This window comes from Sporolactobacillus nakayamae (genome assembly GCF_900113325.1).
GTDB lineage: Bacteria > Bacillota > Bacilli > Bacillales > Sporolactobacillaceae > Sporolactobacillus > Sporolactobacillus nakayamae.
In genome coordinates, this window is the sequence record NZ_FOOY01000004.1 from 154,787 (window position 1) to 209,281 (window position 54,495).

The following is a 54,495-nucleotide window of genomic DNA, read 5'->3' on the forward strand; positions in this document are numbered from 1 at the left end:
TTGAGCGCGAACTTGGATTCCTCGTCATTCACGGCTTACTTCATTTGCTCGGCTATGATCATCAGAATGCAGAACAAGAGAAGGAAATGTTCGGTTTGCAGGAAAGCATTCTTTCTTCGTTTGGCCTAAGCAGGGACTAAAATGAACGAACATCATCCGCGAAGACACAAGAACCTGATTGACAGTTTTAAGGACGCTATTTCGGGCTTTGTGCTGGCGTTTGTCCAAGAGCGAAACCTGCATATCCAGATGTTTGCCGCGATCATTGTTATTGCTTTTTCATTGATTATTCATGTGTCAGTTGTTGGGCTGATGATTGTGTTTCTCTTAATTGGCGGTGTGATCAGTCTTGAACTGATCAACACGGCGATTGAACGACTTGTTGACTTGATTACCCAGAATCAGCACCCATTGGCTAAAGCGGCAAAGGACACGGCTGCTGCCGCAGTTTGGTGGTTTTCAGTTATCGCCGTTACTATTTATGTAATTATTGTTTGGAATACTTTAATGGATTGAAAATAGGAGTGTGCAAATAAATGGATGACAAGAAACTTATTGAGCTGGCGCGTCAAGCAATGCGAATGGCTTATGTGCCTTATTCGCATTATCAGGTTGGCGCCGCGCTGCTCACAAAGTCGGGCAAAGTATTTACAGGATGTAATATCGAAAACGCGGCCTATTCGGTTTGTAATTGCGCTGAGCGAACAGCAATTTTTAAGGCATTCTCAGAAGGAGAACATGATTACGAAGCCATTGCTGTTATGGCTGCGAGCAAGCGCCCGGTTCCACCATGCGGCTCGTGCAGACAGGTCATGAGCGAGCTGTGTCCGAAAGAAATGCGTGTGATCTTGTCAAATACCGAGGGGATTTCGGAAATAACAACGGTTGCCAAATTACTTCCCGGCGCCTTTGAATCGGAGGATATGCAATGAGTAAACCATTTAAATCGGGTTTTGCGGCTATTGTCGGACGGCCGAATGTAGGTAAATCAACGTTACTGAATCGCGTTCTCGGACAGAAAATCGCAATCATGAGTGATAAAGCGCAAACAACGCGCAATAAAATTCACGGCATATACACGACTGATTCAGAACAAGTCGTTTTTATTGATACACCGGGAATACATAAACCAAAGCATATGCTAGGTCAGATGATGACTTCTCTGGCGCTTGCCACATTGAATGAGGTTGATCTTGTTTTATTTCTCATTGACGCGGAACAAGGGTATGGACGAGGCGATCAGTTCATTATCGACTTTCTGAAGAAAACAAACGCGCCGGTCTTCCTCATTGTTAATAAGATCGACAAAGTGCACCCGGATCAACTGTTGCCACTCATTGACCGGTATCGCAATCTCTATACCTTTAAGGAAATTATTCCAGTTTCGGCACTCCAGGGTCAGAATGTAGCTACACTTATGGAGCAAATCGGCGAATACCTTCCTGAAGGACCAAAGTATTATCCCGACGACCAAATCACCGACCATCCGGAGCGTTTCATTGTCGCTGAATTAATCCGGGAGAAGATTCTTCATTTGACGCGAGATGAAGTGCCCCATGCAATTGCTGTTGTGATCGATAAGATGAAAGAGGATGAGAAGCGTCATCTAACAGAGATACAAGCGACAATCATGGTCGAACGGACTTCCCAAAAAGGAATCATCATCGGGAAATCTGGCAGCATGCTGAAGGAAATCGGCACACTGGCACGGAAGGAAATTGAAGCGTTAATTGGATCCAAGGTTTTCCTCGAACTTTGGGTTAAGGTGGACAAGAACTGGCGTGATAAGGAAGAAGAGCTTAAGAATTTCGGTTACACGTCGCAGAATGATTAATCGTTTAGTCGTATATCCTGCCTGCAACATCTTGAATTGACAATCATTTCTTCACATGTTTCTTCTCTTTTCGTCAACGCTATAGGTGAGGAGAAAAAATGGGAGGATGAGTGAAATGTTGGATCTCAGTTGGAAGCTATTTAGTATGACAGGAACAATCGGCTCTTATCTTTTGATCAAAGAAATAGAAAAGGAAAAAGATGAAGAACAAAAACAGCAAAGCTGCGAGATGAGTGATCTGAAGGAACATGCCGGGGCGTAAAAAATAATCGGCGATTAGGGAAGCAGGTGATACCGATGATGGCCAAAGCTGAAGGCATTATCATTCGTACTACCGATTATGGAGAAAGCAATAAAATCGTGACTTTATATACAAAAGAGTTTGGCAAAATCGGATTGATGGCGAGAGGAGCCAAAAAACCAAAAAATCCCCTTTCCGCAGCGAGTCAAGTTCTGTTCTATGGTCTCTGTCTTTTTAGTAAAGGCAGAGGCCTTGGTTCGTTATATCAGGCAGAGACATTGAACGCGTTTCGCGCAATTCGCGAAGATATCGAGAAAATGGGTTATGCCGCGCTAATTCTTGAACTAACTGACCGACTGACTGAGGACGGCCAACCTTCTCAGGGTATCTACAACCTGCTTTGTGATACATTGCTGCTTATGGAAAAAGGGACTGACCCGGCGGTTTTATCCTCCATCTATGCACTGAAAATGATGCCTCAGGCGGGAATTGATCCTGAGTTGACACATTGTGTTCATTGCGGCGAAAAAAAGGATCATTATTTGTTCTCCGTGTCCGAAGGTGGGTTTCTTTGCAGCACCTGCGCGAAAGTGGACGATTACGCGCTGGTTCTAAGCCAAGCAACTCAACGATTACTGCCACTAATTAGATCCATTCCCCTTGATAGACTTGGAAAGGTATCATTAAAATCAAAAACGATTGGCGAGATCGAATCAATAATATATGCTTATTATGAACGAAATGCCGGAATTAAGTTGCGTTCCAGGCATTTTATTGAGCAATTAGCCAAATTTCGAACCAATGAATAATTGATTGACTGAATTGGAATGAATTCTTTTGCACCGGCGGCAAGAAGCGCGCAGCTGAAGTGTCGTTCAAGACATAGTTGATGAATGAAAGCCGCATTCAGAGTGACGACGAAGGCCTGTGCTATGCGCGGTTTTCTAATAAGTAAAGAGAGCATATGATTTTTTGCCAAATCAAAAGGTTATGAATCAAACGCGTAGGTGCGAGACTCCTGCGGGATCAGCGAGCCAGGGGAGACCACGCAGGCATTATGGTCTGAGCCGAGGAGGTTCCCGGATCGCCAGCGGAAAGTGAGCAACCGAAGCGTAAAACCAGGCTGGCTTAAGGACTGTGCTATGCGCAGTTTTTCTAATAGAAAAATTAGGGGAGGCGATTGCTTTGGATCTTAATGATAGACAACACAAAATTATTCAAATAGTTAGAGAAAAGGCGCCGATAACCGGAGAACAAATTGCGGAACAGTTAAGCGTAACACGTGCGACACTCAGACCTGACCTGGCAATCTTGACGATGTCCGGGTTTCTAGAAGCTCGTCCGCGCGTCGGCTACTTCTATACAGGACAAACATCGGGCACGATATTATCTGAAGAAGTTCGAAAATTGAAGGTTGGGGAATTCCTGTCGTCACCCGTTGTTATTGAAGAAAGTGCTTCCGCATACAAAGCCGTGTGCGAAATGTTTGTTGAGGATGTCGGATCGTTGTTTGTGGTCGACAATAGTGGATTGCTCGCCGGTGTCCTGTCACGAAAGGATTTACTCCGAACTGCGATTGGATCTCAGGATATGAATCAGGTTCCGGTCAGTGTCATTATGTCCCGAATGCCCAATATTGCCTATTGCAAACATGATGATACAGTCGTGGATGTTGCCCTATTGCTCATCACAAAGGAGATTGACGCGGTTCCTGTTGTACGGAAAAAAGGGAATGGCTTTGAAGTCATTGGTCGAATGACCAAGACAAATATTACAAGGGCATTTGTAAGTCTTGCAAATGTAGGTGAATCCGAAAAGGGCGATAGTGAGTGATTCAATTTATTGAGAAATTGCATCGCTTTTTTGACGATTTCGGTATCTTAAAAAAAGAAAATAGGTTTTACTGTTTTAATAATAGAATTTAGTTTATAATAATATTTTGTTGTCCTGCACATGATTCGACAATTTGTGACACTATTTGAAAAATAAAAACATAAAAGTACATGCAGGATTTTTACAAGGAAATAGAGAATGCTTAAGATGATGAAAAAGATCACACTATTTGTCGACGCAGATGCTTGTCCCGTAAAGAATGAAATCTTAACTATTGCGCATACCTTTGACCTTGATACCGTTTTTGTTGCTTCCTACGCCAGCTATTCAGCGAATCGTGAAGGAACATGGGTTTTTGTCGATCAGGAAAAAGAGGCGGCCGATCTTTACATCGTCAATCACGTCTCTCCTAATGACGTTGTTGTCACACAGGATATTGGGCTTGCAGGCTTGCTCACCAAACGGAATGTTTTTGTACTCTCAATACGTGGCCAATTGATTAATGAAAAGAATGTGGAAGCATTGCTTGACCGGCGATATCAATCATATCACGCACTTAATGCCGGAGAACGAGTTAGAGGGCCAAAGCCGTTTACAAGCCAAAATCGTAAATATTTTTCAGAAGCCTTAATAAAACTGTTATGCCAACTCGATCATTAGGATATAAATAAGTAATAATACTGGTGGTGCATGGCCATTTGCAACTTCAGGAACAGGTTATTGAAGAAATTAGGAAATCACTGGATATTGTTGATGTTATCGGCAGTTATGTGCAGCTAAAGAAGCAAGGAAAAAATTATATTGGTCTTTGCCCATTTCACTCGGAACGGACGCCTTCATTCTCCGTCTCGCCTGATAAACAGCTCTATCATTGCTTTGGATGCGGCGCCGGCGGCAATTTATTTACGTTCATGATGGAAATTGAGGGCATGTCCTTCATTGAGGCAGCCCAATCTCTGGCTGATCGCGCGAATATAGATTTAGGATCTTCTGTTACAAAGAATAACGCATATCGTGACCCGAACGATCAAAAGAGGAAACAAATTACTGAGGGATTGGAACTTTTAACGAAATTTTATCATTATTTATTGACAACCGCAAAATATGGTTCTTCTGGTATGCGTTATCTTGAGGAGCGTGGATTTAATTCAGAAATGATTGAACGATTCCGAATCGGTTACGCGGTCGACAGCTGGGAGGCGGTGACTCATCTGCTTCAGAAAAGAGGCGTTAGTCTTGAATTCATGGAGCATGCGGGACTGATTAAGAAACGCGGGTTTGATAACAAATACTTTGACAGGTTTAGAAATCGGATCATTTTCCCGATTTTTAACATGAGCGGAAAAACGGTTGCTTTTGGCGGACGGACGCTTGGAGAAGATAAGCCCAAATATTTGAACTCACCTGAGTCAGATGTATTTCATAAAGGCAGCATCCTGTATGGCTTTCATTTGGCGAGACAGGCGATCAGGAAAAGCAGCCAGGTAGTCCTTCTTGAGGGTTATGTGGATGTTGTTCGAGCTCATCAGGCCGGGGTAACCTGCAGTGTCGCCTCAATGGGAACCTCGTTGACGGAAGCACAGGCGGCGGCATTGACGCGGATGGCCGACACGATTATTATCTGCTATGACTCAGATACAGCAGGAATAGAAGCAAGTTTTCGAGCAGCAGAATTGTTGCAGGGAAATGGGAAAGTCATAAAAATAGCAAACATGCCGGAAGGTCTTGACCCCGATGACTACATTCGTAAATTTGGCGGCGAACGATTTAAAAGTGATGTAATAGGGGCAAGCCAAACATTGATGACTTTTAAAATGAATTATCTTCGAAGAAAAAGGAATCTAAGTGATGAAGGAGATCGACTCCTCTATATTGAAGATGTATTGAGGGAACTGGCATCACAGCATCGCGCGGTCGAACGAGATCACTATCTTAGATTGCTTTCGGAGGAATTTTCAATTTCCCTTGATTCCTTGAAGAAACAACTGCACCAGGTGAGTGTCACGGCAGAAAGACGCGATAAGCGAAGAGCCCGCGTCGCACCGCTTGCCCGGAGTAATCGGATTCCACCTGCATATGAGATGGCAGAGCGAAGACTGCTCGCGCGAATGATGAGAAGCAGGGAAATTTCCGATCAGGTCCGGGACACATTAGGCGGTTCATTTACGATTGATGTCCATCAAGCCTTGGCCGCATATCTTTACGCATACTATGCTCAAGGTAATCCGCCGGATGAGGGACTATTTCTTCAGAAACTCGAAGATCCGGCACTGCAGCGCAAGGTGACGGAATTATCATTGATGCCTATGAGTGATCAGGCAGATGATGGGGAAATTGAAGATTGTGTGAAACAAGTCATCAGGCACTCTAAATCATCGCTGATTGCGGATAAGGAAGAGCAGAGAAAGAAAGCTGAGCAAAGCGGGGATTATGAATTGGCGGCGCAGCTGCTATCCGAGATTATCAGCGTAAAAAAACAGTTAGGACATTTTTAAGTTAGGCATGATCAGTATTTGGAAGGAGGGGGTCAAATGGCTGGAAAAGTCAGCAAGACGGATCAGGAACTAACGGTGGATCAGGAAAAAGAACATCTGTTGGAACTTGGCAAGAAACGGGGTTCTCTCACCTACCAGGAAATATCAACCCGGCTTGCTCCATTTGATCAGGAACCGGAACAGATGGATGAATTTTATGAGACGCTTGCCGATCAAGGCATTGATGTTTCAGATGAATCCGAAGCGCCGGCTTCCGATGTTAAGCATAAAGAAGAGGAATTCGATCTGAATGATCTCAGTGTCCCGCCGGGCGTCAAAATTAACGATCCCGTCAGAATGTATTTAAAGGAAATCGGTCGGGTGGATCTGCTGTCTGCCGATGAAGAGATCACACTCGCAAAACGAATCAATGATGGCGACGAGAGCGCAAAACGCAGACTTGCCGAAGCCAACCTTCGCCTTGTGGTCAGTATCGCGAAGCGTTATGTTGGTCGCGGCATGTTGTTTCTCGACCTCATTCAGGAAGGCAACATGGGTTTAATGAAAGCTGTTGAGAAATTCGACTATACGAAAGGCTTTAAGTTCAGCACCTATGCCACATGGTGGATTCGTCAAGCCATCACTCGCGCCATTGCCGACCAGGCGCGCACCATTCGTATTCCTGTGCACATGGTTGAAACCATCAACAAGCTTATTCGTGTTCAGAGACAACAGCTTCAGGATCTTGGACGTGAACCGACGCCTGAAGAAATCGGCAAAGAAATGGAATTATCACCGGAAAAAGTACGCGAGATTTTGAAGATCGCGCAGGAGCCTGTTTCACTCGAGACACCGATTGGTGAAGAAGACGACTCACATTTGGGCGATTTCATTGAAGACCAGGATGCCAAAGCGCCATCGGAGGCCGCGGCTTATGAATTGTTAAAGGAACAGTTGGAAGATGTTCTTGATACACTGACGGACCGCGAAGAAAATGTATTACGTTTGCGTTTCGGCCTTGATGACGGACGGACACGAACATTGGAAGAGGTCGGCAAGGTCTTCGGTGTGACAAGGGAGCGAATTAGGCAAATTGAAGCCAAGGCTCTACGGAAGCTTCGCCATCCAAGCAGAAGCAAACAACTAAAAGATTTTCTTGACTGAGCGAAAACACGGTTGCTCCCATAAGGGGGGGCAATTTTTTTTTGCTCTTCGATAGGTATGACTCATTTATTTGATTACCTTTGACTTTCATTTTAAAGAGTTTGATGACTAGATGCAACTCGCCCGGAAATGAAAATAGTCAAAACAGATCTTGTTCCTGCAACTCCTTCTCTATTTTAATATATTTTGAAAACGTTATCAAATGACAGCCATAACATTTTTCTTAAATTGGGGTTTTGCAGTGTTTGTGTTACGATAGCAGTTGATACGAATGATTAATAAGGATTGTGACTATGGAAACGATACATTTATCTCCAAGATTGAATGCTGTTCTTCAATTTATTCCAAAATCGGCATGTTTGGCCGATATCGGATCGGATCACGCGCATCTGCCTAGTCGAGCGGTTCAAGAAGGCCGCATAGATTTTGCGATCGCGGGTGAAGTCAGACGGGGTCCCTATCATCAGTCTGTGAGCACTGTCGCGTCGCTTGGACTGCAGGACAAGATCGATGTCCGGATGGGTGACGGACTTGACGTTATCCGTGAACCCCACGAAGTGAACGCTATTGCGATTGCAGGAATGGGCGGTGAGTTGATTGCGGATATTTTGGAACGTGGAAAAGGAAAAATTGGACCCGATACGGTATTGATTTTGCAGCCGAATATTCGAGAGGCGCGTGTCCGGAGATGGCTTGATCAAAACGGCTGGATTATTTCTGATGAAGCCATCGTCAACGAAGGCCATCATGTCTACGAAGTCATTCACGCGCGTCAAGGCAGCAGAACACAACCGTTATCTGAGCAGGAACTATTGATGGGACCGATGCTCTCATCTGAGAGAAATCCGATATTTATCAAAAAATGGTACAGCAGAGAACGCAGACTCATCGGTATTCTGCACGCACTTCGGAATACAGAGCATTCGGATGAGGTACTGGCAAAAATAAAAGAGAGTCAGAAAGAGTTGCAATTGATTCGTTCATGTTTCAATAACCACTGAGTGCGTCAAGAAGGGAAGCGAACACATTGGAAAACTGGATTTCCGGCGAACGATTAATTCAACGATTTGAAGAATGGGCGCCGAAAAAGTTAGCCTATGAGAAGGACAAGATCGGCCTTTTAGTGGGGACTCTGCATAAAAAAGTGAAACGCGTGATGGTGACTTTGGATGTACTCGAAAATGTTGCCGATGAAGCGGCTGATAAGCAGGCTGATTTAATCATTGCCCACCACCCGCTCATCTTCCACCCGCTTAAAAATGTCCGCTCTGATGAAGGGCAGGGGAAAATTGTTACAACATGCGTAAAAAATGACATTGCCGTCTATGCAGCCCATACAAATCTTGATATTGCTGAAGGCGGGGTCAATGATATGCTTGCAGCACAGCTCGGGTTGAAGGATACACAAATTTTACAGCCGACCTATCATGAACCGCTGTATCAACTTGTTGTTTATGTACCTCAAAGTCACGCGGAAACTCTTCGTCAGGTGATCGGAGATGCAGGGGCAGGTTCCATTGGCAACTACAGTCATTGCAGTTTCTCTGTTCCAGGATCGGGCCGCTTTCTGCCGCAATCAGGTGCCAATCCGTATCTTGGCTCAGTGGAAAAGATGGAAAAGGCAGATGAACAGCGGATTGAAGCGACGGTTCCAGAGCACTTGCTTCGCACGGTGGTGGCAAAAATGATTCATGCACACCCATATGAGGAACCCGTTTATCAGGCAATCCCCATTCAAAATAAGGGAAAAGCGTACGGACTTGGCAGAATGGGAAAGCTTCCGGAGGCCATGCCTTTTGAACGTTATTGCCGCCTTGTAAAAGAAAAACTTGGTATAGACGGTCTTCGCGCTGTTGGGCCGGCAGATGCACGCATTCGCACTGTGGCGGTCTCAGGCGGCGATGGAAACAGTTTGATTCCCTTTGCAAAATACAGAGGGGCAGATGTGTTAATCAGTGGCGACATTTACTATCATACGGCTCATGATGCGTTGCTTTGCGGACTTAATGTTATTGACGCGGGCCATTATATCGAGCGCGTGATGAAAGAAGGCGTGAAGCAATATTTAACCCGGGTTATTAAAGAAGAACATTCTGATACAGAAGTGCTGATTTCAGAGTCGGTAACGAATCCATTTCGGTTTATCGTTTAATTAGAAAATGGACGGAAGCCATAGCAACAAGCCCTCTCATTTAGTTTGAGAGGGCTTGTTTCATGATGGTGCCGGATTGAAGGCTACGCCGACAATGAGCAGCAGTATTGAGCCGATTCTGCTTATTGGTTGTCAAGTGAATTTCTTCCTGTGAAAAACAATTCAGCTTGACTGATCGGGATCGAGTGCATGACAGGTTGGCCAGGTGCTTTCAGATAGACAAGGTTCAATTTGCCGCCATGATTTTTTTTATCATTAATAATTTTCCGGTAAAATTCTGCGGTTCCAATCAACGGAGAATTTAGCGGGAGCTCCGCTTGCTGGAGACGCTGAATCAGGCCATCCGAAGTGCCGTTTTTCGTCAGACCGTAATCTTCGAATAACTGTGCTATTCGAGCCATCCCAATGCTGATCGCTTCACCGTGAGCGAGCGCGCCATCGGAAAGAAGTTCAATCGCGTGACCGATTGTGTGTCCGAAGTTCAGAATCTGTCTCAGACCTGCTTCTTTTTCGTCCTGACAGACAATCCTTGATTTATAGGTGATACTTTGACGAATAAGCGGCTCCACCTGAGTGATAATTTCGTCCGGATGGTGCACGTCACCGGTCATCTGCCAAAATGCTCCGCCTTCTAATGCAGACATTTTGACAATCTCGGCATAGCCTTCACAAATAAAACGCTGAGGCAGTGTTTTCAGCGTATCAGGATCAATAAAAACCGCATCGGGCTGGTGAAAAGTGCCGACAATGTTCTTAGCTGTGTCTAAGTTAATTGCCGTTTTTCCGCCGACGCTGCTGTCAACCTGTGCCAAAAGCGACGTGGGTATTTGAATGAAAGCAATACCGCGCATATACGTTGAGGCAACAAAACCGGCGAGATCGCCGACAACACCGCCTCCGAGCGCAAGTACACCGTCTGATCGCGTGAATTGGTTATTTGTCAGCGACCGGTATAGCCGGATCGCGTTTTCCCAGCTTTTGGCCGATTCACCGGCGGGTACTTGAAAAGTAACGGCGCGGAATCCAGCTGTTTGCAATTGCCGGATGATGCGCTCTTGATACAGCGGCGCGACATGGCTGTCGCTGATAATGGCTATTTTCCGCGGCGACCAGATCCCAGTAAGCAGCGAACCCAGCTGTTCGAGAATCCCGCGTTCAATAAATAGTGGGTACTTTTTATGCGGCAACGCTACAGACATTTTCACAGTCAGTTCTCCCATGATTCCATGCATTTCCGAAGGGCGGCAGCGCGCTTTGTCATGGTCAGGTAATCATTAGGTTTGAGCGCTTGCGGACCATCGGACACTGCTTTTTCCGGATGATCATGAATTTCAACGATCATACCACTGGCACCAGCGGCAGTACCAGCATATGCGGCGGGAGCAACCAAATCCCTAAAACCGACCGCATGACTTGGGTCAACGATAACTGGATAGTGCGTTAGTTTCTGCAGGACCGGAACCGCTGCCACATCAAACGTATTTCTGGTGTATTTGTGATCGAATGTCCGGATTCCGCGTTCAATTAAAATAATATCGGTATTACCGCCACTGGCGATATACTCGGACGCATTCAGAAGGTCATCGATGGAAGCAGCCATCCCGCGCTTCAACGCAACCGGAACAGAGGTCTTTCCCACGGATTTTAATAAAGAAAAGTTTTGCATATTTCGTGCGCCGATCTGCATCACATCCGTGTATTCCGCAACCAGTGCCACATGGGTCTCATCCATTACCTCGGTAATGACATCCATTCCATTTTCATCCGCAGCTTTGCGCAGGTAGCGCAGTCCTTTTTCACCCAGGCCTTGGAAGGTGTAGGGTGAAGTCCGTGGCTTAAATGCGCCGCCGCGCAGAACGGATGCACCGCCAAGGCGGGCAATTTCAGCCATACGGCGAATATGATCCTCAGATTCAACGGAACATGGACCGGCCATGATTGTAAAGGTGTCGGCACTGATTTTTGAGTGAGGCAGCTGAACAGTGCTGTTATCCGGATGAAAGCTGCGGCTTGCTTGAACATAAGATGGCGTTTCCGAAACAATTTGCTCAATGACCTCGGATTCTTGGTCTGAAAACTGGCAGTGATCAAGGCCGACAACCGCCATTCGCAAACCGGACATAACTACCTGCTTATGCATTTCCCTGAATTTTGATTGAAACGCCTGTTGCATTTCTGGTGTGACTGAGTGTTTAAACGTGATAATCATATAATTTACCTCACTTTAAATGGTTTTTGGGTATCTTCGTCATTAATTGTTCCTGTTCAGACGGACGGTGATACAGAATCAATGAGTTGCAAATACTGGTCGACAATATGATTTTCGGTGAATCCGTAAGTTTGCAGGAGTTCGGTTGCAGGCCCGCTAGATCCGAATGTGTCCACGCCAATCCGGATGCCCTCTGCTCCCACATAGCGTTCCCAACCAAGCGTTGCTCCCATTTCGATTGACACTCGGCGTCGGACGCAGGATGGGAGCACCGATTCACGATAGGCCTCGCTTTGGTGTTCGAAACGATCGAAGCAAGGCAAGGAGACAACGGAAACGTCATGTCCGGTCTGTTTCAAAAGCTGTTGAGCAGCAACGGCAAGCCGGACTTCCGAGCCGGTCGCGATGAATATCGCTTCGGGACTTGCACCTGTTTGCGGTGAAAGAACATATCCACCGCGTCGAACCCCTTCACGCGCACGTTCCGCCGAGTGTCGCAAAACCGGCAGTTGCTGCCGAGAAAGTGCTAGGACGGTGGGCCGATCTAATGTATCCATAGCCGCTTCCCAAGCGGCAACTGTCTCGTTCGCGTCGGCCGGACGAATGAGTGAAATTCCAGGCATCGTTCGCAAACTCATCAGGTGTTCGACCGGCTCGTGAGTCGGTCCGTCTTCGCCAACGGCAATTGAGTCGTGCGTGAAGATATAGATGACTGGAAGCTTTTGCAAAGCAGATAGACGGATTGCGCCTCGCATGTAATCAGAGAAAACAAGAAATGTTCCTCCGAATACCCTACTGCCTCCGTGAAGCATCATGCCGTTTAATAGTGCTCCTTCAGCGAATTCACGAACACCGAAAGCGATGTTTCTGCCGTCTCGATTTGCGGCACTGAATAAATCGCTGTTTTCAATATCCGTTTTGTTCGAACTGGCTAAATCTGCTGAACCGCCCCATAGGTAAGGAATTTTTTCTGCTAAAATTTGGATCATGTGGTGACTGATTTCACGACCGGATGCCTCTGTCCCAGCGGCGTATTGCGGAAGACATTCCTTCCATGTGATTGGCGGCTTGTTGCTGAGTGATTGTTTTAATTGCTTCGCTTGTTTAGGAAAATCGATTGACCATTGATTCATACGGCGGATCCATTCGGCTTCAGCCTGCTTGCCGCGCTTTGCCACGCAGTCCGCAAAACGTTGATAGACTTCTTTAGGAATCGTGAATTCAGGAAAATGCCAATTGAGTCTGGTGCGCAAATTTGCAATTCCGGAATCGCCAAGCGGTGTACCATGAACACTGTTTGTTCCTTGACCAGGTGCGCCGAACCCGATCACGGTGCGAACCTCAATCAAAGTCGGACATGAGTTCTGCTCTTTTGCCCTGCAAATCGCCGCATCAATTTCGTTTAAATCATTACCGTCTTCTACGCATTCATAGTGCCAACCATAGCTTTCGAAGCGTCCACGGACATTATCAGAATAAGAACGCCCAGTTGCACCATCGAGTGAGATCTCATTTGAATCGTACAGGACGGTCAATTTGCCAAGCTTCAGGTGCCCGGCAAGGCTGGCTGCTTCATGAGACACGCCTTCCATTAGATCGCCGTCTCCGCACAATACGAACGTGCGATGGTTAATCACATCCGTTTGGTCAGTGTGATACATAGAGGAAAGGTGAGCTTCCGCCATAGCCATACCTACGGCCATTCCCAATCCCTGTCCAAGCGGGCCGGTTGTCGCGTCTACACCGCACGTCGTTCCGTATTCGGGATGTCCTGGGGTTTTGCTGTTCAACTGGCGAAAGTGTTTTAAATCATTGATCGTTAAATTGAATCCTGACAAGTGAAGCAGACTATAAAACATGGCTGATCCGTGGCCTGCCGACAGAACAAATCGGTCGCGGTTAAACCAGTTTGGATCCTCCGGATTATGGCACAGATGATTGCGCCACAAAACGTAAGCCATCGGGGCAGCCCCAAGCGCCAGCCCCGGATGTCCCGACCCCGCTAGCTCGATACATTCACAGCTCAGCACGCGCACGGCATTGACACATAATTGATCGATGGAATCGATTTTCATACTTCCTTCACTCCTTCCTGTTTCTCTTTTTACTAACCTTATGAACTGAAAAAAGTCCCGCGGCTATTATTAAACCGCGGGACTCTCTTCCGGATCATTTGCCGGAAATAGGGAAAAGCCGCACAGTTTATTGACCTTGGATCGGACAACATCAATGCGGCTTGTTGTTTAAAATGCATGAAAAACAACTTTGGCCAGCACGGATGCAAACGGAATGTGTTTGCATCTGCGTGACTCGCGAGATACAAACACTAACTAAACCAGCCAAAGTAATAATATCGATTGTTTTGGAAACAACTTTTTTGTTTTATCATCATTTTAAAAACTCCTAAACCAGTTGGTGTGAAATACAATAACAATTTGTATGATAAATGTCAAGACAAATTTGAAAAAAGAAAATTGTCATTCGATGTCAATCGCTTCCGTGGATTGACAGAGTTCAGATTGCGTGCTACGCTCTCGATAAAAAACAGAAAAGAAGGAAAACGATGAGTGCTGTCTTATTAAAAAATTTAATGATCGGGTCCGGTCGGCAGAAAATCTGTGTTCCGATCACTGCCGGTACGCCTGAAGAAGCAGTGAACTCGGCTGAACAGATTCTTAAAGGTCCGGTTGATTTTATTGAATGGCGTATTGATTATATGAAAAACAGTTCTTTGATCACTATTTTGGATACCGCAGATCAGCTTCAAGCCGTGTTGGGTCAAATTCCTCTGCTCGCCACATTCAGAAGCGTAGATGAAGGAGGAAAACAATCAATCGGGGAAGAGGACTATTTCCAACTTTACGCCACATTGGCGAAGCAGAAACTTGCAGACGCATTCGATTTGGAACTGTCTCGTCCGGCTGAGACCCGAATGCGTTTAGTGAAACGGTTACATGAGATGGGAAGTAAGGTCGTCTTCAGCGCGCACCATTTTTCATGTACTCCGTCCGAGTCTGTGATCATTTCGACCTTGAAAAAGATGGAGGCCGAACACGCGGATATCGCAAAAATCGCGGTAATGCCCTGCTCGCCGGCGGATGTGCTGGCTTTAATGAATGCAACCTTAAAAGCGAGTGAAACAATGACGGTGCCAATTGTCTCAATGTCCATGGGGACTTTGGGCAAATTGTCAAGAATCAGTGGCGCAATTACAGGATCGGCGGTTACGTTCGGTAGCGTAGATCAAGCCTCTGCTCCCGGTCAGATTGAATTGAAATTTTTGAAACAGGTACTGAATGAATTGTCTGCAAATTAAATGAGTGGATATGCGCAAATAAATACGCTCATATGGCTCGCCCTCTATGAAAAGGGAGATCCGGATGAGCGCATGATTTGCAAACAAAGCAGATACGTTTACTTAACTTTTCCTTATTTTTACTTTCACTTTTGGCAGGATATTTTTGTTCTTCGCCGCTTGACTGTCTGTTGACCAAGTTTCGGGATTTTGCGGATCATATTGATCGAGAAATATGATGACTTCCTTGGTGAGCTGTGTGGGTGTCGAGGCGCCCGCTGTCACGGCCACCTTCTGGACACCGTCAAGCCACTCAAGCTTAAGCTCTGAGAGATCTGCGATACGATAAGAGCGTGTATGCGCGATTTCCTTGGATACCTGTGCGAGCCGGTTTGAATTATTGCTGCGCGGATCGCCGACAACGATAAGCAAATCGGCATCCTTGGCTTGAGAGGCAACTGCTTCTTGACGTGTCTGAGTTGCTCGGCAGATCTCATTGAAATTCTCCGCTTGCGGATATTTAGATTTAATATAATTCATAATATCCATAACGTCCCACTGGCTCATGGTCGTTTGATTGGTAATTAGAATCTTGTCCGTTTCCAATTGAAGCTGATCAACATCCGCGATGGTCTCGACAAGATGGACAATTTCAGGAGCAACGCCGATCGCACCTTCTGGTTCCGGATGCCCTTTCTTGCCAATATAAATGACGTGATAGCCTTCCTTTTTCTTTTCCTGAATCAGATTGTGGGTTTTTGTAACATCAGGACAAGTCGCGTCGATCGCAGTCAACCCTTTTTCTTTGGCGATACGCCGCACTTCAGGCGAGACACCATGTGCAGTAAAGATAACCGTTCCTTGATCAATGTCATCAAGAAGGTCAATCCTTTTTTTTCCGCGAACATCAAGCGTAATGATACCGTCATCTTTCAAAGCCTCTGTGACATGAAGGTTATGGACGATCATTCCTAATATATAAATCGGCCTTGGCAGGTCCGGATTCATGGCTGCTTGTCTGGCGATGACCAGTGCGTCGACAACACCGTAGCAATAGCCTCGCGGTGAGACTTTAATTACGTTCATGTAAATCTCCCCGTTCTGCAGTTCCTGCATAAATTAGTTCCATCAATCATTATAAATGAGGCAGAGAGGGAACACAATGAATCAGCAGTCACTAGATATACATTCGTGGAACGGAGGGATGTGTCGGCAAATCCTCGCTATTCATCAGCGATGCGGCGACATGTGCTTTGTGCTGTTTTGTGGTGCCTTTCACCGTTTTTGAAGCTGTTGCTGAATGGCTGGTAGCTTTGACTGACTCAGCTTTTTTTTTCTTGGCTTTCTTCGGCATATCATCTTTTTTTTTGGTTTTCGTTGGTATATCACCTTTTTCCTCAGGTTCGGTCTGTTCGCTTTTCTCTGTTGATGAATTGCCCTGAAGTCCTTTCAATGCGCCGAGAATGGCCGGAGCGTTCTTAACCAGTGGCCCAAATTGTTGAATCATAGGAAGCACGGATTGAGCCGTTTGAATCGCTTTCTGCGCATTCATAATCATTCCAACAAAGTCCAAGTTTCCTGCTGCGCCAGTCGAACCAGGTGAAAGAAACGATGAAATAAGTCCGCCGATTCCGCCTCTTGATTGAGCCTGCGGGTCGGAAATTGGAGGAACTTGAGGGGTCCTTTCGGGAAAAATGGACGGAAAGCCGCGTGTCGGAGTCATGGGCGGCGTATAGGATTGAGGCGGATTCCGGAAAAATGGCTGCTCTGGCCCATGCTCAAACGGTGGCATGTTTCATCATTCCTTTCTTAAAAATATTCTAAAAGGATACGGGGTACTTGCTGATAGTTAGTGTATGCCATCGTGCCTAATCCGTGACAATCACTGATAAGGCGCTTGCACGGTGTCTATGGTAAAATAGCAAAGGTAGAGGAGGAGTTGTCCATGCTTAGAATCGGGTCTCATGTCCATATGTCCGGTACCAAGATGCTTCTTGGCGCCAGTGAAGAGGCAGTGTCATTCGGAGAAAATGTAATGATGATTTATACAGGAGCGCCACAAAATACCGTCAGAAAACCGATTGAAAAGTTAAATATTGAGGCCGGCCATAAACATATGAAGGAGAACGGTGTTGAGGAACTAGTCGTTCATGCTCCATATATTATTAATATAGCCAATACGGTAAAACCAGAGACTTTTGCATTAGGTGTCTCATTCCTTCGTAAAGAAATTGACCGAGCGGAGGCCATTGGCGCAAAACAAATCGTTCTTCATCCGGGCGCACATGTTGGCGCAGGTGTTGACGCAGGTATAAATAAAATTATTGAAGGACTGAATGAGGTCCTTGAAGAAAGGGACAAGGTTCAGATTGCGCTTGAGACGATGGCAGGAAAAGGCAGTGAATGCGGCTTTCAATTTGAGCATCTCGCGCAAATTATCTATGGAGTGAATTTGAATGAAAAACTGTCAATCTGCTTCGATACGTGCCATACAAATGACGCAGGTTATTCAGTGGCCGAGGACTTTGATGGCGTGCTTAATGAATTCGATCATATTGTCGGTGTCGAACATATTAAAGTGATTCATGTGAATGACAGTAAAAATGCGCAAGGCGCGCGCAAAGACCGCCATGAAAATATCGGGCTTGGTACAATCGGTTTCAACGCGTTAAATTATATTGTGCATCATCCGCAGCTTGAAGCTCTTCCAAAAATTTTGGAAACACCATACGTCGGTGCGGACAAGAAAAGTAAGAAGCCGCCATATAAGTACGAAATCGACATGTTTAAAGAGCAAAAATATAATGAAAAGCTGATTCAAGATATTGAAGCCGGATAAGGCTAAGATCTTTGGAGTGGTGAAAACCGGAGTCCCTATGCAGGACTCCGGTTTTCATTTTTACTTTATTTAGGTTCAAAATCCTTTGGCTAATTGCTCAAACTGTTTTTGCAAGCTTTCAGCAAGTTCAGGACCAATTTCCTCATCAAGAATGAGTCGAAGCTGCTTTTGCCCCGCAGGTTGAAACACGTTTATATTTTTGTTCTGCACACGCATAGCAACATTTTCTGCTTGTTGTTTTGTAACCGGAATAGAGTATTGTCGCGCATATTGATAGAGCTCTGCAGGTGTTATTTGATTCATTTTCTGAATCACTAGCTGCTCAATAATTGGATTCAAAAGCGTCACCCCAATCCATTTAGAATGCATTCATTGAATAGACTATGACTGCGCAAATAAAATGATGTCAGCTTTTGAACGATTGATTTTTCTGAAAAATGTCGGAACTTGTCTAACAATAATTGCCATTAAAAAGTGCCATAGAGTCGATGATTAAAGTATAATTAAGGAAAATAAGAGCGACATAAAAAGAGAAAAAGTACCTAAAGCTTCTGCGCAAATAAAATAGGAAATCGGCACAGGTAGGTATGTTTTATTTTTGGGGAATGGTGAGGGTTGTTACTAATACAGAGGAGTGATCATCATTATTTACCGAGAGTCCTTTCTTTCTGTTTCAGAAAAAGATCAATTTGAAGAACAATTATCTGTGGAAATACGTTTTTGCATAAATTCTGACGGCTATATTTTAGAGTGCAATAAAAAGGGACAAGCATTAGTAGAACGATATGGGCCGTATTTTCTTCATTTTTTTCCGGACCATACCGCATGTGAGGCGAAAGATTATTTGGACGCGATCATGAAAAGTGATGATATCGTCTCCGCCTTGCTTTGTGATAAATTAAGTGATCGAGATCTTGGCACTTTATATAATGGCATTTCGAAGGATGGGAAAATTATTTTGGTTGGCTACCGGACCCAAATGTTTACTCATCTTGCAGGCGAAATCGTCCATGAATTACGAAATCCGTTAACTGTCATTAAAGGATTTATTCAGTTATGCGGCTATACAAAAGAATATGACAAATACCAACCGGTAATCTTATCGGAAATTGATCGTATGTATACGATTTTAGAGAATTTCTTGACATTGTCGTTAAGAAAAAGCAAGTGCCAACGTATGAATCCTGATGAGGTATGCAAATCGCTTATTTCATTATTATCGGCGGAATGCGTTGTTAATAAGGTTAGACTTGATTATGATATCGCTTATTCTGAGAGCGTATGCAAAATTGATCTTGATAAAATTAAGCAAGTCATGATTAACTTACTGCGTAATGCATTGGAGGCTTTTGACGAGCATACCGGTGAAAAAAAGATCATGTTTCGCGGCAGTGTTGAGGATAATGGCTATCGCTTTTCATTAATTGACAACGGACCGGGTATGGAAACTGATGTGCTGAACAATTTGGGCAAACCTTTATTCACAACAAAGGCAAAGGGAACAGGTATTGGCTTATCCTTGTGCAAGAAAATTATTGCCGACCATCAGGGTACTTTTTGTATCAGCAGTGTTAATGGAAAAGGCACGACTGTCAGCTTTTTTCTTCCGTTTGTATCGCCATAATCATTATTTCCATAATGTACATCTGTGAAAATGATCATTCTGAGTCACACTATAGCTGATCCTAAAATGAAAGCGAGGGGTCATTGTGGCTGATAAGGATCATTTTCACAATGAAGACTCATTGTACGATAAGCAGAGTGCCTATCATAATGAGGAGTATGCGAGGGAATTGGCTGCCGATCAATATGATCCGGAAGCGGGAGGATCTCGAGCGGACGATGACCATTCGGATCATCGACGTGTTCTTGAAGGCGGAAAAGGTGTTGGCTGGCTCGCGCTTGTTTTCTCCGTGATTGCTTTGTTCTTTTTGCCGATTGTCCTGGGCATTGCCGGTATCATTATCGGCTATATTGCGCTCAGGGAAGGCGCGCGAACTCTTGGAGGATGGGCGATCGGTATTGGCTGTTTAGCTGTGCTGATTCAGTTGCTTTCACCACTATTTTGGTAACAAATAAAAGAACCCTTACAAAAAATAAGGGTTCTTTTATTTGCATAAGCATATTTGTAGAATGATGTATGTGATGCATGTTACACTTAAAACGTAATTATTTGAACTTTATAAAAGGGAATGAGTGCTATGGATACGATTGAAGCGATAAAAACAAGGCGATCGGTGCGTAAGGTATCGGATCAAAAACCTTCTAAAGAACTGATTGAACAAATTCTGGATGCAGCAAGACGCGCGCCAAATCATATGAATACGGAACCATGGCATTTTATCGTGCTAACAGGTGAAGGCAGGAACAAGCTTGGTGAAGTATACGGAAAGATCAACCAGAAAGGTCTTGAAGGTGAGAGCCAAGAAAATCTTAATGCTGCCTATGACAAAGGGCTGGCAAGTGCCAAACGTGCGCCAGTCATCATTGTTGTGACCATGGAACCAAGTGACAATCCACGCGCTATTGAAGTTGAAGACATCGAAGCTACTGCTTGTGCGACTCAAAACTTGATGCTTGCCGCTCACGCACTCGGGCTAGGCACAATGTGGCGTACGGGCGGCGCCGCCTATACTGAAGAAGCAAAAAAACAATTTGGTGTTAGTGATAAGGGCAGAGTGCTAGGCTTTATTTATGTTGGCTATCAAGCGGAAGGGACCACACCGAAAGTTCCTGAACGCAAATCCGTAGCCGAGGTCACCGAATGGGTAGACGCTTAATCATTTCGGAAAATAGATGAATAATCAGTTCAAGACCGGATATTCTCCGGTCTTTTTTGCAAGTACGGCGATAAGGTAAGATTAAGATTCGATTGGGTAATCAGGTTAGCGCCCAATCTGAGAAATAAACGGAAAAATTCCGCTTAATTAGAAGTTGAATGAAAAAATTGCTTAAATAGACGGAGAAATTCCGCTTATCGAAGCGAAAAACGTGAAAATGGAGGATTTTTCCGTACATAAGCGGAAAAATTACCCTTATTTACCTGTAGAACAAGCGCCAGGATGCATATAACCGGAAAATCTCCGCTTATTTTATTCCGGCCACGTTACTTAATCAAGGATCAAAATGATTTGTTAGAAAACTTGGCTTCGCCAAGCCTCTGGCGAAGGCGAAGACTTAGTTGCGACGGCCATGGACGGCCTAGTGTCCGGTGAGCCGCAGGACGCGGCGTTTTTTCGGACCGCTTACACTCGTTTCCTTTAGATGTTTTCTTATACTTTCCTGCCAGTGTGAACTAGAACTGTTTGTTCAAGACAAGCTTGATGATTCAAAACCGCATTTAGCGAAAGCCATCAAATCCTATGGGAATAAGGACCAGGCGCTTTTTGCCCGGTTTTTATTACAAGTAAAGAAAGTATAAGATCTTGAGCATGCTGAACCAGAAAAAATATCCAGACACGAAAGCGCGAGACGCCTGCGGGACCAGCGAGCCAGGGGAGACCCCGCAGATAAGAGCATGTATGAGGAGGCTCCCGGATCGCCCGCGGCAAGCGAGCAGCTGAAGTGTCGTTCAAGTCACAAGGTTGATGGATCAAAGCCGCGTGCAGAATGATAGCCAAGGACCGGGCTGTGCCCGGTTTTTATTATCCAGTTAATCGTGTAATGCCGTTCTGATATTTTTGCCGTGTTAAGCCAATAACACATTTTTACCGGGCCATATGTCATAAATCCATTCACTAGGTCATAGTAATGATTCAAATGCTTGTACATGTGAAATGGAAGGGATTTGGGATATGACGACTACGCATATTATTACCTATGACGACGCGGTGAACAATCGTATTTTCTCGACGGGACTTTTCGCCTCACGAATCGTGGTTATGATCCCCGCGCATAATGAGGAAGACTCCATTGCAGATGTTTTAAAGAGCTTGTCCGAGCAGTCACTTCCTAAAGGATTGGAACTTGATGTCTATATTGCGCTCGATCATTGCACCGATAATACAGAAAAATCAATAGCGGTTTGTAATGAGTACTATCAGTTGTCAATATTCCTTCTTCATACGATTAATAATAAACAGAGGAAGGTAGGCGCGCTAAATCAGCTTTATCAATTGTTCTGGGGGAACCCGAATGACCCGGATCATAAAGAAATCGGGGATCAGCAGAAGGCTTATGTAAACAGCGTTGTTGCATTTGTCGGCGTAGACGCGGATGTTTTTCTTGATAAAGAATGTATTCGAACGTTATGGAAAGAACTCAGCCATAATCATAAAATCGGGGCTGTTTCTGCAAATTATACGTGTTTGATGCCGGAAAGCGCGCGACGAGCATTAAGAAACGATCCAAATCGAGAACGGCTGATTCGGAAAGGAAAATATGGCAATGCGTTGAATCGATGGTGGGTCGCACAACAAAATCGTGAGTTCGCCCAATGGACGATGAAACAAAAATATTGCAACCACTTTGCTGAAATCGCAGGCGGCCAATGCAGCATTTTTCGCCCGGAAGCTGCGAAAGAAGTCCGTGAGCGCTATAAATTGAATGGTCTCTATGACGATAAGTCGGATACAGAAGATTTATTACTGACTCAGTATGTGAGGGCATGTGGTTGGGTGTGCTTAATCAGTGAAAGCGCGCGGTGTTATGTGGACAGTATGAAGACGCTGCACACCTATTCCAGCCAACGGAACAAATGGGTATCCGGTACAACGGATTATATGCTTCAGGATGGTCTTAAAACCAAATACTCCAGAAGATTGTGGATTCAGGAGTCCGGACTATTTTTAAATCTGCTCATTCGACTGATGTTTGTGATCTTGGTTGGTTTGTCATTGCTCACAGACCAATTTTACTGGAACTGGATCTGGATTACGCCGATCATCGCCGCATCACTGCTCAATTTGGTACTGACTCTTAAAACGCCGAATAGCCGCTTTCTGGATGTTCTTTTGGCTACTCTACTCATCAGTCCGGAAATCTATCTGTGGATAACGGTCAGTATTCATATTAATGTATGGGCAGCTAAGTTCAGGATCAGCAAACAAGACGGTTGGGAGAACCAGTACCGTGCGGAAACCGGCCAGACGCATTCTCATGCTCTTTTGTATTTTTTCTTGTTTCTTTTATTCATTGTGTCCGCCGCATACTATGTTAAGTTGAACTTTGGCATGCTGACGAGCCCGCCGATTCAGCGAGCGCTTAATCCGTACCTGATGCAAGGGTTCGTGCTGCTGACCATTCTCACCATTTTTGAGTTTGCTGTGATGCTGAATCAGCTTTGGAAGCTTAGAGGTCCGTATAAAGCGTAAAAAGAAGCTGTCGCGCAGACGGAAATTCCGGACTGTGTGGCAGCTTCTTTTAATTGAATCATATTGTGTAATGAATTAGATGTTAACTTCTTCCTGCTCCGCTTTCTTTTTCGCAAAGTAATCCGCGGCCAGTTTGTCGATTTCAATTTTTAATTCGTCAACCATGCGATCTTCAGGAACCTTGCGGATCACCTCGCCATGACGGAACAAGAGTCCTTCACCGCGACCGCCGGCAATACCGATATCGGCTTCTCGAGCTTCACCCGGACCATTAACCGCGCATCCGAGAACGGAAACTTTAATCGGCACGTTAATTTTAGATATATATTGTTCCACTTGATTCGCAATCTTGATTAGGTCGATTTGGATTCGTCCGCAAGTCGGACAGGAAATCAAAGTGGCGGCGTTGGTCAATCCGAAAGTTTTCAACAACTCTCGGCAAACCTTGATTTCTTCAACAGGGTCCGCGGATAGTGAAATACGAATGGTATTGCCAATGCCTTTGTTTAATAAAATCCCCAGCCCAGCGGCACTTTTAATGCTTCCTGAGAAAAGCGTTCCGGATTCGGTAATCCCTAAATGGAGCGGATAATTAAAGGTGCGCGAAGCTTTCTCATAGGCTTCGACAGCCAGATTAATATTTGATGCTTTTAAAGAAACGATAATGTCGTGAAAATCGAGATCTTCAAGAATTTTAATATGATGGAGCGCACTCTCAACCATTCCATCTGCTGTAGGGTAGCCGTATTTCTCTAGAATATGTTTTTCCAGCGAACCAGCGTTCACACCGATACGGATCGGTATATGCTTTTCTTTTGCAGCGCGCACAACCGCCTCGACATTCTCTTGTTTTCCAATGTTGCCGGGATTAATTCTAATTTTATCGGCGCCGCCTTCAATCGCCTTCAACGCCAACTTATAGTTGAAATGAATGTCCACAACGAGTGGAATATGAATTTGTTTCTTAATTTCCGGGATCGCAAGCGCGTCCTCCATGGTCGGGCATGCGACGCGTACCATCTGACAACCGGCATCCTCAAGACGATGAATTTGCGCGACCGTTGCTGTGACATCCCTCGTTTTCGTTGTTGTCATACTCTGTATAATGACTTCATTGGATCCGCCAATGGTTAGATTGCCAACCTTGACTTTTCTCGTTTTCGTGCGGTGTGTAATTTCAGACACGAGCGATTCGCTCCTTCGTAAATAAGTGAATGATTTGTGAATCTTTCAGATATGGTCAGTATAACATGAATTCGACTCACTTGCCTGAATTAATGCGTCTATGAAAGGCAAGACAGACGCAAGAGATTCAATGGTTCTTAAGGAGTTCCGGTTGTTGATGAATCGGACGACTTGTCATAGCGTGGGAAGGCGTACGTTTTCCCGATTTGAAGATGATTTGGATTGACCGAAGGATTCAGAATCGCAAAATCTTTGAGTGCCTTTTCAATTGATGGTTGTTTCTCATTAATACGTTCGGTAATTGAGAGCAGGGTATCACCCGGAGCTATTGTAACTCGTTGATAAGAGACTGCGGCTTTTTCAGATACTGCTGGTGTCACAGGTTGTGCTGCTTGTCCTGCAGGAAGTGATCCTGAAGACAGATCAACATAACTTGTCCAGCAAGCCACAATAAAAAGGATTGTGAAAAATCGTTTTTTCATCGCTCAGCTTCTCCGTTCAAGACGCAATTTTTGCCTATTAAGGCGCTATTAACATGTATATGCCGGGAAACCCAATAATATGCTTGTTTTTCAGAAAAAAATAAACGATTTTTCGGATGAACTTTCCCTGATGCTTCAGGTATGGTTTAATTAATTGAAGAGAAGTTTTTGGAGAATCATCATAGTCTAATATAAAGATAGAAAAAGATTCGTTTATATAAAGAGGAGGAACAAAATGGAATTACTCTCTTACCCTGCAGGCGGATTTATCATTATTTTACTCGCGTCTTGCTTTTTATTCGCGGAGCTTCTTGTCAAAGCGAAGGGATTACTTGCTCTGACAGGCAGCGGACTTTTTATCTATTATTTCTTGCATTTCCTTACGGATCAAGCGTCGCCGTGGATTTTCTTACTGCTTGTAGGCGGATTGCTGCTAATTATTATTGACGGCAAACTGTTCACAACCGGAATTATCGGTGTGTTCGGTTTTATTCTCATGATTCTTGGTTGCGCACTGCCGACGCCGTCTCTGCTCTATGGCATGCTGGTTGGTATTGCCTTCGTAATTGGGTCCTGCGGTTCGCTTTTCTTTCGAAAAATACTGCCGCAACGCGATTATCTTGATAAATTGATGTTGCATGACAAGCTTTCCAGCGACAAAGGCTATAATTCCATAAACAGTGATTACCACGAGCTGATTGGCAAGGAAGGAAAGACGATGACACCGTTCCATCCAATTGGCACAGTGAAAATCGATGGGAAAAACTATAGCGCGATTACTGATGGCGTTTTTCTGGATAAGGATGTACCTGTTAAGGTGATCTCTGTCGACGGTACGCGGATCTTCATCGATCAATTGAATGCAGGCGAATAAGCGGATGTGCGGCGGTAATTAATTTAAAATGAATTTATGAAAAAAAGATATTGTCATATCCAACCAGATATGGTATATTATTTCTTGTCCTTAGGACAGGCAATAACGTTTGAAAAGATTTTGTTGACAAGCCTTGGCGCTTGTGATAAATTAATTCATGTTCTGATTTTGTTCCACAGTAGCTCAGTGGTAGAGCAATCGGCTGTTAACCGATCGGTCGTAGGTTCGAATCCTACCTGTGGAGCCATGGCGGTGTAGCTCAGCTGGCTAGAGCGTACGGTTCATACCCGTGAGGTCGAGGGTTCGATCCCCCCCGCCGCTATTTTTTTGTTTTATTTCACTAACCATGGCGGTTATGGTGAAGTGGTTAACACACCGGATTGTGGTTCCGGCATGCGTGGGTTCGATCCCCATTAACCGCCCGTGGACCCTTAGCTCAATTGGTTAGAGCTGACGGCTCATAACCGTCCGGTTGTAGGTTCGAGTCCTACAGGGTCCACCACTTTTCATGGAGGAATACCCAAGTTTGGCTGAAGGGATCGGTCTTGAAAACCGACAGGGGCTTCACGGCTCGCGGGGGTTCGAATCCCTCTTCCTCCGTTGGTTATACATAAGTATTACCTTGCAAACACCCGGAAGTAGCCATTTAAAGGCATTTCCGGGTGTTTTATTATTTTCCGATTGTCAAAGAAAAGCAAAGAAAATCAAATCATTTTGCGCAGATTTTGCGCAGAAAAAATCAGGAGTTCGGCGACTCCTGATAGAGATCTTCCATGGTATCATCAACCGATCGATCTTCAAGCTGCTCGAGTTCATCGAGCACATGGGCATACGTTTGGAGTGTTGTGATGATGTTCTCATGTCCCAGACGCCGGGACAAGTATTTCAGCGTCACACGCTTGTGTAGGAGCAGAATAGAGGCATGGGTATGTCTTAGACCATGCGAGGTTAATTCAATCAGTTCCAGACGCTTGCACAGCTTTTTGAGCACTTTGTTCAAAGCCTCCGGAGATATCAGCTGCATTTGATCGTTCGCGAAAACCAAGTTTTTGGCATTTTCGAGTCCAGTGGCCAAATGAACTTCTGATTGATGCGCTTTTAGCTTCTTAATGATTTGCAACGTTTTCTTATCGATCGTTATGGTACGATAAGAGGCTTTATTTTTCAATCCGCCAAAATCAAGCGTATCTTTATAATCCCAGGATTTATTAATCTTTATCGTTCTTTTCTTAAAGTTGATGCAGTCCCAAGTCATGCCAAGCACTTCCTCCAAGCGGCAGCCGGTAGCAAGCTGGAACAAGATCATATACCGCGAGACATATTTTGGCCGCATGTCTTTTCTGACTTCAGTGATCAGTTTTTGTGTATCCGAAAAATTAATGTACTTTAGGCTTTCCTTTTTTTCAGGCACATTGCCAATTGCTTTGGCTTTATAGGTTGGATCCCTAAAAATGGCGCCTTCTTCAATTTCATAGCGAATGAATGCGCGCATGTAAATGTTGTACTTTCTCACAGTTTCCGTAGCATGTGTTTCGCCAAATTTATTAAGAGCTTGCTGATAGATGGTCCGATCAACTTCTCTGATTCTCATACCGGGGAATACGCGCTCCGAGAAACGAACAATACGTTCCACCAGACGCTGATTGTCAGGGCTGTATTTACCTTCGATGAATGTTTCATACCATTCTCTAAAAAGTTCGCAGAAAAGGCGCTCAGAAGCCATCAGATTAGCCCCACGACCAAGCTTCGTTTCTATATCCGCAGCTGCCAATTGTGCTGCACGCTTCGTATTGAATCCACCGCGTGTCTTATTCCGGTAAGTGGTTCCATCTTTGTAGCTGACGCGGTACTGCCAGGCACCGTTCCGTCTTGAAATACTGGCCATTCACTCACACCTCTTTTCGTCAAAGGATCCGTTCTGCTGCACAATGATTTGTTGACACATTCCGTCAATCCGAGTGTAAGCCAGGATTCGGGTGACATGAAACTCCTGCATGATACTTTCCAAAGAGTGATTATGGTTGAAATCGATCATGTGGTAGGGGATGGCTGCATAAAGAGCAAATTGACGAGCTTCTGCTTCCTGCATCTTACGAAATGGCACGGACAGATCACATTGATCACCACAATGCCGCAGGATGTGACCCAGCTCATGAAAGAAGTGTTCACGCTGCTCATATTCCGCTGCCTGGTCGTTTTCAACAATGTAAGCTGCGGAATCCTCTGAGAGCCGATAGGCGAAAGGATGACCATGCCAGATTGAATATTCAATGCCGAACACGCGAGCGATATCTTTCAGCACAAGATCTTCAGGCTTTATGATGCCGTGATCAATGAATTTCTGCGAAACCCAGGATTCAAGTGGGGAAGGGAAGTAAGGTCGAGGCATGTCATCAGCTCCAATGCGAATATATGTTCGATTAAATAGTGAAAATAAATGGCCGGAAGTACCGGTCATATTGTTGGTTGCTATTATACAATGATTAATTAAAATTGAAAAGCTCATAAAGAAACGTATGTTCTGATTGCGGTCATAAAATAAAGCCCTATCATAGGACATTGACTCTGGAATTAATTTAGTCCTTAATCATTGCACGTTGTAAAGCCAATCGTATGACTAATCCTGTTAAATTAACTGTATAGAAGGTTGCATATAAAAAAATAAATAGTTCTGCGATTATTATTTTGTTAATTAAAAAGTTTAAGGGTATAGCTTCCAAAATCATTAAATAAAGACTTAAAACGATACTAATGCACCAAAGAAGAACTGCTTTCCAAAACGGAAAAAGAAACTTTTGAAGTATTTTTTCTTTGAGCATGCTAAGTAATAAATTATGGTGAAAAAGGGATATTACCAATGTTAATGCAGCGATTACAATACCAAATATTCCAGCTGAAGCACCGAGAAGAGTGTTCGAAAGACTATGCGATATTGATTCCAACAACTTATCAGGATGCTTTTGTTGGTAAACAAAGTAAGTAGTGATAGCCGTCATTAGAAGAGACCAAACGATTGACCAATTTTTACTCGAACTGAATTTATCAGTAATAAGTAAACCGACAAAGGTTGTGTCCTTATATTCCAATTGAGCATCATTCTTAGTCACATTTTTCACCACCTTAATGTTTGGACTTTACACGTGCGATAAAATTATGGATTTTTGATAATAGTTTATCGATATCATGTTCATCCGTATTAATTTGTTGAATACTATTTGAAGACGAAAAGGATCTTTTTTTATTATGCTTCTTTCGTTTGTTTTGACTCTGAACATATGTACTTGTATAGCCAGTTGCAGATACTGTTCCATACCCTGATTCTACAAGTTCTATACCATCTTCGATTGACTTATTAAATGGTTTATCAGTTTCATCTTGTTGATCTTCAATTACAGAAGAAGTTGAATTTAGTTCTATTGGTTGCTTTGATGAAGATTTATCGGTCTCTGCGGTGCTAGTATTATCTATTTCCTTTTGATTCATTTCAGAAAGTGCTTTAAGAAGATCTTCTTCTTCACTGACTGTCTTTTTCTTGATTTTTATTTTTTTTGCGCCACTAATTTTTATTCCATCTTTGTTCATATATTCTAATTTAAATTTTTTTGCATTGTTTATGGCAATTAGAGATGAATAAATGTTATATTCTTTGCTTCCTGGATTTGGATGAATAAATTCAAATTTAATCTTAGTGATTTTTTCGATTAAACTTAGTTCATAACGAATTTTTTGAGGAACTGGTATTGGCATTATTATAACATCGCCAACATGTAGATCCTTACTAAGTATTTTTTCAAATATTTTTTTGAACTCTTCTGCATCAATTTGGCTGTTAACTTCGTGGACTAAAATCTCTGAACCAGGTTCATAAATAAAAAGGGCAGTTTGTGCAAGTTCATCTTCAGTAACTTTTTCCCTAGTTATTGATTCTTCTTTGATTTTCTGCTTCATCTGCTTAGATTTTGTCAAGTTCCCAAACAATATGGGTATATTATTAATTACTCTTTTACTTACATCTGTAAATGAACAATTCCAAGAGTTATGTCTAATTGTTGGCATTTCTTGTATAGCTCTAGGAATATGGTATGAGATAATATTGTCAAGATCCTGGCTGAAAATATTTTCGTGAACGTTTATTTTTTCAGCGATGAATTTTCGATTTTTCAAATTAAATCCTCCCAAAACATATTTAAGTGACAATAAAAAACCCACTACACCAATCTGGGAGAAAAGTCTGCGTCGATCTTAGGCGTAGTGGGTATTTTGTATTATTAATATCGGCATATATTTGATTTTATTTAATCCGTATGAGATCTTTGATGTCGGTTTCTTGTTCGAGAAAGCGCATGGCCAAGGCTTCGAGGAACTTGTCCTGGCTGGTAATAATAATGACTAAGTATTTACTAACGTTGACCTTCATTATTTAAAAACTATATAATTAAATTGCATAAGGAGGTGGGCAGAAATGGATCGCTTACGTTTTGGGTCATTGTTTCGTCAGGTATCTGATGAAATCAAACAACAAAATGAAGAGTATGATCAACTACAAAAATTAAATGTCGCACGCTCCAAGAAAATCAAGGAATTACTTCAAAAAAAGTCAGAAAAATTTGACGCGGAATTTGAAGAAAGGCAAAAAGAAATTAATATCATTCATAAAAAATAGCAATTGGTGTTACTAAACGATCACCTTCGTGAATAATTCCCCAGGGACTCAAAAAAAGATCAAAAAAGATGCTTGGAATCCGATTGATTTCAAATGATGCACCATTAAATAGTTTTTGAAGTTCGTCTTCTTGTGTAATATGCTCCTTAAGACCAATCAGTCTAGAAAGCACTTTTACTTTTCTGTTTTGATCCGTTCTCAAAACGATTGATTCAGGTGGTTCTCTCAAAAATTGTTTGTCGATAATTCCAACATTACCAAAATATTGTATAATTGCTTTATTTCTGAATGCTTCAGCAAAATACGAAGAAATGTTGTGCAGAAGATTAATGTTGTTTATTCCGGCATCCAAGTTTTTTACGGCTTGTCTTGCTTCAAAAACCCGTTGATTTTTTGCTTGGTTATTAGTAATTTTCTGCGCAGCCAGTTTCCGTATCTGATCTTCTTCTTCCTCTTCTTCAACACTTTTTCCAAAGTTAAAAATCCCTGACATTGAGTTCATATTCGTTAGTTTGTTAATCATCTCAAAGTCGTAAAAATTATAGGCGGATTCTGTAAATAGAAAATCTCCTTCTCTAAAGTCAGTATTTGTATTATCTTGCCTAATCTTCCCCTGTAAGTTATCAATTAGAACATCAAGAAGATGATCGTGAAAAATTTTATTCATTATATCTTTCTGACTATCAAGTATTTTCTCGTCAGTAGTTTCTCCCTCAACGGTTTGTCTTGCAAGCTTTGCCCCGACAACCATTTGTGCATTGATCTCAGAGTTTTTGACTTTCTGTGAGGATGTTGCTTGTCCAACTTCTTTTGCAGTGGCAACTTCACTAGCGACAGTAGTTGGTACACTTCCATTTAACTGTGCCAAGACAGAGTTTATGAGGTTTATATCTAAATAAACGATTTCCTTCATAATTTTACCTCCGTATAATTAAATTATTTTTTGGGAGAGTATGATGAAATTCATGAAGTAATAATCTGTAACTCTCAACATTCATTAATGTGATTTTTCATTTTCTTAACTTCTATGATGTATATTTCTTGTTCGGAGAGCGCATTGCCAGGACTTCGAGGATCTTGTCTTACTTGCTGATCAGTGATAGGAGTGCTTTTGTTTCAAAAAAACAAAACGGCTGAATGTCTTATTATAGTCATTTACTTTTTATTCTTTTTCATCTGCCGGCGCACTTTAATAAAGGTGCGTGCTTCTTCTATTTCTTCATCAGACCACTTGTCCTTATCGAAGAAGTACATTTCATTCTTATCGCTAGAAGTACGAATGTCGCTATCACCTAGAAGGTAGGGCCTAGAAACATCAAAGAAGTCGGCAATTTTCTTTAATAAATCAATAGAAGGCTGCCTTTCTCCACGTTCATACATTCCAATTGCACTCTCACTTAATTTAAGCCGATCGCCTAAATCCTTTTGAGTAATGCCTTTTTCAATTCGGAGCGATTTTAACCTGTTTTTAAACTCTTCCATAATATCACCTACTAAGATAATAACACGATATGTGTGTATATTTAATATACTTATAAGAAAACGCACTAAACGTGTTGACAACACGTAAAGTGTGGTTTATATTAAATTCATAAACACAATACGTGCGGAATGGTGGTGAAGAAATGAATAAGCTACTTATTGCAAAAAGACTTATTACTCTACGTGCTAAAAAGTCCCGAGAAGAGGTATCGGTTGCAAACAATATAAGTATTAGTGCATTACAAATGTATGAGAATGGTCAAAGAATTCCTAAAGATGAAATTAAGGTTCGTTTGGCTAAATACTATCAAGTCAGTGTTCAAGATATTTTTTTTGACGACAATCCGCACAATATGTGTTCTTAACTAACTTTAAGGAGGCGGATCAATGCTGACGAACACGGAGCTGCTCTTGGTTCAGCTCAATAACAAAATGGATCGGTTGATTGAATTAATGGAAGGCAGCCAACCGTATGAACCAAAAAATGAACTTCCCGATTTTCTTCAAATGTCTTCAGTATGTAGCGCTCCTTTAATTAAACATAGCAGTTATGAGTGTGGAGCAGCGGGTAAGGATGACACAAATGAGAGGGGGCGAGTGTGACGGTGGATTATAAAGAGTTAAGTCAACTTCGTATTGATACAGAGGCAGTGATTCTTGAAAAAAATAAAGAAATTGCAAAAACTGTTACTTTTCTATGCCGAGAATTGAGAATTGCTAACATCGAAAAAATAACTCCGCAAATGGTGGCAGCCATTGCAGAGTTGTCAAAGCAGAATTAGTCATTACCTTCAGATTCGTATGGGTTTTGGACGGCTTTCAAAAACAATTTGTACGCTTCAGCAGCTTGTTTATCTGTGACGAAGTGACTTGAGCTCGGTTGACCGAGCCAAGCAATGGTTATGTCTCTAGCAATTTCATCATTTGATGCATGTTCACTCATGTATTCCACCTCCTATCTCTATCAGATAGGAATATTATACCAAATAAAATGGCCTGAACTGACCTATTGGAAAGGGGGAAGCGTGTTGGAAAAGCGACTTTATTATCCACCATTGAAGCCGAAGGAAGCCTGTGATGTCTTTTTAAAATATGTTGAGGCGTCCATTGAAATGAGCAAGAGAAACTTGAAGAAATACAGTGATCTTGGATTTGAAACAGCAGTTGTTGAAGCTCAAACGGAATTAAGAGTGTATGAAAACTGCAAAAGAGCATTAACCGATTATCTGAATGGTTATTATCCGGAATAAAAAGGGGCGTGGATGTGTGTCAATCGGTGCAAAGTTAAAAAATGCAATGAAGATGAATGCGGTGAAAGAAGCTGATCTGGCGGTGGATGTTCATTACTCCCGGCAGGCGGTCAGCGCATGGGCGAATGGGAGACGGCGTGTTCCTGGTGATGTGCTGCCAAAGCTGAGCAACAAATTTGACGATCCGGATCTGTTCATGGAAATCGGAGTGCTGGCAACAGATGGCGTGTCGCTGCCGCCTTTGGATGGTGATTATATTCGTCAGGATACGCTTGCCATGATTGATTTGGTGCAGAAAGAGACGCAGGAAGCGATGGACAAGCTGGCCGATGCGCAGCTTTATAAGCCGCCAGAACATGCGACGGAAAGGGACAAGCAGACGGTCAGAAGCATTAACGAGGAGGTACTTGAAGCTGCCTGTTCTATGGTCAACTTGGTACGTGTCAATTGCCATGAGTATGGGCTTTCCTATCGCGCAACTTTTCAGAGTTTGGAAGTTACTTTGAAAGCGAGAAGGATGCGGAAATGAACAAGAACGTCCGAGCAGTACGCGAGCTTAGCAATCTAGCAATCTTGTTTGACGAAATGGCATGCAGAATGAGTAGCACTGAGTTTACTCATTTTGTGCAAGAGCATGATCGTTTGGAGCAGTTGAACGGAATTCAATTGATCGAGGTGAAAAAGCATGAATGAAGTCATGGAACGGATCAGCGAGCTGGAAAAGATCCACAGCGGTTTGAAGAAACTTGGATGTGTTTGGAGCGAATGTTGGGTGATGGCAGAGCTTGCAGAAATGAAAGTAGCGTTAAAGCGCATGAAAAAAGCCTCCGCGGCAACGGAGACCTGTTGAAATGCTTCATCAATCAAATAGGATATGTGTCCATTTTAACATGCAGTGCTGTAGTGGACAAGGGAGGTAGGCACTTGGAAGTGAAAAGCGATCTGGTTGGTGTTGTGAAGCAATTTGATTGCTTGATTGACGCAAAGAAGAAGGAACTTAGGTGCTATTTAGACTCAGGCATTTCATCTAGGAATTGGCTGTATACGATCAATGACGGGAAGCTACTTGGTCTTGAACTCAGTCGTGCGATTGTCATGAACGAGTTGGGATTGAAGCCGGAAGACAGCATTGAGTAACAGGAGGGAGCGACCATGGAGAATGTTCAGATCATTTTAAATGAGAAGTTTTTGCAGGCCGAGGTTCAAAAGCTGATCCGTGCGGAAATGGTGTGGTGGCACATGGACGATCTGAGAGCGAAGACCGGGAAAAGCCAGAACTGGCTGAAGGACAACATTCTGTATCAGCCTCGGTTCAGAAAAGAGCTGGAGACGTTCACGCATTTTCCAGAATCGCAAGGGGATAAGTGGTGCTTCATCGCGGATAAAATGGAGCAGTTTCTCAAACTCCATTTCAGAGATATTTTTGTTCAGGAAGAGTGCAAAGTTCGGCGGTTAGGGTGACGATTCGAAACAGGAGTCTGATCTCCTGTCGAGTGTGGGCGGTGCCTCACTCCTGACGAGATAGCCTGTCAGATTACAAGTTAAGGAGATGGAGAACATGGCAGACATTAATCTGCAAACATTAGCCGGTGGTGCCGTCGCGGAACGCTTCAACAGAGAGCTGCAGCAAGTGTTAAACAACATTGCGGATCCGAATACCGATGCGAAAAAGAAACGGAAGCTGACCATTACCGTAACCTTCGCACCTAAGGAAGATCGATCACTTGCCAATATTTCGGTTTTGGCAAAGAAGGGGCTCGTACCGGCAAAAGAGATCGAGACTTCGTTCATGCTTGGTCAGGATCAGAACGGTCACGTTGTCGCCAAGGAGCTCGTGTCTGGTATTCCTGGTCAAACATTCATCGATCAGGATGGCGACATAGCCAGTGATAACGGTGAAAAAGTGGTTAAGTTTGAAACAAGCAAATCAAAAACAGGGAGTGATTCAAAGTGATTAAAGAAGCACTTGAATATCTTGTCAATCTCGGTAATACCCGAGTGGAACAAGTGGGGGATCAACAATTTTCAACGCAACCTTTGTACCTTGTAAAAGAACCAACACCTGAAGAAATCAAGGTTCAAAGTCTTTCAGGTCTTGCCGATTACATCATTTCTAATTTCGATGAATTCGTTACAGGCTCTGGTCGGCTCATGGTTCATGTCATTGATCCGGTAACGGTTGTTGCATTCTCTCAATTGAATTTTGATCAGAAACGTAGCCGGTTTATTCGAGCAGAAGCAAATTTACCTTCATTCTCTTTCGATCGCTTCTATGGAACGGAAGAGTTCAATGTAAAGCTCCAATCCGCTTTTCTCAAATCGCTGGACCGCGATGTATTACTTCAAGTGGTTGGCAATCTTCAAGAAGAAAATGTTGCGAATACTGGTGATGATGGGGTGACTCAGACCGTAGTCGTGAAAACTGGTGTTGCTACGTTAAATAAGGCTGAGGTCCCTAATCCGGTTAACCTTGCACCATTCCGGACGTTCACCGAAGTCGATCAACCTTTCTCTGATTTCATCTTCCGCATGCGAACAGGACCTACTTGCGCACTCTTTGAAGCAGATGGAGGTGCTTGGGAGCTGCAAGCCATGAAAAATATCAAAGAGTTCTTGGCTGGAACATTGGACGAGCTCATTGAACAAGACAAAGTCATCATCATTGCTTGAAATAAAAAGCCGGACGGTTCCTGCCCGGCGCAGGGGTGACGCCAAGCGTTGCTCCTGCAGCGGGCAGGAACACCGATAGAAAGGAGACGATGGTTTGGCACTCAAGACAAACAAAGACTGGTATGGGTTCTTCGCCACGCTGGAAGTAAACATGATCGTTCAGGACAAGTCTCATGTCGTTGCCTATGCCAAGGAGAACAAATGTAGGTATTATCGCATGGCGAAGCAGGAACGGCAGGTGAAGGGCATTGGCTAAATTCAGGCAAGTTCATGTGAACTTTTGGTCGGATCCGAAAGTGATGGAGGAAATGACTCCTGAGGATCGTTATTTCTATCTTTACTTATTAACCAATCCCTTGACGTCTCAAATAGGTATTTATCAGATTACCAAAAAACAAATGGCTTTTGACCTTGGCTACTCACTTGAAACGGTCAACAGCTTGATTAATCGATTTGAAACGCATCATCGGCTAATTAAATACAACCAGGAGACGCGAGAGATTGCCATTATAAAATGGGGCAAATACAACCTTAATAAGACAGGTAAACCGGTGCTTGATTGCATCGATAAAGAATTGGCATCTGTCAAAGATGTGTCCCTACTTACTTTAATCATTGATCACATTCCTAACAATACGATTGTAGAGCGATTCTTACGTGTCGCTAACGATACGTCTAACGACTCGTCAACGACAGGTGGACAAGAAGAAGAAAAAGAAGAAGAACAAGAAAAAGAAAAGACTTCTTGTCGCAAAACGAAGTTTTCCGACGAGCACCTGGAAATGGCGAATCTATTACTCTCTTTGATTCAAGCCAATAACCCGAATTACAAAGCTCCGTCAAAGTTAGAGAAATGGGCAAATGATATTCGCTTGATGATGGAACGAGATAAGCGCACGAAAGAGCAGGTTGAGTATTTAATTCGTTGGTCCCAAAGAGATGATTTTTGGAGCACGGTCATTTTATCTCCGAACAGCCTAAGAAAAGGTTTTGACAAAATGGTTGCCCGTTGTCGGCAAGAGAGCAAGCAGAAACAGAGCAGAGGTTTTCCTGCGAATCGCGCTCAACAAAACGACGCGGCAATTGAAAGGTGGTTGAGACAGAGTGAATCAGTCGCAAGTAGCGCATCTGGTTAAGTGCATTGTGAAAATGTATCCGTATGTGGTCGCAGATGATACATACATGAACATCTGGCTTGCGACGACAAAGCACGCGGATTTCGAAGCAACGATGGAGCGCTTCTACCGCTACGTCAGCGATCCTAAAAGCCGTCATGCTGTTCCATTGCCTGCTGATCTTGTCGTCAATGGACGCGATTCTGGGCTGTTTCAGGAGACCGAGAAAATGCGGCAATGGGAAGCGGAAGCAAAGGCGCATCCGGTAGATAAGAGCAGCTTGCCGCATTTGGAGGTGTTCACAAATGATTGAGGAACATGCGACGATCGAAGCAGAGCAAGCGGTTCTTGGATCAATATTGTATGACAATCAGCTGATGGACATGTGTTGGCTGACTGCAAATCATTTTTCAAAGGCAGCGCACAAGGTGATCTTCTCCGGATTCGAAGCATTGAATCTCAAGGAATTACCGATTGATCCGGTGACACTGGCAAAAGAGCTTGGGGACAAGCTGCAACAAACAGGCGGCATTGGTTATTTGGCCGAGCTGGTCAACGGAATCGCAACGACTGCGAATTTTGAGTTTTACGAACGGATCCTGAACGATGCACGCAAGCTGCGTGAAGCCAGGACAAAAGTGAATCAATTTGTGAACGCGCCAAGTACCGAGGGCATTGAAGAATTAGCAAAGTCGCTTGATGAAATCGTTGATACGCGTCCGATCGATGATGAGATGACCGATCGCGAAAGCATGATGAATATCTATGATTCTCTCTTTGAGAAACGCGGCGACATTTCAGGTGTGCCGACTGGCATCACTGACTTAGATCGCATGACAAGCGGTCTGCAGGATGATGATCTGATCATCGTCGCCGGCAGGCCATCCATGGGCAAGACGGCCTTCGCCTTGAATATTGCCAAGAGCTCAGCTGCGGATGATGTGGTGGTCGATCTGTTCAGCCTTGAAATGCCGAAAACGAAAATTCAGCAACGGCTGTTGTCCGCGATCGGGAACATCGATGCAGGAAAATGGCGCAATCCGGAACGGTTCATGAATGCCGGTGATGTAGAAAGTGTGATCAAAGGCATGGGCATCTATGAACAATGGTCGCTAGCAATACATGACCGGCCGTCACAGACTATTGCCAGTATGCGCGCAACCATTCGCAAGTCGATTAAGAAGCATCCGGATAAAAAACACTTGGCCATCATCGACTATTTGAGTTTTATCAAGATCACCGGAAAGTATGAACGCAGAGATTTGGCTATTGGAGCTGTCACAGGCGGTTTGAAACAGCTTGCCAGACGCTACCATCTGCCGATCATTCTTCTCGCTCAGCTGTCACGTGGCGTTGAATCTCGGCAAGATAAGCGGCCGATGCTCAGCGACTTGCGCGAATCCGGGAACATCGAGCAGGATGCGGATCTGATCTTGTTTTTATATCGCGATGACTACTATAACCGCGAATCCGATAAGCAGAACATTGTTGAAATCATCATGGGAAAACAGCGCAATGGCCCAGTGGGGACCGTGGAAGCAGCATTTATCAAAGAGTATGCAAAGTTCGTAAACATCGATCGAAAGGCGGTGGCAGCTCATGCTCAGCAAGCAAGACCGAACGTTGATGATTGATTTTCTAATCCTGGCCGAAGGCTGCACACGTGAGTTTTGGGAAAAGCAGCCGGACAAGCTTCTTCAGAAGAACTATGAAGAATGCTGCCTTTCTGAAGGCGGTGAGTGAATGAAAAAACGTGACCTGGTGTACTTGCAGAAAAAGGATGAAGGCGCATTGGTCTTCACATTCGAGTATCTCACATGGAAGCAAACGCGCGAGAGAATGCGTGATGGCTGGGAAGTTGCCAAAGGCGAAACGGATGTGAGCAGATGATTTTCTTAATAGCATTGTGCCTCTTGGTGTTTATGATGCTGGCAAATGGAATGATGGCGATCGCAGTCTTAATTTGCGGGTCGATTCTGGCAAAGAGGAAACTGCGTGGGAAAAGGTCATTCAGTGAGGAGGGAGAGAGCGATGGACAGTCTGGTCTATCAAAAGAATTCGGCGATCGTAACTGATTCATTGACGATTGCCAAAGTGTTTCAGAAGCGCCATGACAAGGTTCTGCGCGATATCAAGAACCTATCATGTTCTGAGCAATTCAAAGTGCTCAATTTTGGAGAGTCGTCTTATTTCAATAAACAAGGTCGAAAAATGCCGCTTTATATCATCAAGGAAAATGGATTTTATATCCTTGCCATGGGATATACCGGTGACAAGGCAATGGCTTTTAAAGAGCAGTACATCAACGAATTTCAGAGGATGCGCACGATTTTGGAGAGCCGAAAAGAGCACCGGTTGACGCTCGTTTCAAAACAGCAGAATGCAATAAAGGATGCAGTCCGAACAAGAATCATGCTGCTTTATCCATCCGTTCGTGACAACGCCAGGAGAAAGTATTACGCAAGAATTTACCAACAGCTGAAAGCAAAATGCGGTGTGGAATCCTATCGGGACATTAACAGTTTGGACTTTGATTTTGCAATGAAATTCATTCAGGATTGGGACTCACCAAAATTGGCGAGTGCAACCATAAGCGAAAACCTAGTGAAAGGATGATTGAAATGAGAAACACATTAGGCGATCTGAACAATCACCTGTTCGCGCAGCTCGAACGTTTGAGCGATGAAAACTTAACCAGTGAAGAACTGGAAGAGGAAATGAAACGTGCGAAGTCGATTACTGGCGTTGCTTCTCAAATTATTGCAAACGGCGCGCTGGTATTGGAAGCGAAAAAGGCAACGGAAGACAGTTTCCATGCAGATTCTCAGTTGCCAAAAATGCTGGAGGGATGATATGGCACGCTTATTTACCCCGGAACAAGACCAGTTCCTCAAAAACCATGTTAAAGGCATAGGGAACGCTGAACTTGCTACGATGCTAAATGAAAAGTTTGGCTTGTCGCTTACCCGGAAACAAGTGAAGGTCTACAAACGCAACCATGGTCTTAGCAGCGGTTTGAAAGGCTACTTTAAAAAAGGTCATGTACCTGCAAATAAAGGCACACATAACGGCGGTTGGGAACCGACTCAATTCAAAAAAGGATGTCGGCCACACAACTACATGCCGATCGGCACCGAATGTGTGAAAAGCGACGGTTACATTTGGGTTAAGATTGCGGATCCAGGAAAATGGAGACAAAAGCATTTGCTGCTTTGGGAACACGTAAACGGCCCGGTACCGAAAGGACATAAAATCATTTTCGGCGATGGCGATCGTCGGAATGTCGATCTCAATAATTTAATTTTGGTGACGGACAAGCAGCTGGCCGTTTTAAACAGAAAAGGACTTATTCAGAATGACGCTGAGTTGACCAGGACCGGGATCGTGCTTGCTGATTTGTTCAGCAAGATGCAAGAGCGAAAGCGCAGGTGAATCTGATTGAAGGAGAGATATTAATGGGCTTTTTAGAAGTTTTAACGATAATTTTTGTTATTTGTAAGTTGATCGGAGTATTAAGTTGGAGTTGGTGGATAGTTCTGTTGCCAGAAATCATTGCCGTTGCAATTTATATCATTTGGTTTGGTGTTTTTGGTTTAATTTTTGGTCGGACAAAAAGAAAGATTGACAAAGCATTTGATGATGATTTTTTCAAGAAGTGGTAATGACGTAGTTGACACAAAAACGCAGATGTATTGAGATGCAAATTCTAATGCATCTGTGCTACATAAAAAAGGCTCGGATCCCTCCGAGCGACTTTGACAAGTTAATTCTACCATACGGAGGGATTATGATGCTTCCTTTTAAAGAAATAAAAATTGATCCAAGGACTATGAAACTAGGACTTGATATTGATATAATCAGGGGAAATAAACCATTTATTGTCGTTGTTGGTGACGGAAAAGCGAAACTCTATGATTTACCTGAGCATGGTGGACAAACTGTCGTAATGCATCAAGGAAGAATCAAACGCGTGAAGTCTGAGGACGGTGATGAATGGTAAGCGAACAATCAATTAAAAAGGATGCTTTAATATGAATATATGTGGGCTAGTAACATATTATATTACATTAAATATTATATGGATTTTTATTTTGGAATTGTTTTTTGTTCTTATTTCAAATATAAATGCAAGCTTTCAATCAGAAATAAACAACAAACAACTAGATTATCTTTTGTCTAATAACTATTCTAAACTTGTTAAAAGTATTCGCTTTGAATATAGATTTGAAAATTTCACCTCACGTTTTTATAGTCCACTGGGAAACATAAGAAGAGCAGATTATGATGTTAGGTCAGTCGCTGAATCATTGGTGAGCTACAATTCTTTTTATGAAGGATTCAAGTTAATTTGTTATAGGCTAAACCCATTTCGTATTTTTAATATAGTCATAATTTTGTTGTCTGTATATTTAATTTTCGGATATCAATTTATACTAACTTGGATTGATTTTGCATTTAATTTTATTTTGAAATGGAATAATTATTTTCCCACATTTTTGTCTTTGATTGCGATATTTATCACTGTAGTATATTCAAGTAAACACGGAAGGTTTATTAGAACAAAAATAAAAATCAAAAGTTCTGATTTTGATGAATGTATGATGTTTAATAAGGAATTTAGTAATGCCGTTTTGGATTCATTAATATTTTCAATGTCGAACATAGATCATTTTATGGGTTATAGAAACATTCTCATCAATTCATTTACTAAGAACAATTTATTTGAAAAAAACTATAATCAGTTGAAAGGATTGCTCAATGATGTAAAGAATCTTGATGAACTAAAAGAAATAGTGAAAGAGAATCTTGGACATAAATTGAAATTTCCATTTCTTAAAGTTAAGAAAAATTATGTTTGTTATTTGCTAGATTCAAAATTCAATTCGTTTTCCGCAAAAAATATTGGTAATGATTATGTCGTGAGCACGATAGTTTGTGATAAAGAATATTTTATAAAAACTATTGATTTCTACATAAAGTATAATAAAAGCATGGAGCAGTTTCAGAGCAGTATTGATCAATTCGCTTTGTCACTTATTAGAGACATTGTATGCCTTAAAATGTATCTTGAAATAATCACCAAAGAGCTTCAAAAAGGAAATCTTGTGTCTTCTCTTTTTGAGAATGTATTTAAAAAATAGTATATAAATCGTTCTACCAGCCAACTGGAGGACACGGAATACGGTTAAAAGCCGTTATTCTGTGTCCTTTTTTATTTATCAAAAAAGGAGTGTTCTTCATGAATCGTTCCGAAAATCTCAAGAAAAGTATCAGTTCAGACAGCAATCGTTCACGAAAACGGGGGTGTCGTTCTGAAAAAATGCCGCAGCACGTGATTGAGAACTTGATGGGTATTCATGATCCGACATACAAGCGCGTCAAAGGTGGAGCATTCAAACAGAAGTGAGGTGTGTAATTTGAGTGTACGAACAATGGTTTACGAATATAGGCGTTCTATAAGGCTTGCAAAGAAAGCTTATGCTTCGGCTCCGATTAAAGAAGATCCGAATAGCATAGAAAGAACGATCATTTCAGAAATGTTGAGTGACATGCACTTTGCCCTGGCATGGATCCATTGCGGATTCAATCCTTATCATAAGTGCGGAGCTTATCGCAGATCAGAAGTTCAGTTCATGGATCCGGATTTGATGGATGCGATTGAGTTGGAATCAAAACCGCAAGATGCACGAGAGTTAAGCGATATGGAACGAATAGACATAAAGATTGCACTCTCAAAACTGACAGAACGCGAGACAGATATTTATGTCATGCATCATGCTGAAATGTTGCCATTGGATGAGATAGCGGAGCTGCTGGGTGTCAAGAAAAGCACAGTCGCTACAACAATCAGACGGGCGCAAAAGAAAATCAATAAGGCGATAGGAGGCAGATCATGAACGTTGTGCAGCCGATCCGGGACCAGGATAAAATCAATAAAATGTATGAGCATTTGAGAAGCAGATCCGAACGTGACTTTATGATCTTCTTGCTTGGCATCTGTGTTGGACTGCGAATATCTGATTTATTGCGGCTGAAGAAAGAGGATCTTTACAAACCGCACATCACGATCATTGAGAAGAAAACAAAGAAGACCAAGCGCTTCAAGATTCCTGGCTACATCAAGAAGTATGTGGTGCCGTTTGCTGATCAGTTGAACGATGGGGACTTTATCTTTAAAAGTCGGCAGGGCAAGAACAAACCGATCTGCAGATCAACAGCGTACAAGATTCTCAATGATGCAGCCAAGGCATGTCACCTGCAAGAGATTGGCACGCACACGCTGCGGAAGACGTTTGGCTACCATCATTACAAGGTCAATCATGATGTGGCCATACTGCAGGAACTGTTCAATCACTCGAAGCCAGAGATCACATTACGATACATCGGCATCACACAAGACCAGATTGATCGGTCTGTGGACAAGGTCAAATTAATCTAGCTTTCTACTCACTTCACCACAATTACTATTAGCGTGAACTCATATCAAAAATATTTTTTAAGCCTGATAGATCAAGGGATTCAGCGATTCTGCGAGTTGAACAGAATAGGTATTGAGGTGAACTCGTCATACGAATTGCAGTATTAGTGAGAGGTTCTTTTTTAGGAGGCCAGTTAGAGATGGGATTTTACAAACGTGGGTACATCGCCAAAAGTGAGCTTCCTGATGAAGCACTCAATATGTATCTTGGCGCAATGCAGAGATCCAGTCAGAGCGAATTAGCTGAATTGTTAGCTTACCTAGATCGATTGATCCGTATGCATGAACAAGGCATTACTTTAGCGAGTACTAATAACAGCGTGTTAGAACGGATCAAGGTTATGTGTAATGCGATTGAGGAAGTAATTAATCACGATAGTAGTGAGAGCTAATGCAACCATGGGCAGAGAAGTTCTATGCATCGACGCAATGGAGAAGGTGCAGGAATGCATACTTCAAGAAGAGGCATGGCATCTGTGAACGATGTGGCAAGCCTGGCAAGATTGTTCATCATAAGATCGTTCTTGATCCAGTGAACATCAATGATCCAATGATCACATTGAATGACATTCATTTTGAATTGCTTTGCCAGGAGTGCCATAACATTTTTCATAATGCTAAGTACGGGGTGACCATGAACGGTGTTCACTTCAATGAATATGGTGAATTGGTGCAGTCATAGTACTTCTTAATCGAAGAGGTGAGGAATCATGTGCATTGTTACATGGTGCGATAACAAGTCGCATCCAAGCGGCAGTGGATATTGTCGCCGTCATTATGATCAGATCAGGAAATATGGAAAGGTTCTTAATGAACGCAATGCTCATAACAAGAATCAAATAGAATTTCACGATGATGTTGCAGATCTCATACTAAGAAATAATGATGGCAATGTGGTTGCCAAAGCATTGATTGATATTGAGGACATTCGTCTTGTGTCTAAATACAAGTGGTCATTAAAAGACAACGGCTATGTAAGAACTGTAATCAAGGGTAAAACGGTCTACCTGCATAGGTTATTAACTGCTGCAAAAAGTGGCGATGAGATAGATCATATCAATTTAAATAAGCTTGACAATAGAAAAAAGAATTTAAGATTCTGTACACACGAGCAGAACTGTTGGAATAGATTCAGTGTAAATCATGGAGTATCAAAGTTAAAAAGAAATTTGAGAAAACCATTTATAGCAACGATAACTGTCAGAGGGAAATCCATTTGGCTGGGCTATTATGCAACATTACATGAAGCAACAGTAGCAAGAGCAAAAGCAGAGGAAAAATACCATAAAGAATTTCGCTGTAATGTATCTATGCCGATGCTATAGCCCCCCCATTTTCTATTTTCTTCCTATGTCACCGTAACCGTTAGCCCCAGATTAGAATGATACACGGGTCGTCCCACATGAGGGGGGGTCACATTTTATGGCGAAATTGAGCAAGAAAAAACAAGATGAATTGATCAGTTCCGAGATTGAGCGACTTACCGAGATTTACAAGGATATCGCAGAGGATAAAAAGAAAGCGGCCCAGCGCTTAATTGAGCGGGTCGCTTTTATGACGATTACGCTTGAAATCCTTGAGGACACGATCAAAACAAAGGGTCCGACTTATTTGCTGGTCCAGGGGAGTCAGCGGATGCTGATTGAGAACCCGGCGCAGAAGTCGTACAACGCAATGATCAATCGTTATACCGCGGCAATGGACAAGCTTATCAATCTCCTGCCTAAAGATGATGGCGATGAGGATGATGGATTCGATGAATTCGTGAACAGCCGATGAGTGCGAGAAAACAATATCCGCTAGCCTATAATCCGATTCTCGACTACTGGGAACAGATTGAAAGTGGTAAGGAAGTTGTCGGCAACAAAGTCCGACGCGTTTATAAAAAATTGGCTGCTGATGTTTATGATCAAAAGTCGGTTTATGAATATTCACCCAAACGCGCCAATCACATTATTGAATTCATCGAGAATTATTGCCGGCAATCGAAAGGCAAGTGGGCGGGGCAGCCGATTGATTTGGAACTTTGGCAGAAAGCTTTTCTCGCTGCGAGTTTCGGATTCATTCATAAGATCGACGGCACGCGAAAATATCGTGAAGTGCTGCTGATCGTTGCCCGTAAGAATGGAAAGTCCACTCTATCATCTGGCATATGTCTTTATCTTCAGGTTGCGGATGGTGAAGGCGGTGCGGAAGTTTACGCGGTTGCCACAAAGGAGAAACAAGCGAAGATCGTTTGGTCTGAATCCAAGAAGATGGTCAAGAAGTCGCCGGTGCTTCGTAAACGGATCACACCACTCGTTAAAGAGCTGCGTGCGGATTTCAATGACAGCACGTTTGAACCGCTGGGCAGTGACAGCGACAAACTGGACGGATTGAACGTCCACGGCGCATCGCTTGACGAAATTCACGCTTGGAAAGACAAGAATCTGTATGACGTCATTGTTGACGGTACTTCGTCACGTGAACAGCCGATGATTCTCATGATTTCAACGGCAGGAACGGTTCGCGAATCGGTTTACGACATCAAATATGATGAAGGAGAGATGGTGCTCAATGGTTTCGATGATCCCAATGGCTATAAGGATGACCGATTTCTCCCAATCATCTATGAACTCGACAACCGGGCGGAATGGACGGATCCAAAGACCTGGAAGAAAGCCAATCCTGGACTGGGCACGATTAAGAAATTGGACACGCTGCGAAGCAAAGTCAATAAAGCAAAGGCGAATCCGATTCTTGTCAAAAATCTTCTGTGCAAGGATTTTGATATTCGTGAGACTTCGAGCGAAGCCTGGCTGACCTTCGAGCAGCTGAACAATCCGCAAACGTTCGACATCAAGCTGTTGAAACCAAGCTATGGGATTGGCGGTACCGACTTGTCGAGCACGACCGACCTTACGTCGGCGAAAGTCATTTTCATGGTTGCCAATGATCCGCACATTTACGTATTGCAGATGTACTGGCTTCCTGAAGATCTGCTTGAACAGAGAGCCAAAGAGGACAAGATTCCTTATGATCTGTGGGAACAGCAAGGCTTTCTGCGGACAACACCGGGAAACAGTGTCCATCAAAAATATGTGACGGAATGGTTTCTCGAAGTGCGCGATGATTTTGGCATCTATCTCCCATGGATCGGCTATGATTCCTGGAGCGCTAAGTACTGGGTTGAGGATATGCAAGGCTATTTCGGCAAGGAAGCTATGGTACCGGTAATCCAGGGCAAGAAGACGTTGTCTAGCCCGATGAAGTTGCTCGGTGCGGATCTTGAGAAAAAGATCGTTGTCTACAACAATAACCCAATCGACAAATGGTGTTTATCGAATACTGCGATTGAGATCGATAAGAACCTGAACATTCAGCCGTGCAAAACGCAGAATCAGCGGCGGAGAATCGACGGTACCGCATCGCTGCTTGATGCGTATGTCGTTCTTCAGGACAAGATGAACGATTATTTGAACATGATCTGACAGCAGGAAAGGGGGTGGTTGATTGGGGCTGTTTGAAAAAATATTTGGTAAGCGAACGCCGCAAGGCAGCGGAACGACTCGGCGTTTTGAAATGATTAATGATGTTGGCAAGGGCTTTTATCAGTGGAATGGCAATCTTTATCAAAGCGACATTGTCCGATCTTGCATTCGACCAAAGGCAAAAGCGGTTGGTAAGTTGGTGGCCAAACACATTCGGAATAATGCTGCAGATTTCAAAGTCAATCCGGATACAAACATCCGATTTTTACTCGAGGAACCCAACCCCTTGATGACCGGTCAGATCATGCAGGAGAAGCTGACTACACAGCTGGAGCTGAACAATAATGCGTTTGCTTATATCAAGCGGAATGACCTGGGCATTGCCACGGATATTTACCCGATTCCTTGCACGACTGTTGATGTTGTTGAAGGGGCTTTGGGCGATATCTTCTTGAAGTTCTATTTTGGTAATGGCAAGCAAATGACGGTTCCTTATACAGATGTCATTCATCTCCGGAAGGATTTCAATCAGGATGATTTTTTCGGGGACAGTCCTGGTGAAGCGCTCGCGCCATTGATGAAAGTGGTCACGACTACGGATCAGGGAATCGTTCAGGCGATCAGGAATAGTGCGATGATTCGCTGGATTATGCACTTCAGCAGTGTTTTGAAACCGGATGATATTAAGAAGCAGGTTGATGATTTTACAAATAACTATTTGAACATCGAAAAAAATCGCGTGGCCGCTCCGGCTGATCCACGCTATACACTCGAACAAGTGAAGCCCGAAAGCTATGTCCCCAACGCGGAACAGATGAAAGAAACCACGTTGCGGATCCATAGCTTTTTTAATACCAATCAGAAGATCATTCAAAGCGACTACAACGAAGATGAATGGAACGCTTATTTTGAGAGCGAGATTGAGCCGGTGGCGATGCAGCTGTCCGGGGAATATACGCGCAGGTTATTTACCAGGCGTGAGCGCGGATTCGGCAATCAGATTATTTTTGAAGCGTCAAACCTGCAGCATGCATCCATGAAAACCAAGCTGAACCTGCTGCAGATGGTGGATCGCGGTGCATTGACGCCGAATGAATGGCGCGCTGTCTTTAACTTGACGCCGATTGATGGCGGGGACAAACCGATTCGCCGGCTTGATACAGCGCCGGTCACTAAAGGGGGTGATGATGATGACGGAGAAGGCGGAGACCCGATCAATAACGACGGAGAAAATGGAGATTCGGGAAGCTGAGAATGGTGTCAAACAGATTACCGGCTATGCGGTCAAATGGAGCATGAAGTCTGAGCGGATGGGGTACTGGAACCGGTTCAGAGAGCAATTCAAGAAAGGCGCGTTTGCCAGCTCGTTGGTTGAAGAGGATCAGCGCGCGTTATGGAGTCACGATACTTCAAAGGTTCTGGGGCGAACCAAGAACGATACGCTTCGGCTGTATGAGGATGATGTTGGTTTACGTTTTGAACTGGACTTGCCGGCAACGCAGTTGGGCAGCGATGCCTATGAAACGATCAAGCGCGGTGACGTGGACGGCGTCAGCTTCGGATTCATGATGCAGGTCGAGGAATGGGATGAATCGGATCCGGATAATATCGTCCGCACCGTTTCCCAGGCGAAGCTGATTGAAATCAGCCCGGTTGCTTTTCCTGCTTACCCGGACAGCCAGGTCGCAGCGAGAAGCAAGGATCCATACAAGGATTATGTGAATCAGCGCAAGAAAGGTGAGCTTCGAAAGCGGCTCATACTTGAAACTTATTTATGACAAAAAAGGAGATGTTTGACGCATGGCAAAGAAAAACACTGATTACAGACTTAATTTGAACCTGCAGTATTTTGGTGCGAAGACACTAGAAGAAATCAATAAACGAAAGACCGAAATCCGCAGCCTGCTTGAGGGCGAGGATACAGTTGATCTCGAAGCTCTTGAAAAGGAACTTCGGGATCTGAATGATCAGCAATTGGCCATTGAAAAGCGCCAACGCTTGCTCAAAGAAGCAGAGGCAATTAATAACGGAACACCGCCTGCAGGTGAAACGCGAACGATCGAAACGTTCAATAACAAACCACCGGAACAACGTGAAACAGAAACCGTGGAAACGCCTCAAACGGAGACACTGGAACAGCGCGAGGAACGCGGCAAGCTGCTAAAAGAAAACCGTTCCGTCACCGTTTCTTCATCCAATATCATTTTGCCGAGAACAGACTCAAATACGATCAACCCGACTTTTAATCAGGTTTCAAGTCTGATCGATCGTGTGAAACAAGTTCCACTTGTAGGCGGCGAATCATTTCGGCAGCCTTATGTGAAAGATTACGGTACAGGTGACTATACGGCAGAGGGTGCGGACTACAATGAAACGGATCCGTCATTCGGCTACGCAGAGATTGCCAAGACAAAAGTGACGGCCTATACGGAATGCTCTGAAGAACTGATTAAGCTGCCGAACGCTGATTATGAAGGACAGATCATTGGTGGCGTCAACACGGCTATTCGTAAGAAGATTACCCGTGAAATTCTCGTTGGCGATGGCTCAACAGGTCATCTTGTCGGTATCTTTTCTGCGGCGGCAGCGGCGATCGACGCAGCGAAAGACAAAGAGATCTCGGCGATCGATAATACAACACTGGATGAAATCATCTACAGCTTTGGTGGCGATGAAGACGTTGAAGATGCTTCAGTTCTAATCCTTAACAAGCAGGATCTGAAGGCTTTCTCCAAAGTACGTGACAACAACGGCAATAAATTTTATACCATTGTTAACCATGGCAATACGGGAACGATTGATGGTGTTCCATTCATCATCAACAGTGCATGCAAAGCAGTCAGTGATCCGGCAACAACTGCAGGTCAATATTTGATGGCTTATGGTCCGCTATCTAACTATTCATTGGCGATCTTCAGTAATCTTGATGTTCAGCGTTCGACTGATTATAAGTTCAAGCAAGGTATTTGCGCGCATCGCGGCGATATTTTCTCCGGTGGTAACGTTACGTCCAAAAATGGTTTCCTGCGCGTGAAAAAGGTACTTGCTGGTTGATTTAGTCCGCTTCGGCGGGCTTATTTTTTATAATTTGAGGTGAAATTCATGGTAAAAGGTAAAGTCATTCAGCGTTTTATGGATAAGAACACCAGAAATATTTATGCCGTCGGTGATGAATACAAAGCCGGCTCCAAGAAAAGACTTGATGAATTGATTGAGCTTGAGTTTGTTGAGCCGATCACTGAAAAAGAAAAATCACCTGCAGGTGAAAGTAATCCATCACCAAAGGGGTGATTAGCGATGCCTGATGTTTTACTGCCGGATGTAAAAATGGCCTTGCGTATCTCGCATACTGCTATGGATTCGGAAATTGAAGGTCTGATTGCCGCGGCGCGTGGGGACTTAATCCGTACCGGTCTTTTGGCAGACATGGTGAATGCTGAGACGGTTGATCCCTTGATCAAACAAGCGATCACCACGTATGTGAAAGCGAATTTTGGCCTTGATAATGAGGATTCGGATAAGTATCAGCGGTCCTATGCAATGCTGCGCAATGATCTGTCCCTGAGTCAGGATTACTTGCCGGTTGGTGATGCTGATGTTTAAAGATGTGGTAACGCTGATCAAAACGAGGCGTGAACGAACCAAAGGCGGCGGTTTTAAAGAGGTCATTGATGCGCAGCGTGATGTTTTTGCAGGCAAGCAAAGCGCCGGGCGCACAGAATTTTATATGGCTGCTCAAGCGGATCTGCAGGTTGAGAAAGTTTTCAAGATCCGGATCATGGATTACCAGGATGAGCGCACGCTTCTTAATGAGGGAGCGTGCTATTCCATCATTCGCGATTATGAGAAAGGTGACTTTGTTTATTTAACCTGTCAGAAGCGTTTGGGCGGTTTGGATGAGGTGCTGTCATGACAAAATCGATTGATGTATCCATTGACGGGGTAGAAGTCACTTTAAAAGCAATCAAACTGTTCGACATGGATACAAAAGCAAAGTTAATTGATATTGTGAAGGCTTCTGCTGTTAATCTTCAGAAAAATGCCATGGCAAAAGCACCGATCGCCAAAACGACCATAACAAAAGGAAAAGGGAAACGTGGAGATTTAAGAAAATCCATCCGTCCCAAATACTTTGATGGCGGCTTATCAGCAACTGTCGTTCCGAGAAAGCCTAAGGGCTCGCACCGGCACTTGGTGGAATACGGTACCGTTAGTCGTCGCACCAAGAAAGGTGCAAATCGAGGTGCTATGCCGAGAATGCCGTTCATGGGACCTGCAGAACGTGAGGAAGATGCAGCGTACAATGCGAAAGTGAAAGGGGTTGTTGACCGTGACGAGACCGTATGAAACCGAAATTCTGAATGTGCAGGATGCCGTTTTTCAACGGTTGGCCAACGATCCTGGTTTATCGTCAGCGGTCACCGGAATTTTTGACAAAGTGCCGGAGAATGAACAATTCCCCTATGTGGTGTTCGGCCGGTGTTATGGAACGCCGTACCGAACCAAAAGCACGGATGGCGAGCGCATTGAACTGACTCTGGACATTTGGAGTGGGGATAACGGCAAGAAAGAAACGATTGATCTTGTCAATTTGATCGGTGCAGCGCTGGAGGAAGATCTATCTCTTGAACACGCGGATATTTTTTCCCAAGAGATTAAAAGTCTCGAAGTTTTGGAAGAAATCAATGATTTGTTTCACGGCACATTGGTTTATGAATTTATTTTGGACAAGGAGTGAGGGCATTGGCAAAAGTAAAAGGCGTGAATTGCAAGCTTTATGTGGTTGATAGTGATCCGGAAAATCCAACGATTCTTGCCGGCCAGCGTAACGCAACACTGAACCGAAGCACTGACACCATTGAAACGACTGCTAAGGACAGCGAAGGCGGCTGGAAAGAGAACGAAGCTGCGTTTAAGGAATGGTCAATTGATGCAGATGGACTGCTGGTCGAATCTGATGCGGCCTACGATACGCTTGAAGAAAAGTTCAACAACTCAGAGAAGGTAGATGTGGTCATTATTATGCAGAACGGATCCAAATATAAGGGCAAGGCAGTTCTAAATGATTTTCCAATTGAAATGCCATATGACGATATGGCCACTTATTCTTCATCATTTACGGGCGATGGTCCGTTAACTAAGACTCCGGCGGTGTAAGCGATGGAAAAAACAATCATTCAGACAAGAAATGATACTTATTTTTTACGGTTTACAATCAATGCGCACTGCGAGGCTGAGGAGATTCTAGGCATTCCGATTACCCAGTTGGGCGACAATGCCGGCATTTCAACAATGCGAACGCTTTTATATGTTGGACTGAAGCATGGCGGCCGTCCGGTTACGATGGACCAGGCAGGAAACATCATGGAACAAATCATTGAAGAAAAAGGAATGGAATTCTTCTCAACCAAGATCAGTGAAGCGGTTCAAAGATCGTTCAACAAGCAAAACAACGACAATTACAAACGCAACCAAGGCTTTAAAAAAAAGGGCTGAGCGACTACACCGAGATCATCGCTGAAGGAGTCCTGGCGTTTGGATTATCGCCTGATGAAGTCGGCGAGCTGACGTACAAGGAATATAATACGCTCATGACGCGTCATAATTTGCAAGAGCGAAATGGGCTGGAAATGCAGCGGAATGTCGTACTGAACGCAATCATTAATGCGTTCCGAAAGAAAAACGCGCGGTTCTTACCTCTTTTTGAAGAGGAAAATAAATTGACAGCAGAAGAAATTATTCAAGAACGACATGAATTGTTTGGCAGACATGATCTGACCTGACGGTTCTTTTTTTATGCTTCGGGGAAGGGGGAAACGGCATGGCTCTTATCGTCAAGATCGGCGCAAATCTAAATGACTTTGATAAACAAATGAGAAAGCTGACCAAAGATGTGAATAATGTCGGCGGCCATCTTCAGGATATTGGCGGCAAGCTGACAGCCGGGCTAACCCTTCCCCTGGCTGCAGTAGGTGCTGCATCGATAAAGACTGCGGACGACTTTCAAAAGTCGCAGGGTATGATGCAGGCGCGCCTGGGCGAAACCTCAGGACGAGCCAAAGAATTAGAATCCATCGCTCGAGACGTTTGGAAAAACGGATTCGGTGAAAATGTTCAAGCAGCAGCTGATGGCGTGACCATGGTCAATCAGAACATGAAAGGCATGAGCAACAAAGAGATCAATGGAGTGACCAAGTCCGCATTTATGCTCAGTGATGTGTTCGGATTCGATTTGAATGAATCTACGCGTGCCGGCAAAGCGCTGATGGATAACTTTGGTGTGTCCGGTACCAAGGCAATGGATCTCATTACAGTTGGTGCGCAAAAAGGCGGCGACTACTCCGGAGAACTGTTGGACACGATCTCTGAATACTCAGTTCAGTTTTCATCCATGGGTATGTCTGCGGAAGACATGTTCAATATCTTTATCCAAGGTGCACAAAACGGAGCTTTTAACCTAGATAAAGTCGGTGATGCCGTCAAAGAATTTAACATTCGCGCTCAAGACGGATCGAAAACAACGAATGATGGATTCAAAATGATCGGACTGAATGCAAATCAAATGGGTACCGCGATTGCTAAAGGCGGTGAAGATGGGCGAAAAGCATTCATGGCCACAGTTGCCGCACTCGCAAAGATGAAGGATCCAATGAAACAGAACCAGGCAGGCGTTGCCCTGTTTGGGACGCAATGGGAAGATGTCCGTGGCAAAGTGATCAAGGCCATGGATCCAGCTGTTAATAAGCTGGGCGAAGTAGATGGTGCGGCTAAACGTGCCGGCGAGTCCGCTTATAACAGTCTGGGTGATAAATTTCAACAAACCATGAGAAGCCTTGGAGAAGCGCTTGAGCCAATTGGTGAAGTATTGCTGAACATGGCCAACCAGGTGTTCCCGGTGATTCAGAATGCGGTAAGCACCTTATCGAGCGCTTTTCAATCTTTATCTCCGTCAACACAGACGTTCATTGTCGTCCTAGGTATGATTGTCGCGGCGATTGGACCAGTGATTGCTGTTATAGGAACAATGGTCATCGTATTCGGGCAGCTTTCAGCAGCGTGTACTGTTTTGGGTATAAGTGTTATGGGTACAGCCGCTAAAATGGTCGGCGCGTTCCTTCCGGCAGGAATGGGTGTGCGTGGAGCATTTGGGTTGATGACGAAAGGATTATGGCAATGGATTGCTGATCTAGGAAAAAGTATTGTTTCTGTAGTTGTTTGGTCAGGGAAAATGATAGCATCTGCAGCAGTAGCAAGCGCTCAATTCATCGCATCAATGGCAAGAATTACTGCAAGCGCTGCGGTAAGCGCCGCAAAGTTTATTGGAGTAGCAATATTGTACGGTGCTCAATGGGCATTCATAGGTATTCAAGCAACGATCAATGCGGTAAAAGTTGCAGCTGCATGGGCGTTATCGACTGGTGCCGCGATGGCCAAAGCAGTCGCTTCTATTATAGCTACTGCTGCTGTTTTTAT

Annotated in this window: 78 protein-coding genes and 5 tRNA genes (2 of these 83 only partly in view); 68 read left to right on the top strand and 15 right to left on the bottom strand. The window is 43.7% G+C overall.

Annotated elements, in window-relative coordinates; genetic code table 11:
* The 12 genes from ybeY to BM003_RS03075 form a co-directional block, all read left to right on the top strand.
* A protein-coding gene (ybeY, locus tag BM003_RS03020; protein ID WP_093669973.1) for an rRNA maturation RNase YbeY crosses the window boundary here: on the top strand, positions 1-140 show its final stretch. 337 nt of this gene lie to the left of the window's left edge; the window shows 140 of its 477 coding nt (coding positions 338-477); its start codon lies off the left edge, out of view; the stop codon is at positions 138-140.
* Between the two features lies 1 nt (position 141).
* Complete coding sequence (locus BM003_RS03025; protein WP_093669975.1) at positions 142-516, top strand: diacylglycerol kinase family protein; 375 nt, start codon at positions 142-144, stop codon at positions 514-516.
* A gap of 20 nt (positions 517-536) precedes the next feature.
* Entirely contained in the window at positions 537-932 is a 396-nt protein-coding gene (locus BM003_RS03030) for a cytidine deaminase (protein WP_093669977.1), read from the top strand.
* Positions 929-1,834, top strand: coding sequence for a GTPase Era (gene era / locus BM003_RS03035; RefSeq protein WP_093669979.1), 906 nt, complete (start codon positions 929-931; stop codon positions 1,832-1,834). Before BM003_RS03030 ends, era begins: the two co-directional genes overlap by 4 nt.
* 115 nt (positions 1,835-1,949) lie before the next feature.
* On the top strand, positions 1,950-2,096 hold the full coding sequence (locus tag BM003_RS03040) for a YqzL family protein (RefSeq protein WP_093669981.1): 147 nt from the start codon (positions 1,950-1,952) through the stop codon (positions 2,094-2,096).
* A gap of 38 nt (positions 2,097-2,134) precedes the next feature.
* Positions 2,135-2,884 (top strand): DNA repair protein RecO, encoded by a 750-nt coding sequence (recO, locus tag BM003_RS03045; protein WP_093669983.1) that lies wholly within the window; start codon positions 2,135-2,137, stop codon positions 2,882-2,884.
* Positions 2,885-3,254: 370 nt separating this feature from the next.
* Positions 3,255-3,908 (top strand): transcriptional regulator CcpN, encoded by a 654-nt coding sequence (gene ccpN / locus BM003_RS03050; RefSeq protein ID WP_177184621.1) that lies wholly within the window; start codon positions 3,255-3,257, stop codon positions 3,906-3,908.
* A 198-nt stretch (positions 3,909-4,106) separates the two neighbouring features.
* Positions 4,107-4,568: a YaiI/YqxD family protein gene (locus BM003_RS03055; protein ID WP_245734015.1), complete on the top strand. Its 462-nt coding sequence runs from the start codon at positions 4,107-4,109 to the stop codon at positions 4,566-4,568.
* 38 nt (positions 4,569-4,606) lie between these two features.
* Positions 4,607-6,403 (top strand): DNA primase, encoded by a 1,797-nt coding sequence (gene dnaG / locus BM003_RS03060; RefSeq protein ID WP_093669987.1) that lies wholly within the window; start codon positions 4,607-4,609, stop codon positions 6,401-6,403.
* 36 nt (positions 6,404-6,439) lie between these two features.
* Positions 6,440-7,546, top strand: a complete 1,107-nt coding sequence (gene rpoD, locus BM003_RS03065; RefSeq protein ID WP_093669989.1) for an RNA polymerase sigma factor RpoD — start codon at positions 6,440-6,442, stop codon at positions 7,544-7,546.
* A 293-nt stretch (positions 7,547-7,839) separates the two neighbouring features.
* Positions 7,840-8,547, top strand: a complete 708-nt coding sequence (locus BM003_RS03070) for a tRNA (adenine(22)-N(1))-methyltransferase (protein WP_093669991.1) — start codon at positions 7,840-7,842, stop codon at positions 8,545-8,547.
* A 26-nt stretch (positions 8,548-8,573) separates the two neighbouring features.
* Positions 8,574-9,698 (top strand): Nif3-like dinuclear metal center hexameric protein, encoded by a 1,125-nt coding sequence (locus BM003_RS03075; protein ID WP_093669993.1) that lies wholly within the window; start codon positions 8,574-8,576, stop codon positions 9,696-9,698.
* Between the two features lie 122 nt (positions 9,699-9,820).
* Here BM003_RS03075 and aroB read toward each other — a convergent pair whose 3' ends face one another.
* The 3 genes from aroB to tkt are packed head-to-tail and all read right to left on the bottom strand — an operon-like array spanning position 9,821 to position 13,982.
* A complete protein-coding gene (gene aroB, locus BM003_RS03080; protein ID WP_245734022.1) occupies positions 9,821-10,897 on the bottom strand; it encodes a 3-dehydroquinate synthase in 1,077 nt (358 codons plus the stop codon).
* 8 nt (positions 10,898-10,905) lie between these two features.
* The gene (aroF, locus tag BM003_RS03085) at positions 10,906-11,907 is read right to left on the bottom strand and encodes a 3-deoxy-7-phosphoheptulonate synthase (RefSeq protein ID WP_093669997.1); all 1,002 of its coding nucleotides are present in this window, start codon (positions 11,905-11,907) and stop codon (positions 10,906-10,908) included.
* Positions 11,908-11,963: 56 nt separating this feature from the next.
* The gene (gene tkt / locus BM003_RS03090) at positions 11,964-13,982 is read right to left on the bottom strand and encodes a transketolase (RefSeq protein WP_093669999.1); all 2,019 of its coding nucleotides are present in this window, start codon (positions 13,980-13,982) and stop codon (positions 11,964-11,966) included.
* A 488-nt stretch (positions 13,983-14,470) separates the two neighbouring features.
* Between tkt and aroD the strand changes: the two genes are divergently transcribed.
* Positions 14,471-15,223: a type I 3-dehydroquinate dehydratase gene (aroD, locus tag BM003_RS03095; RefSeq protein WP_093670001.1), complete on the top strand. Its 753-nt coding sequence runs from the start codon at positions 14,471-14,473 to the stop codon at positions 15,221-15,223.
* A gap of 102 nt (positions 15,224-15,325) precedes the next feature.
* On the opposite strand, the gene BM003_RS03100 is transcribed toward aroD, so the two are convergent.
* A complete protein-coding gene (locus BM003_RS03100) occupies positions 15,326-16,288 on the bottom strand; it encodes a 4-hydroxy-3-methylbut-2-enyl diphosphate reductase (RefSeq protein ID WP_093670183.1) in 963 nt (320 codons plus the stop codon).
* 91 nt (positions 16,289-16,379) lie between these two features.
* Entirely contained in the window at positions 16,380-16,994 is a 615-nt protein-coding gene (gene vrrA, locus BM003_RS03105) for a VrrA/YqfQ family protein (protein WP_093670003.1), read from the bottom strand.
* Between the two features lie 153 nt (positions 16,995-17,147).
* Between vrrA and BM003_RS03110 the strand changes: the two genes are divergently transcribed.
* A complete protein-coding gene (locus BM003_RS03110; RefSeq protein ID WP_093670005.1) occupies positions 17,148-18,041 on the top strand; it encodes a deoxyribonuclease IV in 894 nt (297 codons plus the stop codon).
* A gap of 75 nt (positions 18,042-18,116) precedes the next feature.
* Here the strand turns inward: BM003_RS03110 and BM003_RS03115 are convergent, their stop codons facing one another.
* Positions 18,117-18,380: a DUF2624 family protein gene (locus BM003_RS03115; RefSeq protein WP_177184600.1), complete on the bottom strand. Its 264-nt coding sequence runs from the start codon at positions 18,378-18,380 to the stop codon at positions 18,117-18,119.
* Between the two features lie 505 nt (positions 18,381-18,885).
* Here BM003_RS03115 and BM003_RS03120 point away from each other — a divergent pair.
* The 4 genes from BM003_RS03120 to BM003_RS03135 all read left to right on the top strand — a co-directional run bounded on the left by BM003_RS03120 (position 18,886) and on the right by BM003_RS03135 (position 23,353).
* On the top strand, positions 18,886-19,665 hold the full coding sequence (locus BM003_RS03120; protein ID WP_245734017.1) for a sensor histidine kinase: 780 nt from the start codon (positions 18,886-18,888) through the stop codon (positions 19,663-19,665).
* A gap of 85 nt (positions 19,666-19,750) precedes the next feature.
* Entirely contained in the window at positions 19,751-20,113 is a 363-nt protein-coding gene (locus BM003_RS03125; RefSeq protein ID WP_093670011.1) for a hypothetical protein, read from the top strand.
* A 129-nt stretch (positions 20,114-20,242) separates the two neighbouring features.
* The gene (locus BM003_RS03130; RefSeq protein ID WP_093670013.1) at positions 20,243-20,821 is read left to right on the top strand and encodes a nitroreductase family protein; all 579 of its coding nucleotides are present in this window, start codon (positions 20,243-20,245) and stop codon (positions 20,819-20,821) included.
* Positions 20,822-21,835: 1,014 nt separating this feature from the next.
* The gene (locus tag BM003_RS03135; protein WP_093670015.1) at positions 21,836-23,353 is read left to right on the top strand and encodes a glycosyltransferase family 2 protein; all 1,518 of its coding nucleotides are present in this window, start codon (positions 21,836-21,838) and stop codon (positions 23,351-23,353) included.
* Positions 23,354-23,428: 75 nt separating this feature from the next.
* Here the strand turns inward: BM003_RS03135 and ispG are convergent, their stop codons facing one another.
* Both ispG and BM003_RS03145 read right to left on the bottom strand, forming a co-directional pair.
* The gene (gene ispG, locus BM003_RS03140; RefSeq protein ID WP_093670017.1) at positions 23,429-24,538 is read right to left on the bottom strand and encodes a flavodoxin-dependent (E)-4-hydroxy-3-methylbut-2-enyl-diphosphate synthase; all 1,110 of its coding nucleotides are present in this window, start codon (positions 24,536-24,538) and stop codon (positions 23,429-23,431) included.
* Between the two features lie 137 nt (positions 24,539-24,675).
* Positions 24,676-25,020, bottom strand: a complete 345-nt coding sequence (locus BM003_RS03145) for a LysM peptidoglycan-binding domain-containing protein (RefSeq protein ID WP_093670019.1) — start codon at positions 25,018-25,020, stop codon at positions 24,676-24,678.
* A 235-nt stretch (positions 25,021-25,255) separates the two neighbouring features.
* Between BM003_RS03145 and BM003_RS03150 the strand changes: the two genes are divergently transcribed.
* From BM003_RS03150 to BM003_RS03175, 6 genes are all read left to right on the top strand, one after another.
* Positions 25,256-25,894 (top strand): NfeD family protein, encoded by a 639-nt coding sequence (locus tag BM003_RS03150; RefSeq protein ID WP_093670021.1) that lies wholly within the window; start codon positions 25,256-25,258, stop codon positions 25,892-25,894.
* A 172-nt stretch (positions 25,895-26,066) separates the two neighbouring features.
* Positions 26,067-26,141 (top strand) — tRNA-Asn (locus BM003_RS03155).
* Position 26,142: 1 nt separating this feature from the next.
* Positions 26,143-26,216: transfer RNA gene (locus BM003_RS03160), tRNA-Met, on the top strand.
* A 27-nt stretch (positions 26,217-26,243) separates the two neighbouring features.
* Positions 26,244-26,316: transfer RNA gene (locus BM003_RS03165), tRNA-His, on the top strand.
* Between the two features lie 3 nt (positions 26,317-26,319).
* A tRNA-Ile gene (locus tag BM003_RS03170) sits at positions 26,320-26,396 on the top strand.
* Positions 26,397-26,404: 8 nt separating this feature from the next.
* Positions 26,405-26,494 (top strand) — tRNA-Ser (locus BM003_RS03175).
* Between the two features lie 139 nt (positions 26,495-26,633).
* Here BM003_RS03175 and BM003_RS03180 read toward each other — a convergent pair.
* The 4 genes from BM003_RS03180 to BM003_RS03195 all read right to left on the bottom strand — a co-directional run bounded on the left by BM003_RS03180 (position 26,634) and on the right by BM003_RS03195 (position 30,058).
* The gene (locus BM003_RS03180; RefSeq protein WP_093670023.1) at positions 26,634-27,779 is read right to left on the bottom strand and encodes a tyrosine-type recombinase/integrase; all 1,146 of its coding nucleotides are present in this window, start codon (positions 27,777-27,779) and stop codon (positions 26,634-26,636) included.
* The gene (locus BM003_RS03185) at positions 27,780-28,283 is read right to left on the bottom strand and encodes an ImmA/IrrE family metallo-endopeptidase (protein ID WP_177184601.1); all 504 of its coding nucleotides are present in this window, start codon (positions 28,281-28,283) and stop codon (positions 27,780-27,782) included. It abuts the gene before it with no gap.
* Positions 28,284-28,470: 187 nt separating this feature from the next.
* Positions 28,471-29,001, bottom strand: coding sequence for a hypothetical protein (locus BM003_RS03190; protein WP_093670027.1), 531 nt, complete (start codon positions 28,999-29,001; stop codon positions 28,471-28,473).
* A 13-nt stretch (positions 29,002-29,014) separates the two neighbouring features.
* Positions 29,015-30,058, bottom strand: coding sequence for a hypothetical protein (locus BM003_RS03195; RefSeq protein ID WP_093670029.1), 1,044 nt, complete (start codon positions 30,056-30,058; stop codon positions 29,015-29,017).
* A gap of 298 nt (positions 30,059-30,356) precedes the next feature.
* On the opposite strand from BM003_RS03195, the gene BM003_RS03200 reads away from it, so the two are divergent.
* Complete coding sequence (locus BM003_RS03200; protein WP_093670031.1) at positions 30,357-30,557, top strand: hypothetical protein; 201 nt, start codon at positions 30,357-30,359, stop codon at positions 30,555-30,557.
* Here the strand turns inward: BM003_RS03200 and BM003_RS03205 are convergent.
* Positions 30,541-31,470, bottom strand: coding sequence for a DUF6414 family protein (locus BM003_RS03205; RefSeq protein WP_093670033.1), 930 nt, complete (start codon positions 31,468-31,470; stop codon positions 30,541-30,543). The genes BM003_RS03200 and BM003_RS03205 overlap by 17 nt on opposite strands.
* A gap of 242 nt (positions 31,471-31,712) precedes the next feature.
* Positions 31,713-32,039, bottom strand: coding sequence for a helix-turn-helix domain-containing protein (locus BM003_RS03210; RefSeq protein ID WP_093670035.1), 327 nt, complete (start codon positions 32,037-32,039; stop codon positions 31,713-31,715).
* Between the two features lie 143 nt (positions 32,040-32,182).
* Here BM003_RS03210 and BM003_RS03215 point away from each other — a divergent pair, with 143 nt between their 5' ends.
* The 3 genes from BM003_RS03215 to BM003_RS17490 are packed head-to-tail and all read left to right on the top strand — an operon-like array spanning position 32,183 to position 32,821.
* The gene (locus tag BM003_RS03215; RefSeq protein ID WP_093670037.1) at positions 32,183-32,404 is read left to right on the top strand and encodes a helix-turn-helix domain-containing protein; all 222 of its coding nucleotides are present in this window, start codon (positions 32,183-32,185) and stop codon (positions 32,402-32,404) included.
* 22 nt (positions 32,405-32,426) lie between these two features.
* Positions 32,427-32,642, top strand: coding sequence for a hypothetical protein (locus tag BM003_RS03220; RefSeq protein ID WP_093670039.1), 216 nt, complete (start codon positions 32,427-32,429; stop codon positions 32,640-32,642).
* A 2-nt stretch (positions 32,643-32,644) separates the two neighbouring features.
* Positions 32,645-32,821, top strand: coding sequence for a hypothetical protein (locus BM003_RS17490; RefSeq protein ID WP_177184602.1), 177 nt, complete (start codon positions 32,645-32,647; stop codon positions 32,819-32,821).
* Here the strand turns inward: BM003_RS17490 and BM003_RS17495 are convergent.
* The gene (locus BM003_RS17495) at positions 32,818-32,982 is read right to left on the bottom strand and encodes a hypothetical protein (protein WP_177184603.1); all 165 of its coding nucleotides are present in this window, start codon (positions 32,980-32,982) and stop codon (positions 32,818-32,820) included. The genes BM003_RS17490 and BM003_RS17495 overlap by 4 nt on opposite strands.
* An 85-nt stretch (positions 32,983-33,067) precedes the next feature.
* On the opposite strand from BM003_RS17495, the gene BM003_RS03230 reads away from it, so the two are divergent.
* From BM003_RS03230 to BM003_RS03395, 40 genes are all read left to right on the top strand, one after another.
* Positions 33,068-33,289, top strand: a complete 222-nt coding sequence (locus BM003_RS03230; RefSeq protein ID WP_093670043.1) for a hypothetical protein — start codon at positions 33,068-33,070, stop codon at positions 33,287-33,289.
* A 16-nt stretch (positions 33,290-33,305) separates the two neighbouring features.
* On the top strand, positions 33,306-33,818 hold the full coding sequence (locus BM003_RS03235) for a helix-turn-helix domain-containing protein (RefSeq protein WP_093670045.1): 513 nt from the start codon (positions 33,306-33,308) through the stop codon (positions 33,816-33,818).
* Entirely contained in the window at positions 33,815-33,982 is a 168-nt protein-coding gene (locus tag BM003_RS17500; protein WP_177184604.1) for a hypothetical protein, read from the top strand. The genes BM003_RS03235 and BM003_RS17500 overlap by 4 nt, the downstream gene beginning before the upstream one ends.
* Complete coding sequence (locus BM003_RS17505; RefSeq protein WP_177184605.1) at positions 33,975-34,139, top strand: hypothetical protein; 165 nt, start codon at positions 33,975-33,977, stop codon at positions 34,137-34,139. The genes BM003_RS17500 and BM003_RS17505 overlap by 8 nt, the downstream gene beginning before the upstream one ends.
* Positions 34,140-34,213: 74 nt before the next feature.
* Positions 34,214-34,426, top strand: a complete 213-nt coding sequence (locus BM003_RS03240) for a hypothetical protein (protein ID WP_093670047.1) — start codon at positions 34,214-34,216, stop codon at positions 34,424-34,426.
* A 15-nt stretch (positions 34,427-34,441) separates the two neighbouring features.
* Positions 34,442-34,750, top strand: coding sequence for a DUF771 domain-containing protein (locus BM003_RS03245; protein WP_093670049.1), 309 nt, complete (start codon positions 34,442-34,444; stop codon positions 34,748-34,750).
* Between the two features lie 97 nt (positions 34,751-34,847).
* Positions 34,848-35,243, top strand: a complete 396-nt coding sequence (locus tag BM003_RS03250) for a hypothetical protein (RefSeq protein WP_093670051.1) — start codon at positions 34,848-34,850, stop codon at positions 35,241-35,243.
* Positions 35,240-35,959, top strand: coding sequence for a hypothetical protein (locus BM003_RS03255; RefSeq protein WP_093670053.1), 720 nt, complete (start codon positions 35,240-35,242; stop codon positions 35,957-35,959). Before BM003_RS03250 ends, BM003_RS03255 begins: the two co-directional genes overlap by 4 nt.
* Positions 35,960-36,053: 94 nt before the next feature.
* Positions 36,054-36,215, top strand: coding sequence for a hypothetical protein (locus BM003_RS17510; RefSeq protein WP_177184606.1), 162 nt, complete (start codon positions 36,054-36,056; stop codon positions 36,213-36,215).
* Complete coding sequence (locus tag BM003_RS03260) at positions 36,208-37,095, top strand: hypothetical protein (protein ID WP_093670055.1); 888 nt, start codon at positions 36,208-36,210, stop codon at positions 37,093-37,095. Before BM003_RS17510 ends, BM003_RS03260 begins: the two co-directional genes overlap by 8 nt.
* Positions 37,064-37,387, top strand: a complete 324-nt coding sequence (locus BM003_RS03265) for a hypothetical protein (protein ID WP_093670057.1) — start codon at positions 37,064-37,066, stop codon at positions 37,385-37,387. Before BM003_RS03260 ends, BM003_RS03265 begins: the two co-directional genes overlap by 32 nt.
* Positions 37,380-38,708, top strand: coding sequence for a replicative DNA helicase (gene dnaB, locus BM003_RS03270; protein ID WP_093670059.1), 1,329 nt, complete (start codon positions 37,380-37,382; stop codon positions 38,706-38,708). Before BM003_RS03265 ends, dnaB begins: the two co-directional genes overlap by 8 nt.
* Positions 38,674-38,817, top strand: coding sequence for a hypothetical protein (locus tag BM003_RS17515; protein ID WP_177184607.1), 144 nt, complete (start codon positions 38,674-38,676; stop codon positions 38,815-38,817). Before dnaB ends, BM003_RS17515 begins: the two co-directional genes overlap by 35 nt.
* The gene (locus tag BM003_RS17520) at positions 38,818-38,964 is read left to right on the top strand and encodes a hypothetical protein (protein WP_177184608.1); all 147 of its coding nucleotides are present in this window, start codon (positions 38,818-38,820) and stop codon (positions 38,962-38,964) included.
* 141 nt (positions 38,965-39,105) lie between these two features.
* A complete protein-coding gene (locus BM003_RS17525; RefSeq protein ID WP_177184609.1) occupies positions 39,106-39,690 on the top strand; it encodes a Rha family transcriptional regulator in 585 nt (194 codons plus the stop codon).
* A 5-nt stretch (positions 39,691-39,695) separates the two neighbouring features.
* Entirely contained in the window at positions 39,696-39,926 is a 231-nt protein-coding gene (locus BM003_RS03280; RefSeq protein ID WP_093670061.1) for a hypothetical protein, read from the top strand.
* Position 39,927: 1 nt separating this feature from the next.
* Positions 39,928-40,506: an HNH endonuclease signature motif containing protein gene (locus tag BM003_RS03285; protein WP_093670063.1), complete on the top strand. Its 579-nt coding sequence runs from the start codon at positions 39,928-39,930 to the stop codon at positions 40,504-40,506.
* A 23-nt stretch (positions 40,507-40,529) separates the two neighbouring features.
* Positions 40,530-40,736 (top strand): hypothetical protein, encoded by a 207-nt coding sequence (locus tag BM003_RS03290; RefSeq protein ID WP_093670065.1) that lies wholly within the window; start codon positions 40,530-40,532, stop codon positions 40,734-40,736.
* Between the two features lie 128 nt (positions 40,737-40,864).
* Entirely contained in the window at positions 40,865-41,074 is a 210-nt protein-coding gene (locus BM003_RS03295) for an XtrA/YqaO family protein (RefSeq protein ID WP_093670067.1), read from the top strand.
* Positions 41,075-41,105: 31 nt separating this feature from the next.
* A complete protein-coding gene (locus BM003_RS03300) occupies positions 41,106-42,215 on the top strand; it encodes a hypothetical protein (protein WP_093670069.1) in 1,110 nt (369 codons plus the stop codon).
* A gap of 98 nt (positions 42,216-42,313) precedes the next feature.
* Entirely contained in the window at positions 42,314-42,481 is a 168-nt protein-coding gene (locus BM003_RS17530) for a hypothetical protein (protein WP_177184610.1), read from the top strand.
* Between the two features lie 10 nt (positions 42,482-42,491).
* Positions 42,492-42,971, top strand: coding sequence for a sigma-70 family RNA polymerase sigma factor (locus BM003_RS03305; RefSeq protein ID WP_177184611.1), 480 nt, complete (start codon positions 42,492-42,494; stop codon positions 42,969-42,971).
* Complete coding sequence (locus BM003_RS03310; protein ID WP_093670073.1) at positions 42,968-43,513, top strand: tyrosine-type recombinase/integrase; 546 nt, start codon at positions 42,968-42,970, stop codon at positions 43,511-43,513. The genes BM003_RS03305 and BM003_RS03310 overlap by 4 nt, the downstream gene beginning before the upstream one ends.
* Positions 43,514-43,692: 179 nt before the next feature.
* Entirely contained in the window at positions 43,693-43,944 is a 252-nt protein-coding gene (locus BM003_RS03315) for a hypothetical protein (RefSeq protein ID WP_093670075.1), read from the top strand.
* Positions 43,944-44,234, top strand: coding sequence for an HNH endonuclease (locus tag BM003_RS03320; RefSeq protein ID WP_093670077.1), 291 nt, complete (start codon positions 43,944-43,946; stop codon positions 44,232-44,234). The genes BM003_RS03315 and BM003_RS03320 overlap by 1 nt, the downstream gene beginning before the upstream one ends.
* A 28-nt stretch (positions 44,235-44,262) precedes the next feature.
* Positions 44,263-44,877: an HNH endonuclease gene (locus BM003_RS03325; protein WP_093670078.1), complete on the top strand. Its 615-nt coding sequence runs from the start codon at positions 44,263-44,265 to the stop codon at positions 44,875-44,877.
* Between the two features lie 97 nt (positions 44,878-44,974).
* Positions 44,975-45,331, top strand: coding sequence for a P-loop NTPase family protein (locus BM003_RS03330; protein WP_093670080.1), 357 nt, complete (start codon positions 44,975-44,977; stop codon positions 45,329-45,331).
* Positions 45,328-47,022 (top strand): terminase large subunit, encoded by a 1,695-nt coding sequence (locus tag BM003_RS03335; RefSeq protein ID WP_093670082.1) that lies wholly within the window; start codon positions 45,328-45,330, stop codon positions 47,020-47,022. Before BM003_RS03330 ends, BM003_RS03335 begins: the two co-directional genes overlap by 4 nt.
* Positions 47,023-47,044: 22 nt before the next feature.
* Positions 47,045-48,274, top strand: coding sequence for a phage portal protein (locus BM003_RS03340; protein ID WP_093670084.1), 1,230 nt, complete (start codon positions 47,045-47,047; stop codon positions 48,272-48,274).
* Positions 48,213-48,800 (top strand): HK97 family phage prohead protease, encoded by a 588-nt coding sequence (locus BM003_RS03345; protein WP_425441034.1) that lies wholly within the window; start codon positions 48,213-48,215, stop codon positions 48,798-48,800. The genes BM003_RS03340 and BM003_RS03345 overlap by 62 nt, the downstream gene beginning before the upstream one ends.
* Positions 48,801-48,822: 22 nt before the next feature.
* Positions 48,823-50,076: a phage major capsid protein gene (locus BM003_RS03350; RefSeq protein WP_093670088.1), complete on the top strand. Its 1,254-nt coding sequence runs from the start codon at positions 48,823-48,825 to the stop codon at positions 50,074-50,076.
* Positions 50,077-50,124: 48 nt separating this feature from the next.
* Positions 50,125-50,313 (top strand): hypothetical protein, encoded by a 189-nt coding sequence (locus tag BM003_RS03355; protein WP_093670090.1) that lies wholly within the window; start codon positions 50,125-50,127, stop codon positions 50,311-50,313.
* A gap of 6 nt (positions 50,314-50,319) precedes the next feature.
* Positions 50,320-50,625, top strand: coding sequence for a head-tail connector protein (locus BM003_RS03360; RefSeq protein WP_093670092.1), 306 nt, complete (start codon positions 50,320-50,322; stop codon positions 50,623-50,625).
* Complete coding sequence (locus BM003_RS03365) at positions 50,618-50,935, top strand: hypothetical protein (RefSeq protein WP_093670094.1); 318 nt, start codon at positions 50,618-50,620, stop codon at positions 50,933-50,935. Before BM003_RS03360 ends, BM003_RS03365 begins: the two co-directional genes overlap by 8 nt.
* Positions 50,932-51,369 (top strand): HK97 gp10 family phage protein, encoded by a 438-nt coding sequence (locus tag BM003_RS03370; RefSeq protein ID WP_093670096.1) that lies wholly within the window; start codon positions 50,932-50,934, stop codon positions 51,367-51,369. The genes BM003_RS03365 and BM003_RS03370 overlap by 4 nt, the downstream gene beginning before the upstream one ends.
* Entirely contained in the window at positions 51,353-51,760 is a 408-nt protein-coding gene (locus tag BM003_RS03375; protein WP_177184612.1) for a DUF3168 domain-containing protein, read from the top strand. Before BM003_RS03370 ends, BM003_RS03375 begins: the two co-directional genes overlap by 17 nt.
* A gap of 5 nt (positions 51,761-51,765) precedes the next feature.
* The gene (locus BM003_RS03380) at positions 51,766-52,179 is read left to right on the top strand and encodes a phage major tail protein, TP901-1 family (RefSeq protein ID WP_177184613.1); all 414 of its coding nucleotides are present in this window, start codon (positions 51,766-51,768) and stop codon (positions 52,177-52,179) included.
* A gap of 3 nt (positions 52,180-52,182) precedes the next feature.
* Entirely contained in the window at positions 52,183-52,518 is a 336-nt protein-coding gene (locus tag BM003_RS03385; protein ID WP_093670102.1) for a hypothetical protein, read from the top strand.
* Positions 52,519-52,613: 95 nt separating this feature from the next.
* Positions 52,614-52,805: a hypothetical protein gene (locus BM003_RS03390; protein ID WP_093670104.1), complete on the top strand. Its 192-nt coding sequence runs from the start codon at positions 52,614-52,616 to the stop codon at positions 52,803-52,805.
* Between the two features lie 38 nt (positions 52,806-52,843).
* A protein-coding gene (locus BM003_RS03395; RefSeq protein WP_093670105.1) for a phage tail tape measure protein crosses the window boundary here: on the top strand, positions 52,844-54,495 show its 5' portion. 805 nt of this gene lie beyond the right edge of the window; the window shows 1,652 of its 2,457 coding nt (coding positions 1-1,652); the start codon lies at positions 52,844-52,846; its stop codon lies beyond the right edge, outside the window.

Excerpts from the sequence above, each read along its gene's own strand:
- BM003_RS03130 (WP_093670013.1), top strand. The coding sequence starts at position 20,243 with ATGGATACGATTGAAGCGATAAAAACAAGGCGATCGGTGCGTAAGGTA.
- BM003_RS03040 (WP_093669981.1), top strand. The coding sequence starts at position 1,950 with ATGTTGGATCTCAGTTGGAAGCTATTTAGTATGACAGGAACAATCGGC.
- BM003_RS03145 (WP_093670019.1), bottom strand. The coding sequence starts at position 25,020 with ATGAAAAAACGATTTTTCACAATCCTTTTTATTGTGGCTTGCTGGACA.
- BM003_RS03245 (WP_093670049.1), top strand. The coding sequence starts at position 34,442 with ATGGAGAATGTTCAGATCATTTTAAATGAGAAGTTTTTGCAGGCCGAG.
- BM003_RS03025 (WP_093669975.1), top strand. The coding sequence starts at position 142 with ATGAACGAACATCATCCGCGAAGACACAAGAACCTGATTGACAGTTTT.
- aroF (WP_093669997.1), bottom strand. The coding sequence starts at position 11,907 with ATGATTATCACGTTTAAACACTCAGTCACACCAGAAATGCAACAGGCG.
- BM003_RS03210 (WP_093670035.1), bottom strand. The coding sequence starts at position 32,039 with ATGGAAGAGTTTAAAAACAGGTTAAAATCGCTCCGAATTGAAAAAGGC.
- BM003_RS03290 (WP_093670065.1), top strand. The coding sequence starts at position 40,530 with ATGGGCTTTTTAGAAGTTTTAACGATAATTTTTGTTATTTGTAAGTTG.
- aroD (WP_093670001.1), top strand. The coding sequence starts at position 14,471 with ATGAGTGCTGTCTTATTAAAAAATTTAATGATCGGGTCCGGTCGGCAG.
- BM003_RS03315 (WP_093670075.1), top strand. The coding sequence starts at position 43,693 with ATGGGATTTTACAAACGTGGGTACATCGCCAAAAGTGAGCTTCCTGAT.
- BM003_RS03330 (WP_093670080.1), top strand. The coding sequence starts at position 44,975 with ATGGCGAAATTGAGCAAGAAAAAACAAGATGAATTGATCAGTTCCGAG.
- BM003_RS17515 (WP_177184607.1), top strand. The coding sequence starts at position 38,674 with ATGCTCAGCAAGCAAGACCGAACGTTGATGATTGATTTTCTAATCCTG.
- BM003_RS03325 (WP_093670078.1), top strand. The coding sequence starts at position 44,263 with ATGTGCATTGTTACATGGTGCGATAACAAGTCGCATCCAAGCGGCAGT.
- BM003_RS03055 (WP_245734015.1), top strand. The coding sequence starts at position 4,107 with ATGCTTAAGATGATGAAAAAGATCACACTATTTGTCGACGCAGATGCT.
- BM003_RS03350 (WP_093670088.1), top strand. The coding sequence starts at position 48,823 with ATGGCAAAGAAAAACACTGATTACAGACTTAATTTGAACCTGCAGTAT.
- BM003_RS03385 (WP_093670102.1), top strand. The coding sequence starts at position 52,183 with ATGGAAAAAACAATCATTCAGACAAGAAATGATACTTATTTTTTACGG.
- BM003_RS03365 (WP_093670094.1), top strand. The coding sequence starts at position 50,618 with ATGTTTAAAGATGTGGTAACGCTGATCAAAACGAGGCGTGAACGAACC.
- BM003_RS03215 (WP_093670037.1), top strand. The coding sequence starts at position 32,183 with ATGAATAAGCTACTTATTGCAAAAAGACTTATTACTCTACGTGCTAAA.
- BM003_RS03150 (WP_093670021.1), top strand. The coding sequence starts at position 25,256 with ATGGAATTACTCTCTTACCCTGCAGGCGGATTTATCATTATTTTACTC.
- BM003_RS03285 (WP_093670063.1), top strand. The coding sequence starts at position 39,928 with ATGGCACGCTTATTTACCCCGGAACAAGACCAGTTCCTCAAAAACCAT.
- BM003_RS17505 (WP_177184605.1), top strand. The coding sequence starts at position 33,975 with ATGAATGAAGTCATGGAACGGATCAGCGAGCTGGAAAAGATCCACAGC.
- rpoD (WP_093669989.1), top strand. The coding sequence starts at position 6,440 with ATGGCTGGAAAAGTCAGCAAGACGGATCAGGAACTAACGGTGGATCAG.
- BM003_RS03200 (WP_093670031.1), top strand. The coding sequence starts at position 30,357 with ATGGATCGCTTACGTTTTGGGTCATTGTTTCGTCAGGTATCTGATGAA.
- BM003_RS03320 (WP_093670077.1), top strand. The coding sequence starts at position 43,944 with ATGCAACCATGGGCAGAGAAGTTCTATGCATCGACGCAATGGAGAAGG.
- BM003_RS03300 (WP_093670069.1), top strand. The coding sequence starts at position 41,106 with ATGAATATATGTGGGCTAGTAACATATTATATTACATTAAATATTATA.
- BM003_RS03110 (WP_093670005.1), top strand. The coding sequence starts at position 17,148 with ATGCTTAGAATCGGGTCTCATGTCCATATGTCCGGTACCAAGATGCTT.
- BM003_RS03135 (WP_093670015.1), top strand. The coding sequence starts at position 21,836 with ATGACGACTACGCATATTATTACCTATGACGACGCGGTGAACAATCGT.
- BM003_RS03250 (WP_093670051.1), top strand. The coding sequence starts at position 34,848 with ATGGCAGACATTAATCTGCAAACATTAGCCGGTGGTGCCGTCGCGGAA.
- BM003_RS03205 (WP_093670033.1), bottom strand. The coding sequence starts at position 31,470 with ATGAAGGAAATCGTTTATTTAGATATAAACCTCATAAACTCTGTCTTG.
- vrrA (WP_093670003.1), bottom strand. The coding sequence starts at position 16,994 with ATGCCACCGTTTGAGCATGGGCCAGAGCAGCCATTTTTCCGGAATCCG.
- BM003_RS17525 (WP_177184609.1), top strand. The coding sequence starts at position 39,106 with ATGGACAGTCTGGTCTATCAAAAGAATTCGGCGATCGTAACTGATTCA.
- era (WP_093669979.1), top strand. The coding sequence starts at position 929 with ATGAGTAAACCATTTAAATCGGGTTTTGCGGCTATTGTCGGACGGCCG.
- BM003_RS03335 (WP_093670082.1), top strand. The coding sequence starts at position 45,328 with ATGAGTGCGAGAAAACAATATCCGCTAGCCTATAATCCGATTCTCGAC.
- BM003_RS03355 (WP_093670090.1), top strand. The coding sequence starts at position 50,125 with ATGGTAAAAGGTAAAGTCATTCAGCGTTTTATGGATAAGAACACCAGA.
- BM003_RS03100 (WP_093670183.1), bottom strand. The coding sequence starts at position 16,288 with ATGAACGTAATTAAAGTCTCACCGCGAGGCTATTGCTACGGTGTTGTC.
- aroB (WP_245734022.1), bottom strand. The coding sequence starts at position 10,897 with ATGTCTGTAGCGTTGCCGCATAAAAAGTACCCACTATTTATTGAACGC.
- BM003_RS17500 (WP_177184604.1), top strand. The coding sequence starts at position 33,815 with ATGAACAAGAACGTCCGAGCAGTACGCGAGCTTAGCAATCTAGCAATC.
- BM003_RS17530 (WP_177184610.1), top strand. The coding sequence starts at position 42,314 with ATGAATCGTTCCGAAAATCTCAAGAAAAGTATCAGTTCAGACAGCAAT.
- BM003_RS03180 (WP_093670023.1), bottom strand. The coding sequence starts at position 27,779 with ATGGCCAGTATTTCAAGACGGAACGGTGCCTGGCAGTACCGCGTCAGC.
- BM003_RS03360 (WP_093670092.1), top strand. The coding sequence starts at position 50,320 with ATGCCTGATGTTTTACTGCCGGATGTAAAAATGGCCTTGCGTATCTCG.
- BM003_RS03185 (WP_177184601.1), bottom strand. The coding sequence starts at position 28,283 with ATGCCTCGACCTTACTTCCCTTCCCCACTTGAATCCTGGGTTTCGCAG.
- BM003_RS03280 (WP_093670061.1), top strand. The coding sequence starts at position 39,696 with ATGAGAAACACATTAGGCGATCTGAACAATCACCTGTTCGCGCAGCTC.
- recO (WP_093669983.1), top strand. The coding sequence starts at position 2,135 with ATGGCCAAAGCTGAAGGCATTATCATTCGTACTACCGATTATGGAGAA.
- BM003_RS17520 (WP_177184608.1), top strand. The coding sequence starts at position 38,818 with ATGAAAAAACGTGACCTGGTGTACTTGCAGAAAAAGGATGAAGGCGCA.
- BM003_RS03295 (WP_093670067.1), top strand. The coding sequence starts at position 40,865 with ATGCTTCCTTTTAAAGAAATAAAAATTGATCCAAGGACTATGAAACTA.
- BM003_RS03220 (WP_093670039.1), top strand. The coding sequence starts at position 32,427 with ATGCTGACGAACACGGAGCTGCTCTTGGTTCAGCTCAATAACAAAATG.
- tkt (WP_093669999.1), bottom strand. The coding sequence starts at position 13,982 with ATGAAAATCGATTCCATCGATCAATTATGTGTCAATGCCGTGCGCGTG.
- BM003_RS17495 (WP_177184603.1), bottom strand. The coding sequence starts at position 32,982 with ATGAGTGAACATGCATCAAATGATGAAATTGCTAGAGACATAACCATT.
- dnaB (WP_093670059.1), top strand. The coding sequence starts at position 37,380 with ATGATTGAGGAACATGCGACGATCGAAGCAGAGCAAGCGGTTCTTGGA.
- BM003_RS03390 (WP_093670104.1), top strand. The coding sequence starts at position 52,614 with ATGACGCGTCATAATTTGCAAGAGCGAAATGGGCTGGAAATGCAGCGG.
- BM003_RS03345 (WP_425441034.1), top strand. The coding sequence starts at position 48,213 with ATGACGGAGAAGGCGGAGACCCGATCAATAACGACGGAGAAAATGGAG.
- BM003_RS03310 (WP_093670073.1), top strand. The coding sequence starts at position 42,968 with ATGAACGTTGTGCAGCCGATCCGGGACCAGGATAAAATCAATAAAATG.
- BM003_RS03070 (WP_093669991.1), top strand. The coding sequence starts at position 7,840 with ATGGAAACGATACATTTATCTCCAAGATTGAATGCTGTTCTTCAATTT.
- BM003_RS03030 (WP_093669977.1), top strand. The coding sequence starts at position 537 with ATGGATGACAAGAAACTTATTGAGCTGGCGCGTCAAGCAATGCGAATG.
- BM003_RS03370 (WP_093670096.1), top strand. The coding sequence starts at position 50,932 with ATGACAAAATCGATTGATGTATCCATTGACGGGGTAGAAGTCACTTTA.